46 protein-coding genes and 7 tRNA genes are annotated in these 55,594 nt (G+C 57.9%); 30 read left to right on the top strand and 23 right to left on the bottom strand.

Annotation, left to right across the window (positions count from 1 at the left end; translation table 11 throughout):
* Nucleotides 1-121: 121 nt before the first annotated feature.
* The 4 genes from DXD56_RS06700 to DXD56_RS06685 all read left to right on the top strand — a co-directional run bounded on the left by DXD56_RS06700 (nucleotide 122) and on the right by DXD56_RS06685 (nucleotide 2,662).
* Nucleotides 122-212, top strand: a tRNA-Ser gene (locus tag DXD56_RS06700).
* A gap of 48 nt (nucleotides 213-260) precedes the next feature.
* Nucleotides 261-351: transfer RNA gene (locus DXD56_RS06695), tRNA-Ser, on the top strand.
* Nucleotides 352-720: 369 nt separating this feature from the next.
* Complete coding sequence (locus tag DXD56_RS06690; protein ID WP_233508888.1) at nucleotides 721-1,410, top strand: trimeric intracellular cation channel family protein; 690 nt, start codon at nucleotides 721-723, stop codon at nucleotides 1,408-1,410.
* Between the two features lie 106 nt (nucleotides 1,411-1,516).
* Nucleotides 1,517-2,662 (top strand): polymer-forming cytoskeletal protein, encoded by a 1,146-nt coding sequence (locus DXD56_RS06685; RefSeq protein WP_117640653.1) that lies wholly within the window; start codon nucleotides 1,517-1,519, stop codon nucleotides 2,660-2,662.
* 129 nt (nucleotides 2,663-2,791) lie between these two features.
* Here the strand turns inward: DXD56_RS06685 and typA are convergent, their stop codons facing one another.
* The 14 genes from typA to DXD56_RS06615 form a co-directional block, all read right to left on the bottom strand.
* Nucleotides 2,792-4,630, bottom strand: coding sequence for a translational GTPase TypA (gene typA / locus DXD56_RS06680; protein ID WP_117640652.1), 1,839 nt, complete (start codon nucleotides 4,628-4,630; stop codon nucleotides 2,792-2,794).
* A 117-nt stretch (nucleotides 4,631-4,747) separates the two neighbouring features.
* Nucleotides 4,748-5,197, bottom strand: coding sequence for a hypothetical protein (locus DXD56_RS06675; RefSeq protein WP_089572580.1), 450 nt, complete (start codon nucleotides 5,195-5,197; stop codon nucleotides 4,748-4,750).
* Between the two features lie 30 nt (nucleotides 5,198-5,227).
* Entirely contained in the window at nucleotides 5,228-5,584 is a 357-nt protein-coding gene (locus DXD56_RS06670) for a hypothetical protein (RefSeq protein WP_117640651.1), read from the bottom strand.
* 30 nt (nucleotides 5,585-5,614) lie between these two features.
* Nucleotides 5,615-6,115 (bottom strand): bifunctional nuclease family protein, encoded by a 501-nt coding sequence (locus DXD56_RS06665; RefSeq protein ID WP_117640650.1) that lies wholly within the window; start codon nucleotides 6,113-6,115, stop codon nucleotides 5,615-5,617.
* 184 nt (nucleotides 6,116-6,299) lie between these two features.
* Nucleotides 6,300-6,376: transfer RNA gene (locus tag DXD56_RS06660), tRNA-Ile, on the bottom strand.
* A 4-nt stretch (nucleotides 6,377-6,380) separates the two neighbouring features.
* Nucleotides 6,381-6,456, bottom strand: a tRNA-Ala gene (locus tag DXD56_RS06655).
* A 67-nt stretch (nucleotides 6,457-6,523) separates the two neighbouring features.
* Nucleotides 6,524-6,600, bottom strand: a tRNA-Ile gene (locus tag DXD56_RS06650).
* A 298-nt stretch (nucleotides 6,601-6,898) separates the two neighbouring features.
* The gene (gene gyrA, locus DXD56_RS06645; RefSeq protein WP_117640656.1) at nucleotides 6,899-9,610 is read right to left on the bottom strand and encodes a DNA gyrase subunit A; all 2,712 of its coding nucleotides are present in this window, start codon (nucleotides 9,608-9,610) and stop codon (nucleotides 6,899-6,901) included.
* 208 nt (nucleotides 9,611-9,818) lie between these two features.
* Complete coding sequence (gyrB, locus tag DXD56_RS06640) at nucleotides 9,819-11,849, bottom strand: DNA topoisomerase (ATP-hydrolyzing) subunit B (protein WP_117640649.1); 2,031 nt, start codon at nucleotides 11,847-11,849, stop codon at nucleotides 9,819-9,821.
* A gap of 105 nt (nucleotides 11,850-11,954) precedes the next feature.
* On the bottom strand, nucleotides 11,955-12,518 hold the full coding sequence (locus DXD56_RS06635; RefSeq protein ID WP_117640648.1) for a DciA family protein: 564 nt from the start codon (nucleotides 12,516-12,518) through the stop codon (nucleotides 11,955-11,957).
* On the bottom strand, nucleotides 12,505-13,611 hold the full coding sequence (locus tag DXD56_RS06630; RefSeq protein WP_117640647.1) for a DNA replication/repair protein RecF: 1,107 nt from the start codon (nucleotides 13,609-13,611) through the stop codon (nucleotides 12,505-12,507). The genes DXD56_RS06635 and DXD56_RS06630 overlap by 14 nt, the downstream gene beginning before the upstream one ends.
* A 9-nt stretch (nucleotides 13,612-13,620) precedes the next feature.
* Complete coding sequence (dnaN, locus tag DXD56_RS06625; RefSeq protein WP_117640655.1) at nucleotides 13,621-14,724, bottom strand: DNA polymerase III subunit beta; 1,104 nt, start codon at nucleotides 14,722-14,724, stop codon at nucleotides 13,621-13,623.
* A gap of 238 nt (nucleotides 14,725-14,962) precedes the next feature.
* Nucleotides 14,963-16,687, bottom strand: coding sequence for a DnaA ATPase domain-containing protein (locus DXD56_RS06620; RefSeq protein WP_117640646.1), 1,725 nt, complete (start codon nucleotides 16,685-16,687; stop codon nucleotides 14,963-14,965).
* A gap of 15 nt (nucleotides 16,688-16,702) precedes the next feature.
* A complete protein-coding gene (locus tag DXD56_RS06615) occupies nucleotides 16,703-18,055 on the bottom strand; it encodes an ATP-binding protein (RefSeq protein ID WP_117640645.1) in 1,353 nt (450 codons plus the stop codon).
* A gap of 345 nt (nucleotides 18,056-18,400) precedes the next feature.
* On the opposite strand from DXD56_RS06615, the gene rpmH reads away from it, so the two are divergent.
* From rpmH to DXD56_RS06570, 9 genes are all read left to right on the top strand, one after another.
* A complete protein-coding gene (gene rpmH, locus DXD56_RS06610; protein WP_019127408.1) occupies nucleotides 18,401-18,535 on the top strand; it encodes a 50S ribosomal protein L34 in 135 nt (44 codons plus the stop codon).
* Nucleotides 18,536-18,555: 20 nt separating this feature from the next.
* On the top strand, nucleotides 18,556-18,894 hold the full coding sequence (gene rnpA, locus DXD56_RS06605; RefSeq protein WP_082435526.1) for a ribonuclease P protein component: 339 nt from the start codon (nucleotides 18,556-18,558) through the stop codon (nucleotides 18,892-18,894).
* Complete coding sequence (gene yidD / locus DXD56_RS06600; RefSeq protein WP_022093804.1) at nucleotides 18,891-19,115, top strand: membrane protein insertion efficiency factor YidD; 225 nt, start codon at nucleotides 18,891-18,893, stop codon at nucleotides 19,113-19,115. Before rnpA ends, yidD begins: the two co-directional genes overlap by 4 nt.
* A gap of 29 nt (nucleotides 19,116-19,144) precedes the next feature.
* Nucleotides 19,145-19,915 (top strand): YidC/Oxa1 family membrane protein insertase, encoded by a 771-nt coding sequence (locus DXD56_RS06595; protein WP_117640644.1) that lies wholly within the window; start codon nucleotides 19,145-19,147, stop codon nucleotides 19,913-19,915.
* A gap of 44 nt (nucleotides 19,916-19,959) precedes the next feature.
* The gene (locus DXD56_RS06590; protein WP_117640643.1) at nucleotides 19,960-20,529 is read left to right on the top strand and encodes a R3H domain-containing nucleic acid-binding protein; all 570 of its coding nucleotides are present in this window, start codon (nucleotides 19,960-19,962) and stop codon (nucleotides 20,527-20,529) included.
* A 96-nt stretch (nucleotides 20,530-20,625) separates the two neighbouring features.
* Nucleotides 20,626-21,363 carry a 16S rRNA (guanine(527)-N(7))-methyltransferase RsmG gene (rsmG, locus tag DXD56_RS06585; RefSeq protein WP_233524954.1) on the top strand — a complete coding sequence of 246 codons (738 nt, stop codon included), beginning with the start codon at nucleotides 20,626-20,628 and terminating at the stop codon, nucleotides 21,361-21,363.
* A gap of 134 nt (nucleotides 21,364-21,497) precedes the next feature.
* Nucleotides 21,498-22,298, top strand: coding sequence for a ParA family protein (locus DXD56_RS06580; protein ID WP_117584022.1), 801 nt, complete (start codon nucleotides 21,498-21,500; stop codon nucleotides 22,296-22,298).
* Entirely contained in the window at nucleotides 22,291-23,196 is a 906-nt protein-coding gene (locus DXD56_RS06575; RefSeq protein WP_199411560.1) for a ParB/RepB/Spo0J family partition protein, read from the top strand. Before DXD56_RS06580 ends, DXD56_RS06575 begins: the two co-directional genes overlap by 8 nt.
* The gene (locus DXD56_RS06570) at nucleotides 23,186-23,440 is read left to right on the top strand and encodes a hypothetical protein (protein WP_022093798.1); all 255 of its coding nucleotides are present in this window, start codon (nucleotides 23,186-23,188) and stop codon (nucleotides 23,438-23,440) included. Before DXD56_RS06575 ends, DXD56_RS06570 begins: the two co-directional genes overlap by 11 nt.
* Nucleotides 23,441-23,658: 218 nt before the next feature.
* Here the strand turns inward: DXD56_RS06570 and rlmN are convergent, their stop codons facing one another.
* Entirely contained in the window at nucleotides 23,659-24,711 is a 1,053-nt protein-coding gene (rlmN, locus tag DXD56_RS06565) for a 23S rRNA (adenine(2503)-C(2))-methyltransferase RlmN (RefSeq protein WP_117640641.1), read from the bottom strand.
* 85 nt (nucleotides 24,712-24,796) lie between these two features.
* On the opposite strand from rlmN, the gene DXD56_RS06560 reads away from it, so the two are divergent.
* The gene (locus tag DXD56_RS06560; protein ID WP_117640640.1) at nucleotides 24,797-25,762 is read left to right on the top strand and encodes a D-alanine--D-alanine ligase; all 966 of its coding nucleotides are present in this window, start codon (nucleotides 24,797-24,799) and stop codon (nucleotides 25,760-25,762) included.
* Complete coding sequence (locus tag DXD56_RS06555) at nucleotides 25,756-28,650, top strand: helicase C-terminal domain-containing protein (protein WP_117640639.1); 2,895 nt, start codon at nucleotides 25,756-25,758, stop codon at nucleotides 28,648-28,650. The genes DXD56_RS06560 and DXD56_RS06555 overlap by 7 nt, the downstream gene beginning before the upstream one ends.
* Here the strand turns inward: DXD56_RS06555 and DXD56_RS06550 are convergent.
* The gene (locus DXD56_RS06550; RefSeq protein WP_117640638.1) at nucleotides 28,647-29,570 is read right to left on the bottom strand and encodes a YafY family protein; all 924 of its coding nucleotides are present in this window, start codon (nucleotides 29,568-29,570) and stop codon (nucleotides 28,647-28,649) included. The genes DXD56_RS06555 and DXD56_RS06550 overlap by 4 nt on opposite strands.
* A complete protein-coding gene (locus DXD56_RS06545; RefSeq protein ID WP_117640637.1) occupies nucleotides 29,551-30,573 on the bottom strand; it encodes a YafY family protein in 1,023 nt (340 codons plus the stop codon). The genes DXD56_RS06550 and DXD56_RS06545 overlap by 20 nt, the downstream gene beginning before the upstream one ends.
* Before the next feature lie 198 nt (nucleotides 30,574-30,771).
* On the opposite strand from DXD56_RS06545, the gene DXD56_RS06540 reads away from it, so the two are divergent.
* Together DXD56_RS06540 and DXD56_RS06535 are read left to right on the top strand one after the other, a co-directional pair.
* A complete protein-coding gene (locus DXD56_RS06540) occupies nucleotides 30,772-33,906 on the top strand; it encodes a hypothetical protein (protein ID WP_117640636.1) in 3,135 nt (1,044 codons plus the stop codon).
* 21 nt (nucleotides 33,907-33,927) lie between these two features.
* Nucleotides 33,928-34,146: a hypothetical protein gene (locus tag DXD56_RS06535; protein ID WP_117640635.1), complete on the top strand. Its 219-nt coding sequence runs from the start codon at nucleotides 33,928-33,930 to the stop codon at nucleotides 34,144-34,146.
* A gap of 66 nt (nucleotides 34,147-34,212) precedes the next feature.
* On the opposite strand, the gene DXD56_RS06530 is transcribed toward DXD56_RS06535, so the two are convergent.
* Nucleotides 34,213-37,644: a SpaA isopeptide-forming pilin-related protein gene (locus DXD56_RS06530; protein WP_117640634.1), complete on the bottom strand. Its 3,432-nt coding sequence runs from the start codon at nucleotides 37,642-37,644 to the stop codon at nucleotides 34,213-34,215.
* A gap of 297 nt (nucleotides 37,645-37,941) precedes the next feature.
* On the opposite strand from DXD56_RS06530, the gene DXD56_RS06525 reads away from it, so the two are divergent.
* The 12 genes from DXD56_RS06525 (at nucleotide 37,942) to DXD56_RS06470 (ending at nucleotide 49,650) form a co-directional block, all read left to right on the top strand.
* Nucleotides 37,942-38,016 (top strand) — tRNA-Gly (locus DXD56_RS06525).
* A gap of 425 nt (nucleotides 38,017-38,441) precedes the next feature.
* Nucleotides 38,442-39,788 carry an adenylosuccinate lyase gene (gene purB / locus DXD56_RS06520; protein WP_117640633.1) on the top strand — a complete coding sequence of 449 codons (1,347 nt, stop codon included), beginning with the start codon at nucleotides 38,442-38,444 and terminating at the stop codon, nucleotides 39,786-39,788.
* A 141-nt stretch (nucleotides 39,789-39,929) separates the two neighbouring features.
* Nucleotides 39,930-40,766, top strand: coding sequence for an ABC transporter substrate-binding protein (locus tag DXD56_RS06515; RefSeq protein ID WP_158549080.1), 837 nt, complete (start codon nucleotides 39,930-39,932; stop codon nucleotides 40,764-40,766).
* Complete coding sequence (locus DXD56_RS06510; RefSeq protein ID WP_117640631.1) at nucleotides 40,763-42,562, top strand: GGDEF domain-containing protein; 1,800 nt, start codon at nucleotides 40,763-40,765, stop codon at nucleotides 42,560-42,562. Before DXD56_RS06515 ends, DXD56_RS06510 begins: the two co-directional genes overlap by 4 nt.
* Nucleotides 42,563-42,675: 113 nt before the next feature.
* Entirely contained in the window at nucleotides 42,676-42,939 is a 264-nt protein-coding gene (locus DXD56_RS06505) for a TIGR03905 family TSCPD domain-containing protein (RefSeq protein ID WP_117629999.1), read from the top strand.
* Nucleotides 42,939-44,150 (top strand): twin-arginine translocation signal domain-containing protein, encoded by a 1,212-nt coding sequence (locus DXD56_RS06500; protein ID WP_117640630.1) that lies wholly within the window; start codon nucleotides 42,939-42,941, stop codon nucleotides 44,148-44,150. Before DXD56_RS06505 ends, DXD56_RS06500 begins: the two co-directional genes overlap by 1 nt.
* A gap of 153 nt (nucleotides 44,151-44,303) precedes the next feature.
* Nucleotides 44,304-45,026, top strand: coding sequence for a response regulator transcription factor (locus DXD56_RS06495; RefSeq protein ID WP_006236208.1), 723 nt, complete (start codon nucleotides 44,304-44,306; stop codon nucleotides 45,024-45,026).
* A 131-nt stretch (nucleotides 45,027-45,157) separates the two neighbouring features.
* Nucleotides 45,158-46,603, top strand: a complete 1,446-nt coding sequence (locus DXD56_RS06490; protein ID WP_370446008.1) for an ATP-binding protein — start codon at nucleotides 45,158-45,160, stop codon at nucleotides 46,601-46,603.
* 118 nt (nucleotides 46,604-46,721) lie between these two features.
* Nucleotides 46,722-47,600: a phosphoribosylaminoimidazolesuccinocarboxamide synthase gene (locus DXD56_RS06485; RefSeq protein ID WP_117640628.1), complete on the top strand. Its 879-nt coding sequence runs from the start codon at nucleotides 46,722-46,724 to the stop codon at nucleotides 47,598-47,600.
* Nucleotides 47,601-48,176, top strand: a complete 576-nt coding sequence (locus tag DXD56_RS06480; RefSeq protein ID WP_117640627.1) for a hypothetical protein — start codon at nucleotides 47,601-47,603, stop codon at nucleotides 48,174-48,176.
* 89 nt (nucleotides 48,177-48,265) lie between these two features.
* Entirely contained in the window at nucleotides 48,266-49,546 is a 1,281-nt protein-coding gene (locus tag DXD56_RS06475; RefSeq protein WP_117640626.1) for an aminopeptidase, read from the top strand.
* Between the two features lie 28 nt (nucleotides 49,547-49,574).
* Nucleotides 49,575-49,650: transfer RNA gene (locus tag DXD56_RS06470), tRNA-Lys, on the top strand.
* A gap of 646 nt (nucleotides 49,651-50,296) precedes the next feature.
* On the opposite strand, the gene DXD56_RS06465 is transcribed toward DXD56_RS06470, so the two are convergent.
* The 5 genes from DXD56_RS06465 to DXD56_RS06445 form a co-directional block, all read right to left on the bottom strand.
* Nucleotides 50,297-50,788, bottom strand: a complete 492-nt coding sequence (locus DXD56_RS06465; RefSeq protein WP_117640625.1) for a hypothetical protein — start codon at nucleotides 50,786-50,788, stop codon at nucleotides 50,297-50,299.
* A gap of 2 nt (nucleotides 50,789-50,790) precedes the next feature.
* Nucleotides 50,791-51,213 (bottom strand): hypothetical protein, encoded by a 423-nt coding sequence (locus DXD56_RS06460; protein ID WP_117640624.1) that lies wholly within the window; start codon nucleotides 51,211-51,213, stop codon nucleotides 50,791-50,793.
* Nucleotides 51,213-51,446: a helix-turn-helix domain-containing protein gene (locus tag DXD56_RS06455; RefSeq protein WP_117640623.1), complete on the bottom strand. Its 234-nt coding sequence runs from the start codon at nucleotides 51,444-51,446 to the stop codon at nucleotides 51,213-51,215. The genes DXD56_RS06460 and DXD56_RS06455 overlap by 1 nt, the downstream gene beginning before the upstream one ends.
* A 409-nt stretch (nucleotides 51,447-51,855) precedes the next feature.
* Complete coding sequence (locus DXD56_RS06450) at nucleotides 51,856-52,065, bottom strand: hypothetical protein (protein ID WP_117640622.1); 210 nt, start codon at nucleotides 52,063-52,065, stop codon at nucleotides 51,856-51,858.
* A gap of 176 nt (nucleotides 52,066-52,241) precedes the next feature.
* On the bottom strand, nucleotides 52,242-53,468 hold the full coding sequence (locus DXD56_RS06445; RefSeq protein ID WP_117640621.1) for a tyrosine-type recombinase/integrase: 1,227 nt from the start codon (nucleotides 53,466-53,468) through the stop codon (nucleotides 52,242-52,244).
* Between the two features lie 299 nt (nucleotides 53,469-53,767).
* Here DXD56_RS06445 and DXD56_RS06440 point away from each other — a divergent pair, with 299 nt between their 5' ends.
* Nucleotides 53,768-54,667, top strand: a complete 900-nt coding sequence (locus DXD56_RS06440; protein WP_199411559.1) for a TraX family protein — start codon at nucleotides 53,768-53,770, stop codon at nucleotides 54,665-54,667.
* The last annotated feature ends 927 nt before the right edge of the window (nucleotides 54,668-55,594 follow it).

Raw genomic sequence — 55,594 nt, 5'->3', positions numbered from 1 at the left:
ATGAATGTGGGAGGTGTTCGGATAAAGTCGATAATCAAGGCGCGGCCAAGCGTTTTAAAAAATGCCAACTTTTCTGTTTGCACTTTGCGATTCCTCGTGTATACTGACTTTCGCATTTAACGGAGAGTTGTCCGAGTGGCCGAAGGAGCACGATTGGAAATCGTGTAGGCGTCAAAAGCGTCTCCAGGGTTCAAATCCCTGACTCTCCGCCAGTTAATTCCAAAGCAGGCCTTCGAGCCTGCTTTGTTTTTACCCCACGCGGAGGGGTGGCAGAGTGGTTGAATGCGGCGGTCTCGAAAACCGTTTGGCCTGTATAAGGTCACGAGGGTTCGAATCCCTCCTCCTCCGCCATTTTGGTTGAGAAAGCTCCCAACAACGGGGGCTTTTTTGTTTAGAGTCTCTTACAAGCAAATACGGCGGAGGAGGAGGGATTCGAACCCGCCAGGGCGCGGAGCGTAAAGAAAACGCGCCAGTGGCGCGTTTTTAGCGCAGCGCGGTCGGCGTAAGCCGACCGGATAAATTTTGAGCGCTGCTCAAAATTTAGACATCCCTCCTATTCAACCACGCCCCCATCGCGTTCAGCATCGACCCAGATCCCCAAACATGGAACCTACGCCCGCATCCAGTCCCGACCGTTTGCCGAGCAATAGGGTCGCAATCGGCGCCGAACATGTACTATGTACGGGCATTGTCCAAATCCGTAATCCAAAGGACCCCATCTTGCCCGTCGTCGCCGCTATGACTGTTACTTCACACGCCTCGGATGCCATGGTCGCTATCCCATTTTGGCTCGAGATGTTCGCCGTTGTCGCGGCATCGATCTCGGGCGTGCTGGTCGCGCGCGAGCACAAGCTCGACCTGGTGGGCGCGGTCGCGCTCGCGGTGGTCTGCGGTCTGGGCGGCGGTCTTTTGCGCGATATGACGCTCCAGGTCGGCAACGTCTACATCCTCAACCAGCCCATGGCACTACCGCTCTCCATCGCCACAGCCGCCATCATCTATATCTTCCCGGCAATCGTCGATAAGCCCGAAAAACTCATTCCCCTGCTCGACATCATCTCGGTCGGCATCTACGCCGCCACTGGAGCAGACAAGGCGCTGGTCTACGGCTTTGCGCCGGCGGTGTGCATCATGATGGGCTTTTTCACCGCGGTGGGCGGTGGCATGTTGCGCGACGGCTTTATGGGCGTGGTTCCGGGCATTTTCCAACGTACTAACTTTTATGCCATCGCCGCCATCGCCGGATCGACAAGCTATGTGTGTCTCGTTATGAGCGGCATCATGAGCAATGTCGCCGCGCTGGTCGTATGCGTTGTCGTGACCATGGGTCTGCGCTGGCTCTCGCTGCGCTTTGACATCAAAAGCCCCACCGAAGAGGACATCGCGCGCTTTTTGCACCGCAAAAAGTAGATTGCGCGGGCTCATCCTTCGAAATACAACCGAGAGGTTCTTTTAGAGCGCCCACGCGTTGGGTACCCTGTTAGATGCATATCGAGCATCTAACGAAGGATTCACTATGCCCCGCAATCAATTCCCGTCGACCCAGCGCTGTAAAGCGTGGGGCCGCATCACCATCCTATTCGCACTCATCGCGCTGGCGATCACCGCGCTTCCCACGGCGTCGTTCGCCGGCACAGACACCGCAGGCAACGTACTTGCGACCGACAATGACGCCAATTCGTCCGGCGTCGAAGGTGACCTGTACTGGGCAGGTCAGGCCCTCAACTTGGACGATGCGTCCATCGGCCGCGACATAATTGCAGCAGGCGAGAGCCTCTCCATCCGCGACTGCACGGTGGGCGGCGCCGTCCGCTTGGCGGCGCGCACCATCGACATTGCCAAGACTACGGTTGATGGCAGCGTGACCGTTGCCGGCCAGCATGTCGTGCTCAATTCCGACAGCACCGCCAACTGTTTCTATGCGATAGGCGAGACGGTTGCCCTGCGCGGCTCTACCAAGTCGGCAGCGCTTGCGGGCGATACGGTGACTATCGATGGCACCGTCGAGGGCGATGTCGAGGTTTGGGCCGATAAGCTCATCCTGGGCAAGAACGCCCACATCACCGGCACCGTGAACGCGCACGTCTCCGAGGACCCCGAGCGCGCCGCGGGAGCCGAGGTCGGTGCGCTCAAGATCGACCGCACCGAGAACGAAGATACTTCCACCGTTAACGATGTCATCGGCGGTATCGTCGCCGCGGCGCTTTCCACCTGCTTTGTCGCCCTACTGCTCGAACTCGTCTTTCCGCGCGCAACCGCCAGCGCCGCCGGCATGCTCCACCAGCGCCCCATGCCCCTGTGGGTGAGCGGTCTTCTGGGCACGATTGCTATCGTCCCCGCCGTCCTACTGCTAATTATCTCTATCGCTGGTCTGTCGCTTGCCGGAGCCCTCATGTGCGGTGTTATTGGCATCGCGTTGGTGTCGAGCGCCTTTGCGGGGTGCGCGATCGCCCGCATGGTCGGACACAACCAGAACCGCTACGCCATGGCAGCCGCGGGCGGCGTGGCCGCGGGCGCGCTTACGGCAATCCCCCTCGTAGGCGATTTCATCAGCGGCGTGGCCTTTGTCTTCACGCTCGGCTATGTTATCCAGATCATCTGGCGCAACGCTCACCTCAAGTCGCAACAGCCGGCTAATACGCCGGAACTCCCCACCGCCTAGCCGCCAACCACCACAAAGGGGACAGGCACCTTTGTGGTGGTGCAAGCGAACCTGTCCCCCTTGCACCAAAAAGGGCGCCGACCATCGCGGTCGACGCCCTTTCTTGTTAGACGCTATAAAGCCCAGCGCTTATTTGTTGACCTGGCCGGCGCGGACGGCAGCCTTCTTGCGGTCGGTAGCGTTGAGCAGACGCTTGCGCAGGCGGATGTTCTTGGGAGTGATCTCCACCAGCTCGTCATCGGCGATGTACTCCAGCGCCTCCTCCAGCGAGAAGGTGCGGGGCGGCACCAGCTGGACGGAGATATCGGAGGTCGAGGAACGCTGGTTGCCCAGGTTCTTGGTACGGGCGATGTTAACGACCATGTCGCCGGCCTTGCTGCGCTCGCCCACGATCATGCCCTCGTAGCACTCGGTGCCCGGCTCAACAAACAGCTGGCCGCGCTCCTGCAGCGTACCCAGGGCATAGGCAACGGCCTTCTCGGTGGTCATGGAGATCATGGCGCCGTTCTGACGGTTGCCGATCTCGCCGGCGTAGGGACCGTACTCCAGGAAGGTGTGGTAGAACACGCCCTCGCCGTGGGTGACGTTCATGATGCGGTTCTTAAGACCCATGATGCCGCGGGTCGGGATCTTAAACTCGAGGTGCGTCACGATGCCCGAGGTGTCCATGCTCGTCATGATGCCACCGGAGGTACCGAAGACCTCGACGACCTTGCCCGAGTACTCGTCCGGGCACTCGACGACGGCCTGCTCGACAGGCTCCAGCTTGTTGCCGTTCTCGTCCTTCTTAAACAGAACGCGGGGACGGCCGACCTGGAACTCAAAGCCCTCGCGGCGCATGGACTCCATCAGGACGGACAGGTGCAGGATGCCGCGGCCAGAGACCTCGACGCCGCTCTTGTCCTCGAGCTCCTCGATCTTCATGGTCACGTTGTTCTCGGCCTCGTTGAACAGACGCTCCTTGAGCTGACGGGCGCCCACGATGTCGCCGTCACGGCCGACGAGCGGGGAGGTCGAAGCCTCAAAGACGATGGACAGGGTCGGCGGGTCGATCTCGATGGGCTCGAGCTCGACGGGGTTCTCGGGATCGGTGTAGACATCGCCGATATCGGTGCGGTCGATGCCCACGACGGCGGCGATGTCGCCGGCGCCGACTTCCTGGCACTCGGTGCGGCCCAGGTAGTCGAAGGTAAAGAGCTGCTTGACGGTAGCGGTGGCGCTGGAGCCGTCGTTCTTTACAACCAGGATCTGGTCGCCCTGGTGGATGGTGCCAGAGTACACGCGGCCGATGCCGATACGGCCGACGAAGTTGGAGTGGTCGATGGTCACGCACTGCATGGCCAGCGGAGCGGTCTCGTCAACCTCGGGTGCGGGCATGTCGTCGATGATCATGTCGAGCAGCGGGTACATGTCCATGTTGCCGTCCTCGGGATCATGACGGGCAAAGCCGTTGACGCCGCTGGCGTAGATGACATGCTCCATGGCAAACTCAAGCTGGTCGTCGGTGGCGCCCAGGTCGGCCATGAGGTCGAGGCAGTCGTTGTAAGCCTTCTCGGGGTTAGCACCCGGACGGTCGATCTTGTTGATGACGATCATGATCTTGAGGCCGGTGTCGATAGCGTGACGCAGCACAAAGCGGGTCTGGGGCATGGGGCCCTCAAAGGCGTCGACCAGCAGCAGGGCGCCGTCGGCCATACGCAGCACGCGCTCGACCTCGCCGCCAAAGTCGGCATGGCCCGGGGTGTCGATGACGTTGATCTTGACGTCCTTGTACTCGATAGAGATGTTCTTGGCGAGAATCGTGATGCCGCGCTCGCGCTCCTGGTCGTTAGAGTCCAGGACGCGGTCCTCGACCTGCTGGTTGGCACGGAAGGCGTCCGTGGCACGCAGGAGCTTGTCGACCATCGTCGTCTTGCCGTGGTCGACGTGGGCGATGATGGCGATGTTCCTCAGATTGTCTACGCGCATGTAGTTCCCCTATCTTCTATCCATATACAAACGGCACGCGTATGCGACCCACCCAGCAATGCAACGCTCGGCGGGAATATTGAGCCTTTTACCGAAAACCCGTTTATTTTAGCGATTTTAGATAAGAGGGGTTTCCTCACCTGCAGGTTCAGGGTCGCTCCACATAAAACCATCGCCGGCACCCATGCCCTCGTACAGCACGTAAGCCGAAAAGCCGCTCTCGAGCGTGGTCTCAAAGAAGCTCACGAGCAGGGCGTCGTGATAGCCGCCGTCGATCTCGACGCAGCCGGTATAGCCGATGGCATAGCGGGCGATACGGCCCAGGCCCTCGTCCTTAAGGCCCATCTTGTGCTCGGAGATAAAGTTGGTGGCCGCCTCGAGGCACGCCTCTTCGCCGTCCTCGTCGAGCGCCGCCAGATAGCGGTTGGAAGCGGCGTCCTCAATTGCCACGACCACGCCAGGGTTTTCACCGGCGGCAAGGTCGTCCAAGAACGCGCCGATCAGATCGCACACCATGGCGTCGAGCTCGGCGGAGACGTTACCGGCGTCCTGCATATCCTGTGCCATCTTTAGACCTTCCCATCGAGTCTGGCGTCGTTACAGTTCTTGCGCCTCGGCGGCGATCTTAGCAGCGGCATCGCGGGCGCGCATCATGTCCGCCGCGCGCTTGTCGAGCACCTTGATCTGGCTGGTCAGCATGACCGCATCGACCACACCCCAGATTACCAAGCCTGTTGAAATCGAGAACCCAAGCGCTCCAACTGTACCACGAAGACGAGAACAGATTACCGCGACAAGGGCGGAGATGATGACCATCTTGATATAGGAGCCGCGGCGCTCGCGAAGCGTGCGGGCCTGAGTCACATAGGCGATGCGAGCCGCCTCGGATGCCTCCGAGCGCATTTGGGCTTCACGCGCGATGGCAGCCGCTTCCGCCGATACGCGGGCACCCATCAGCGACCTCTCCGCTTGCGTGCCAGACATTTAGAAATCATCGGGGGAGAGTGTATGGACGAACTCGTCGAACTTTTCGAACTCTTGCTCGTCGTCGACTTCCTCGGCGTGCGGTGAGACGGTGCCCAAGCGATTCATAATGTCGTCTTCAACGAACATGGGGGCATTGCTGCGTACGGCGAGGGCGATGGCGTCGCTCGGGCGGGCGTCAATCTTGCGCTCGTCACCATCGACCAGCACGACAATCGTCGCATAGAACACCGGCGGCTCGGCACGAACGATCTCGATGCGCTCGAGCTTGGCGCCCAGGGCATCGACGGTGTCAAGCAGCAGGTCATGCGTTATCGGGCGCTCGGCGCGACCGCTATCGATGCCACGGCTAATTGCCGCGGCCTCAAACGAGCCGGTCTGAATGGAAAGCGAACGCAGCGGTGCCGTCGAATCCGACTTGCCGCAGCGCTCGCGAAGCACGATAAGCGATGGCACGGGACCGGCGGCCATGACGATGGTCTCTATGTCGACGCGAACCATGGAACACCTCCGGTACGTAGCGGTTAACACGCGGCAGGGTCGCCGCATTGAATAGCTATACTACCCAATCTTTCGCCCAGCACACAAAATCAAAGTAGTTAATTTGGGACGGGGCTATTTTGACTACTTTTGTTGGATAAGAAAAAAGCCCCGAGGCAATGCCCCAGGGCTCTTAACGTTTTGATGGTGGACCTGACAAGATTCGAACTTGTGACCTCCCGGTTATCAGCCGGACGCTCTAACCAACTGAGCTACAGGTCCATCATGGTGGAGGTTAGGGGGATCGAACCCCTGACCTCAGGCTTGCAAAGCCCGCGCTCTCCCAGCTGAGCTAAACCCCCACGGAGAAAGTAATAAACACCCCAGCGGCGACTCGGCTCTCGCTGGGGTGTTTATTGCGAAAGAAAGTGGTGGACCTGACAAGATTCGAACTTGTGACCTCCCGGTTATCAGCCGGACGCTCTAACCAACTGAGCTACAGGTCCATCGCGCAAGGGATATATTAGACGAGTCGTTACGCGCGCGTCAACAACTTTTTTGAAAATCTTTGAGGGGTGTCGGCCCGGCTGCCCGGCGGCATGCGAAGTCGCCTGCTCGGACAGTCCTGCTCGCACGGAGAGCACATTAAGTGCTCTCCGGCTCGTGCGGAACTCGCGATCGACTTCGTATGCCGCCGGGCAGCCGGGGCCGACGCGAGGTTCAAGATTGTCAAAAAAGCGGTCGGCGCGCAGTGCGCCGACCGCCGATGTAAGGGGTCTGATAATTTTTACCAGCTAGGGCCTCTTACTCGTCTAGGAGATCTCCTGGCATGTCGTTGCCGTCACCTAGATCGACAGGGGTTTCTTCGGGGGCAGAGCCGTCTTCTGTGGCTTCGCCTTCGGGCTTCTCCTTGGCGGCTGTCATGCGGGCTACGGCGCAGATGCGGTCGTTGTCGTCGACGGTCATCATCTTGACGCCCTGGGTGGCGCGACCGGTTTGGCTGATCTCATCGGTCTTGACGCGAATGACCGTCGCACCCTCCGTCACGATGAACAGCTCATGCTGCGGACCCACCGTCTTCATGGCTGCGAGGTTACCCTTGCGCTCGGTCATCTGGATGGTGTAGACGCCCTGGCCGCCGCGGTTCTGCTCCGGGTAGTCCGCAACCGGCGTGCGCTTGCCGTAGCCGCGCTCGGTAATGACAAACAGGTCACCATTGCCGTTGGTAACCTCCATACCCAAAACGCTCACGCCATCCTTCATGCCAATGCCGCGGACGCCGCTGGTATCGCGACCGGTGGCGCGCACCTGGTCCTCGGGGAACATAATCGCCTTGCCCGCGGTGGTTGCCATGATGATCTTGTCACCCTCACGCACGCGGCGTACAGCGAGCAGCGCGTCGTCGTCCCTCAGGTTGATGGCGATCAGGCCATCACGGCGGCTACGGTCGTAGGCGCTCATCACGGTCTTCTTGACCATGCCGCTCTTGGTGGCAAACATCAGATACTCGTCGGCGGGGAACTCGCGGCAGCTGATGACACTCGCAATCTTCTCGCCCTCCTCGAAAGGCAACAGGTTGACGATCGCGGTACCGCGTGCCTGGCGCGTACCCACCGGCAGCTCGTGCACCTTCAGGCGATAGACCTTGCCCTTGCTCGAGAAGAACAGCACGTACTCGTGCGTGGACGCGATAAACATCTCGTCGATGACATCGTCCTCTTTGAGGTTGACGCCCGACACGCCCTTGCCGCCGCGCTTCTGGGCGCGGTAGGCAGCCACCGGGATGCGCTTGACATAGCCGGTGTGGGTGATGGTCACGACCATGTCCTCGTCGGCGATGAGGTCCTCGACATCCAGGTCCTTCTCGACATGGCTAATCTCGGTGCGGCGCTTATCGCCGAACTTCTTGGAAATCTCGCGCATCTCTTCCTTGATGACGCCCAGGATTTTCTCCTCGTGCGCCAACAGGTCCTCGTAGTAGGCGATGGCGCGACGCAAGCCGTCCAGCTCTTCCTGAATCTTGTCGCGCTCCAGGCCGGTCAGGCGGCGCAGCTTCATCTCGAGGATGGCCGTAGTCTGCTCGGGCGTAAAGCCAAAGCGCTCGATTAGGCGACTGCTGGCCTCAGAGTCGGTCTGCGAGGAGCGGATGATGCTGATGACCTCGTCGATATGGTCGAGAGCCATCAGGTAGCCCTCGAGGATATGGGCACGCGCCTGGGCCTTCTTGAGGTCAAAGCGGGTGCGGCGGGTGACGACGTCGACCTGGTGGTCGATGTAGTGCTGCAGCATCTCGCGCAGGCTCAGGCATTTGGGAACGCCGTTGACAAGCGCCAGGTTGTTGGCGCCGAAGGTCGTCTGCAGCGAGGTGTACTTGTACAGGTTGTTGAGCACGACCTGCGGAATGACGCCCTTCTTGAGCTCGATAACCAGGCGGATACCCTTCTGGTTGGACTCATCGCGCATATCCGAGATGCCCTCGATGCGCTTGTCGTTGACGAGCTGGGCGATCTTCTCCTGCAGGGTACCCTTGTTGACCATGTAGGGAATCTCGGTAAAGACCAGGCGGCTACGGCCGGTCTTGGTGGACTCCACGTGCGCCTTGGCACGCACGGTAATGGAGCCGCGGCCGGTCTCGTAGCTCTGCTTAATGCCGGCACTACCCATGATGATGGCACCGGTGGGGAAGTCCGGACCGGGCATGATCTGCATGAGCTCGTCGACAGTGGCGTCGGGGTTGTCGATCAGGTAGCAGGTGGCCTCGATCGCCTCGGTGAGGTTATGCGGGGCGATGTTGGTGGCCATGCCGACGGCGATGCCCTGGCTACCGTTGACCAGCAGGTTGGGGAAACGCGCGGGCAGCGCCTGGGGCTCGGCGAGCGACTCGTCGTAGTTGGGCTGCCAGTCGACGGTGTCCTTCTGCAGGTCACGCAGGAGCTCCATGGCGGGCTTTGCCAGGCGGCTCTCGGTGTAACGCATGGCGGCGGCGCCGTCGCCGTCGATGTTGCCGAAGTTGCCGTGACCGTCGATGAGCGGCGTGCGCATGGAGAACCACTGCGCCAGGCGGACCATGGCCTCGTAGACCGCGAAGTCACCGTGCGGATGGTACTTACCGATAACTTCGCCGACCGTCCAAGCGGACTTCTTGTGCGGACGGTTGGGGTAGATGCCGCTCTCGTTCATGGCGTACAGGATGCGGCGGTGCACCGGCTTTAAGCCGTCGCGCACATCCGGCAGGGCGCGCGCCGTGATGACCGACATCGAATACTCGATAAACGACTGCTTCATCTCGCGGCCAAACTCCGAAATCTGGAGCTGGCCGCCGTTGATATCCTCACCGGCCGAGGCACCACGGTCGACTTCGCCAAAGCTCTCCTCGAGCTCGGCGTCGTCGTCCTCTTCATCCTCATCATCGGCGTCGGGGTTATAGGCGTCCGGGTCGCCGTCCTCGCCCTGCTCAGCACGGGCAAGCAGGCGCTTCAGATCATCGGGCATGCCGGCGTCGCCGGCCTCGTCCATACCCTCGTTATTGTTGATATCGTCTGCCACGTTACCTCCTCATGGTTTGCGTGGTCCATTAGTTCCCTACCACGGAGACGGATTACCGGGAATGCCGGATAACCCTCCTAGGTTTTCCAGGTGCCCCAGGTTGCCCTGAAGGATGAGGGCGCACGCCTTGCGTGCGGCGCCCGAAATCCTGAAGGGCAAGATGGGGTGCCTGGGAAAGCTAGGCGTCTAGGAAGCGTGCGTCATGGGCGTGCTTCTCGATATATTCGCGGCGATAGCCGACCTCGGAACCCATCAGTTCGCGCACGGCGCGATCCGCCACCACGGCGTCCTCGATCGACACGCGCTGCAGAATGCGGGTCTTGGGGTCCATCGTCGTCGAGGCAAGCTGCTTGGGGTCCATCTCGCCCAGGCCCTTGTAGCGCTGGACGGTATAGCCCTTGCGCTTCTTGGTGATCTTGCCGTCCTTGGCCTTGCCGTCCTCGTCGTTGTCGTCGGGGTTCAGCCCCAGGCTCTGGATGGTGTCGCGCAGGATCTCGTCTTCGGGCTGGCGGCCGTTGGGATACACGTAGTGGATCTTGTTGCGCACCTTAATGCCAAAGATGGGCGGGCACGCGACATACACGTAGCCGGCGTCAATCAGCGGGCGCATGTACTTGTAGAAGAACGTCAGCAGCAGAATGCGGATATGCGCACCGTCGACATCTGCATCGGTCATGATGATGATCTTGTGGTAGCGAGCCTTGGTGATATCAAAGTCGCCGCCGTCGCCGGCGCTCGTCGTGACGCCGCAGCCGATCGCGGTGATGAGGGACTGGATGGTGTCGCTCGAGAACGCACGATGATCGCCCACGCGCTCGACGTTCAAAATCTTGCCGCGCAGGGGCAGAATCGCCTGGATGTCTCGGCGACGGCCGTCCTTGGCCGAACCGCCTGCCGAGTCGCCCTCTACGATGAAGAGCTCGGTCAGCTCGGCATCGCGCACCGAGCAGTCGGCGAGCTTGCCGGGCAGCGACGCCGTCTCGAGCAGGCTCTTGCGGCGGGTCGCCTCGCGCGCCTTGCGGGCGGCGTTGCGCGCCTTGCAGGCCTGTTGGGCCTTCTTGACGATCTCACGAGCGGGCTTGGGGTGCTCCTCGAGGTAATCGGCAAGGCCGTCGGTCACGATCTTGAGCGTCAGCGCGCGCATATAGGAGCTGCCGAGCTTGGCCTTGGTCTGGCCCTCAAACTGCGGATCGGGCAGTTTGACCGAGATAACGGCCGATAGGCCCTCACGCACATCGTCGCCGGTCAGGTTGGCGTCTTTTTCCTTGAGCAGGTTCTGCTTGCGAGCGTAATCGTTAATCACGCGGGTGAGCGCGGTGCGGAAGCCCTCGAGGTGCATGCCGCCCTCGGGGGTGTAGATGTCGTTGGCAAACGACATGACGTTCTCGCCGTAGCCGCTATTCCACTGCAAGGACACCTCGACCTCGCCCATCTTGGTCACGGGCGCATCCGGATCCGATTTGCCCTCAATATAGATGGGCTCCTTAAAGGCCTCGGGGACATCCTTGCCCTCATTGAGGAACTTGACGAAGTCGATGATGCCGCCGGCATAGCAAAACTCTTCCACATGGGGAGTCGCCTCGCGCTCGTCGGTCAGCACGATCTTGAGGTTCTTGTTGAGGAATGCCGTCTCCTGTAGACGGTTGTGCAGCGTGTCGAAATCGTAGATGCAGGTCTCGAAGATCTCGTCGTCGGGCCAGAAGCTGACAGTGGTACCCGTCGAATCCGAGGTGCCCACGACCTCCATCTTCTTGACGGTCTTGCCGCGCGAGAACTCCATCTCGTAGATGTTGCCGTCGCGGCATACCTGTACGACCACGCGCTTGGACAGGGCGTTGACGACGGAGATGCCCACACCGTGAAGACCGCCCGAGACCTTGTAGGCCGAGTTATCGAACTTACCGCCGGCGTGCAGGATCGTCATGACGACCTCGAGCGTCGGGATCTTTTTGATAGGATGCTCGTCGACGGGGATGCCGCGCCCGTTGTCGACGACCGTGATGGAGTTGTCGGCGTGGACCGTCACCTGAATCTCGGTGCAGAAACCGGCCATGGCCTCGTCGACGGAGTTGTCAACGATCTCCCACACCAGGTGATGAAGACCGCTGGCGCTCGTCGAGCCAATGTACATGCCCGGGCGCTTACGAACGGCCTCGAGACCTTCGAGAATCTTAATCTCGCCGCCATCGTAATCGTTTTCGTTTGCCACACGTCCTCCTTCAGTTAAGAAAATGTGTACAGCCTTACTAGTTTATCGTAAAAAAATACCCTCGGGAACGAGGGTATTTGGCTCTACAAGGCCACCAGATGCGATTTAAGGCTCTTTTTTGCCCTGCACGCCCTTGGCCCACTCGGCACTGGCTCTCATGGCGTTCTCGAGGGCCTCGCGCAGTTTTTGGTCTTCGATGGGCGCCACTTGGCGCTCGATCTCGGTGCGCTCGGCCTCACTTAGGTCGGCGTGCGGGGCCGGCGGGCGCTCGGTCGTCGCCGGGCGCAGGCGCTCCTTGGTGGCGGGCGGTGTGTGACCGGGTGCGGTGGTTTTGAACACCAGGCCGTCCACATGCGCACCGGCGCGCTCCATGCGCGCGCGGATGATCTCGCGCAACAACGTCATTTCCTGCGTCCACGAGGGCGAGTCGAGATACACCAGCAGCTCATTGGACTCGGGCAGGTAACGCAGCCCCGTCACATGCCGCCCCTCGCGCGTGCCCGAGCACACCGCATTCCAGGCGCGATAGACCGCACGAGACTCCTCTGCAGCCTCCATCTGCGCACGGCGCTCGGGTGTCGCGGCCGCCAGGATGCGCTGACGCTCGGCATCCAAAAAGCCGCCAAAGGCAACCGTTCCGTTCTCGCGCTCGTAATTAGCACGTCTCACCCATGTTCACCACCTTGGCTCGATCAAGCAGGTCATCGGTAAAGTACCCCAGGTTGGTCGTGGTTATGACCGTCTGGATATCATCGCCGATCAGCTGCAGAAAAGCGCCTCGACGCCCGGCGTCAAGCTCGCTCATCACGTCGTCCAAAAGCAGCAGCGGTGCGGTGCCCAGGATATCGCGCGCCACGGCCACTTCTGCCACCTTCCAGGCAAGCACCAGCGTTCGCTGCTGGCCCTGGCTGGCAAACGAACGGGCCGATCGACCCGCGACGGAAAACTCAATCTCGTCGCGATGCGGACCGACGAGCGTCACGCCGCGGCGGATCTCCTCGTCGGCGCGCTCATCGAGCGCCGAGAGCATGTGCTCATACGCCCAGCCCCTGAGCTCGTCGCGATCCACGGTGCCAGGCAGGTCGCCAAGCGTGGACACATAGGACACGCCGGCGGGCTCGCCGGATGCCACGCGGCCATAGGCATCGCGCACATGGCCCGACAGCCGGTCGAGCAGGGCCAGACGATGCACGAGCAGGGCCGAACCGGCGCGGGCAAGCGATTCGTTCCAGGCGCCGAGCATCTCGCGGCAGCACCAGGTCTCCTTGAGCAGGGCATTGCGCTGGGTTACGCAACGCCCGTAGGCACTAGCCAGGTCGGCATAGGGCGCACTCAGCTGAACGCCAAAGTCATCAAGTGCGGTGCGGCGTACGCTGGCACCCCGCTTGACCATATCCAGGTGGTCCGGGCAAAACAGAACGCTCGGCAGCACCCCGCGCACGCCGGACGCAGCGCAACGCTTGCCGTTGCGGCTAAACGAGCGCTTACCGTCCTCCGCGCTCAATCCCATATCAAGCACGCGGCCGTCGCCCTCGAGCCTCAGCTCGATCTTGCACGAGCCCACGCCGTCATGGACGAGCTCGGCTGCGGTCGGATGCCTAAACGAGGCGCCGCTCGTCAGCAGCTGCAGCGCCTCTATGAGATTGGTCTTTCCCGCCGCGTTGGGTCCCGCAAGTATCGTCACGCCCTCGTCCAGGGCAAGGTGATAGCTATCGAAGCTGCGGTAGTGCGCGACGGAAAGATCGCGGGCGAACATGGTCATGGCGCAGCGCTAGATGCGGACCGGCATGACCAGGTACAGGTAGTTGATCTTGTCGTAGGACTTAAAGATGCCCGCCTGCGAGTAGCTCTTGAGCTCCAGCGTGATCTCCTTCTCCTTGGACAGGGCATTGAGGCAGCCGAAGATGTAGTGGTAGTTGAAGGCGATGGTACCCGACTCGCCCTCGGCCTCGACATCGATCGTCTCCTGCGCAAGGTCCTGGTCATTGGAAATGGAGGACAGGCCCATCTGCCCGTTCTCGACATCAATCTCGAACTTGACGGCGGGGTTGGCGCTCGCGATAACGGCCACGCGCTTGAGGGCGGCGTTAAAGGCGGCGACGTCGATCTTGACGCTCGTCACGCACGAATCGGGGATGAGCTGCTTGTAGTTGGGGTACACGCCCTCGATGCGGCGCGACACGTAGGTGGTGTTGCCGGCCTCGAAGACGACCTGGGTGTCGGTAGCCCCGATCATAATGGTCGCCTGGCTGGCCATGATGTTCAGCGCGTCGTTAAAGGCGTCGGCTGGAACGTTGAGCTCAAAGGAGCCCTCGAGGGTCGAGGTCTCGACCTGCGTATCGCACACGGCCAAGCGGAAGGAATCGGTCGCCACCAGGCGCACGGTGTTGTTCTCGACCTTCATGTGCACACCGCCCAGGATGGGGCGGGCCTTGTCGGTCGAGGTGACGCGCCACACGCGGCCGACCATTTCGGACAAGATATCGGTCGGCAGCTCCACGGCACTCTCGATGGCATAGGCCGGAAACTCGGGGAAGTCATTGGCATCGAGCGTGTTCAGGCGGAAAGAGCTCTTCTCGCAACTAATCAGCACCTGGCGCTCGGACAGCTCAAAGGCGACCGGGGCATCGGGGAGGGTCTTGGTGATATTGGAGAGCATCTTACAGGGGATAACCATCTCGCCCTCTTCTTCGACATGCGCCGCGATGCGATGACGGATCGAGATGGTGTAGTTAGAGGTCTGGAATTCCAAGATGCCGTCTTGCGCCTTGACGAGCACGCCCGACAGGATGGGAAGGGTGGATGCCGAAGCGACACCCTTCATAACGACGCCGATGGCTTGTGTAAGCGAGCTCTGACTGACGGTGAACTTCATCATTTAATACCTTTCTATAGATATAAATATCTTAATAATAGTAATAGCACTGACGAAACTGTTGATTACTCCCAAAGACGCAGGTCAGACCCAAAAAGAGAATCGACAGCACCCTGTGTGCAACGGGGGTGGTTTTCCACGTTCAAAACCTGCGCAAAACTTTTCATCACCGCGGGTTGGGTTTTAAACACCTTATGCCCGTGGTTTCGACAAGTTTTCAACAGGTGTCTCTATTTCCCTACGAGCGCAGTGTAATTTTATCGCGCAGCGACTTGAGATCTTCGGTGACGGTGCGGTCTTCCTGGATCATCTTCTGGACCTTTTTGTAACTCGTGCTGACGGTCGAGTGGTTGCGGTTGCCAAATTCGGCGCCCACCGCCGTGGTCGTCATCTCGCACATTTCGATGGCCAGGTAGATAGCGATATGGCGTGCCTTGGCGATATTGGCGTTGCGACGCGGGCCGATGAGCTCCTCGTGCGTCACGCCGTACTGCTCTTCGATGACGGACTGAACCGTCTGGACGTTGATCTTTTTGGCCGATGTGTCGAAGTACTGGCTGGCGATGGCGTCGATATCGTCAAAGGTGAGCTCCCCGCCCTCGCGCTCGCGGTCGCCCGCCTCGCCGGCGCAACGCTCGCAAAAGCTCTCGAGCTCGCGGATGTTGGTGCCCGAGACCTCGGCCATGTGTTTAAAGTGCTCGTCGGTCAGGTGCCCGCCGTCGCCCCCATAGGCCGCCAGCAGCGAGTCGTCGCCTGCCTCGGGAGCGGCGACGATGGTGTTCTCGTAATAGCGCTGCAAGATCTTGTATTTCATCTCGTAGCTGGGCTCTGCGACCAAGCAGAGCATGCCGGCGTTGAAGCGGCTGGTCAGACGCTCGTCCATGCTCAGGTCCTTGGGGGCGCGGTCTGCCGCGATGACGACCTTCTTGTTGTTGCGGATGAACTCGTCCATGAGCTGGAAAAAGTAGTCCACGCTCGCGCGCTTGCCGATGATGTTTTGGATGTCATCGATGATGAGCACGTCCACGCCGTGGTATGCTTGCATGATAGGGGCGTTGCTCTTCTTTTGGCGGTCGAACTCGGTCATCAGGTCGTCCAGATATGCCTGGGAGTTGGCATACTTGACCTTGATCTCGGGCGACTTCTCGGCGAGCTCGTTTTTGATGGCAAGCAGCAGGTGCGTCTTGCCCAGGCCCGATTTGCCGTAGATGAACAGTGATGTGCACGTGCCGCGCTCGTCCGCGAGGGCGGCAAACTTGAGTGCCGAGCGATAGGCATGGCTGTTCTCGGGGCCGTAGACAAAGTTCTCAAAGGTAAATTTTGAGTTCGCGGCGAGCGGGGCTCCATCCGCATTCTGCTCGGCCGGTACGGTCGGTGCTGGCATGGGTGAAGCGGGGGTCGCAGCTTGCGTGGACTTAGTCGGCGCTCCGCCCTTCATCTGGTTCATCATGCGACGAAAATCATCGGCCGAGAGCGTGTTCTTGATTGCAATGCCCGAATCCGCGCCCGCCGCTGCGTCGTGAGCGATAGGCATGTGCGTGACGGGTGCGTTCGTTGACGTCGCCGCCGCGGTCGGCAACGGTGCCATGGTTTCACGGGAAACATCGCCGTGCTGGTGCTCGATTGTCGGCACGTCGCCTGCGGAGGCCGGCACCGCCGGGGAAGCAGCGGGAGCCGTGGCGGGCGCCGTCGCGGCAGCAGATTCGGCCGTTGCGCCTTGCGGTGCCACGATGTCGAGCGCGATCGGTGCAAAGGCGATTTCTTCCAGATAGGCCTCAATGGTCGGCTGATGCTTTTTGAGCTGCGCGATGGCAAAGCGCGAGGGGGCCTCGATCGTGAGCGTATCTTCGGTCAGGCTTATGGCGCGCGATTGCCCCAGCATGTTGATGAGGCGTGCATCTTGGCCGTCGCGCTGGCAAAAGGCGATGGCATCCCCCAGGATGATGCTTGCTTCCTCGTCCACTGTCTCTCCCGTTCTTTAGCTCTGAGCTCGCACGCGAGCGGCGCCGAGTTCGGTCAGATGGTATTTCTGGCCATGCTTGATGACCAAGCCGGCCTGCGCCAAGTCATTGAGCGTGCGTGACCAAGTAGGGGCCGAGTTTCCAAACGCCCTCGCCAGATCGGTTGCACCGCACGCTTGATTTTGCGCCAGATAGCCCAGCGCGGCGTTGCCGCGATCGCTTACGAACACGTCCGGCTGTGGCTGCGCATACTGATTTGCTGCATTAGGATACATCATTTGAGCTGCTGGTTGTTGAGAACTCTGCATCGGCGGCATTTGCTGTTGAAAACTTTGAGGCCACTGTTGGTAAGGCTGCGGAGTCGTCTGCTGGGCCCAGGGGTTGTACTGCTGCTGCGGCATCTGCTGGTACGGCTGCTGATATCCCTGCTGGTACTGCTGCGGGAACTGCTGGCCATACCCCAGTGGCGGCATCTGCTGATATGGATATCCCTGTTGGTACGGCTGATAGCCCATTTGCTGGCCACCCGGTGCCCCCGTCGCCTGCTGCATTGCTGCTGCATCCTGATCCGCCAGCGGCATGGCCTCTGGCGCGTTTGGCGGCATCGACATCGATGCCGCCTGGGGCTCTTGTGTAGGAAGCATTCCGGGCTGCTGCATCTGTCCCACGGGGGGCTGCATCTGTTGCGTTGCCATGGGCTGCTGCGCAAAAGCTCCCGGCAGGGGATATGTGGGCTGCTCCGTCTCGGGCCGCACGGCAGCACCGCGTCCGCCGGCACGCTCTATTTCCTGCACGCGTTTAGGGTCCAGGCTTACCGTAACCACGGTGCCGTTGCCCATGTTGTCCTCGATGGACACGGCCCCGCCGGCGTTTTCCAAATACTCCTGCACCATGGGAAACCCTGCTCCGGTTCCACGGATGTAGCGCTTCATCTTGCTGTTTGCGCTGGTAACGCCAAAGTCGAAAGCACGCTCCTTGTCGTCGATGCCGGGTCCTTGATCAGCGAAGCGGATGGTGTCTCCGCCGTCCAGAATCGAGATGATGGGCTCGGCAAAGTGCGCGTGGATAAAGTTTTCGACAATCTCGCGGATGACCATGAGCGAGATATGGCCACCTTGTTCTTTCATGCACTGGTAGACGGTGTTGGTCGTCTCTTCCAAATACGTGCGGACATCTTGCGGATCAATGACGATCACACGCGGTGTCGACAGCATATCGTCATAGACGGCGATCCGCGCGGCGTACATGGCTTTTGGCGCCTGCGTGGTCGTCTGCTCGCCTTCCTCACGCTCTTCGCGCACGCCGGTGATGTGCTCGTTGTCGGGTGCCGGGTCTCCGGAATCGACCATGGTGTAAAAGTCGTCAGACATGCCGCTCGCAATCTTTCAAAAGGTTTCGAACAAATAGTAGCTCACCGTGCAATGTTTCTCATCTTTCGACAACTTTTCAAAACCTGTTGAAAACTTTGGAAAACGGACGAAAAGTTCTCAACATTGCCAACATGACCTGTTGAAAACTCGATGAAATATCGTGAAAAGTTGCCATGCACCGCTAAATCGAGCTCGGCTTATGGGGGAACCGTGTGAACTGCGCAACCTTTTACCTTTGATTTCTTGACATTTGAACATTGATTTCCCTACAATCTTCAAGCTCACGTGTCTATATCTGCGTCCGCGCCCCCGCGGACACTCGAAATGCAGCAGGAGGAACTTAAGATGAAGCGTACGTATCAGCCTAATAAGCGTAAGCGTGCCAAGACCCATGGCTTCCGTGCCCGTATGGCCACTAAGGGTGGTCGTGCCGTGCTCGCCCGTCGTCGCGCCAAGGGCCGCAAGCGTCTCACTGTCTAGCAGCGATACACACATCTCGCATGAAGACTATTAAGTCTCGGCAAGATTTCGAGCATGTGTTCAGTCAGGGGCGTCGTTTCAATCACCCTCTGATTCGAATGACCATATGTGAATCGGTTGGCGAAGGCGACTCCGGAAGGGTCGCCTTCGTTGGTGCTAAACGGCTCGGTTGTGCTGTCGTGCGCAACCGTTCTAAGCGTGTGATGCGCGAGGCCGCCCGCAGCTGTGGATTTCCCGTTGCGGGTTATGACATCATCTTGTTCGCAACTCCCAAGACGAGGGTTTCTTCGCCTCAGGAGATGGACAATGCATTGCGTTCGCTTATGAAACGCGCCGGCGTTGCCGGGGAGGAGCGATGAGCAATCACGTTTTGCGACGTGTTGCCATCGCTCCTATTCGCATATATCAACAGGTTATTTCGCCCTTATTGCCTGACGCCTGCATTTATTACCCAACGTGCTCGCAATACGCCGTCCAGGCGATTGAGAAGTACGGTGTTTTGAGAGGCTGCTGGCTTGCCGTGAGGCGCATCGCTCGCTGCAATCCCCTGCACGTCGGCGGTTATGACCCTGTGCCCTAGCGGGCACTCGCTATCGGAGGAAAACTTACATGTGGGATTGGATCGTTAACATCCTTTTCGAGCTGCTCAAGCTCATCCAGACCTTTGCGGTCGACTGGGGCCTGTCCATCATCATCCTGGTGGTCATCATCCGTCTGCTGCTGACGCCGCTTATGCTCAAGTCGACTAAGTCGACGGCACGCATGCAGGTGCTGCAGCCCAAGATGCTCGAGATCCAGGAGCGCTATGCCGACGATCCCCAGCGTCAGGCCGAGGAAATGCAGAAGTTCTACAGCGAGAACAAGTTCAACCCGATGGCTGGTTGTCTGCCGCTGTTGATTCAGATGCCTGTCCTGTTCGCCCTATTTACGCTGCTGCGTAACCTGCCGGACTACTTTAACGACGGCACGTTCTCGTTCTTTAATATTCTGCCCGACCTGACCACCACGCCGAGTGCCTCCTTTGCCGATGGCTTTATGGTCGCGCTGCCTGCGCTGGTCTGCCTGATCCTGTTCGCTGTCCTGACCCTGATTCCGCAGCTCTATATGTCGCGCAACCAGACCGGCCAGAATGCTCAGAGCATGCGTATGATGGCCGTTGTCATGACGGTCATGATGCTTTGGATGGGCTGGAGCCTCCCCGTTGGTGTTCTGCTGTACTACGACGTCTCGTCTGCTTGGCAGGTTATCCAGCAGATTTTTGTGACGCAGAAGGTCATCGACAAGGCGAAGGCCGATGAGGAGGAGCGCCTTAAGAACGCGCCGCTGCAGGTTGAGGTCACTCGTCGCGAGAAGAAGCCGCGCCCGCACAAGAAGAAGTAGCGGGATATCAATCTTATTTAGGTACCTAACTTTTGGAGTACGTTATGTCTGATGAGATCATCGAGGATATGCTTGAGGAGGTTGCCCCGCAGATTGCGGGCGATTATCCCGAGATTGCACAGCGCTACAAGGCCGGTGAAGAGCTGACCGATGAGGAGCTCGACACCATCGCCGATGTTGCGATTTCCATTCTGCGTTCCATCCTTTCGCACTTCGATGCCGCCAACTCTCCTATTGATGAGTACGAGGGTGACGAGGGTGAGCTGATTTTGGATGTTACCGCTCCTGATCTTGCTGTTCTCATTGGCCGTCATGGTCGTACCCTTGATGCCCTTCAGGTTATGTTCTCTTTGCTGGTGAGCCGCAAGCTTGGCTTTAGGTATCCGGTTGTAGTGGACGTCGAGGGATACAAGAGCCGCCGACAGGACAAGGTTGCCTCCATGGCTCAGTCTGCTGCCGAGCGTGCCATCCGCACTCATAAGAGTGTTTCGCTTCCGCCCATGAATGCCTACGAGCGCCGACTGGTTCACATTGCACTTCGTGGCAATGATGCCGTCGATACTCATTCTGAGGGTTCTGACCCCGATCGCCATGTGGTGATTGTTGCTCGATAATCTACTCGAGCTTATGCTAAGGGGACGTGGTTTCCACGTCCCCTTTTTTTGTCAAAAGTTCTCGATACACTGATTTTTGTCAGAAAGGAGCTTTCGTTGTTAGTACTTACTGAGCAGCAAGCTGACGAGATGTTGAGTCGCCTAACTTCCTATTGCAAAGAGTATTCCTCGAGCGTAACTGATGTTGAGCTGAGGAAATGTATCAAGCATTTGGATTTGGTTTTGGAAACAAATAAGACAACCAATCTCACCCGCATTCTCAACGTAGAAGATGCTGCAGTACTTCATATCCTCGACTCACTTGTTTTACTCCCCTATATCAATAAGGCTCCTGAGGGAGCTTTGCTCGATATGGGTACAGGTGCGGGCTTCCCTGGTATTCCGTTAACCATAGCCACGCATCGTAAAGCAACTTATATTGACTCTGTTGGCAAGAAGGTTGATGCTGTCAATTCCTTTGTCCATGCTCTTGGATTGAAACATGCTCATGCGGTCCATGATCGTCTTGAAGAATATGCTCGAAACCATAAGAAGCAGTTCTCTGTCGTAACCGCCCGCGCACTGGCCCCTCTACCGATTCTTGTTGAGTATGCGGCTCCGTTCCTCAAAGATGGAGGGCTATTTGTTATCACCAAGGGCAATCCTTCGGATGAGGAGCTTGCTTCCGGCATGTCAGCAGCTAAGATTTGCGGCTTTACTTTGCTTCTGAATGACGCAATCGATTTGCCTGAGGGCTTGGGCCACAGGGAGTTCATTGTTCTTAAGAAGAGCCATCCAGCATCTGTCTCATTGCCTCGTGCAAATGGCATGGCAAAGAAGAATCCGCTTGCCTAGATGTTTCACGTGAAACATAATGGATACTAACAACTTGCAGTGTTTCACGTGAAACATGGCGGTTGATATCGAATCGGAATGTTTCACGTGAAACATCCTCCGTTTGACAGCTTTAATACACACCAGGAGGGACCGTGGGATTTCGTGACGTTAAGCGTTCTAAGAGCGCAAAAGACACGCGTATCATTGCAATCATCAATCAAAAAGGCGGTGTCGGTAAGTCGACGACGGCTGTAAACCTTGCAGCAGCACTGGGTGAGCAGGGTCGTAAGACACTGATTGTCGATTTTGATCCGCAGGGAAACAGCACCAGTGGATTCGGAATTGAAAAAGAAGACCTTGATCGCTGCATCTATGATGCATTGTTGAATGATGTGCCGGCAGAATCACTTGTTCTTGATACAAATTGCAAAAAGGTATTCGTAATTCCGGCTACCATTCAGCTTGCAGGCGCGGAAATTGAGCTCGTAAGCGCAATTGCTCGTGAAACCCGCCTCAAAGATTTGCTTGAGCCAATTCAGGACGAGTTCGATTTTATTTTCATTGACTGTCCTCCTTCGCTCGGCTTGCTTACAATCAACGCCTTGACTGCAGCAGACAGTGTTTTGATTCCGATCCAGTGCGAGTATTATGCACTCGAGGGTGTTACGAAGCTGCTTGAGTCAATGAAGATGGTCAAATCACGTCTGAACAAGGGCTTAGACACCTATGGCGTGCTTATGACCATGTATGACTCGCGTACTTCTCTGTCGAATCAGGTTGTTGAGGAGGTTCAATCGTACTTTGGTGATAAGGCGTTTAAGACGTTGATTCCCCGTACAGTTAAAATCTCCGAAGCTCCGTCTTTTGGAGAACCGGTAATTACCTATGCACCTCAAAATAAGGGTGCAAAAGCGTATATGAACCTTGCAAAAGAGGTGATCAAGCGTGCCTAGTGCAAAGAAACGTGGCGGATTAGGACGTGGTCTCAATGCTTTGGTCTCAGAGGCCGAATATGAGACCGGTGGTTCGGCTGCATCTGCTTCAAATGCCGCATTTGAAACAAAACTCCCTATTGAGGATATCGTTCCCAACCCTAATCAGCCGCGAATTCACTTTAACGAAACTGAACTTCGCGAGTTGAGTGAGTCAATCCAAGAGCATGGTGTTTTGCAGCCGCTTTTGGTTCGCAAGCACGGAAACGGCTATGAGATCATTGCTGGTGAACGTCGTTACCAAGCGTCAAAGCTTGCTGGTCTTGAGGAACTGCCTGTCATCATTAAAGATGTTAATGATGAAGAGATGCTGGCCCTTGCACTTATCGAAAACCTTCAGCGTTCTGATCTGAATCCCGTTGAAGAAGCCAAGGGGTATCGCCAGCTCATTGATGCCAGTGGTATGACCCAAGAGGCATTGTCGAAGGCTGTAAGCAAGTCACGCTCTGCAATTACAAACTCGCTGCGCCTTCTCGATCTCCCCGAAGTTGTTCAGCAGATGATTTTTGAGGGTAAACTTACTGCTGGTCATGCACGTGCGATTCTTGCTGTTCCCTATGAGGACGCTCGAATTCGACTTGCTGAGAAGGTTGTTGCACAGGGTCTTTCCGTAAGAGCGACAGAAAATCTTGCTCCGTTGTTTTCTGCCGGAGAGACGCCTAAAACGTCGAGGCCTGCAACGCCTCAGTCTTTTAAAAAGGCTGCCCGTGTACTTCGTCAAGTATTTAATACCAACGTACGTGTGAAGAGCTCACGTGGAAAGAATAAGATTGAGATTGAGTTTAAAGACGAGGAAGAACTCTCTCGTATTCTTGGTGAAATGATTCAGTTTGATCAAGGAGACCAAGATGAGGAATAAGATTTTAACTGCGATTGCATTGGCGACGACTGTCGCGGCTGGTGCCTTTGCTGGCTATAAAATCGCGACAGACGATGAGCTCCGAGGTCGTTTGCTTCGTGGTGCGCAAGATATCGTCGATACGTCCAAGAAGAAAATGGATGTTATGACAGAAGATGTTGCCATGCGAACTGCTCAGGTAACGAAGAATCCCAAGATTAATCAAGGTTGGGTTAGCAACCAATGGGAAAATGTGGGCTATTAGGTACCTAACAATTACTCAGTAAATTTTGAGGGGTCCTTGTCTGATTCACGAGACAAGGACCCCTTATTATGGCCGTAATAATTGAGACCAGTGGCAGCTGATTCATAATCGTAGCAGCTGATTCAAAATTAAGGTCAATAAATGAAACGACCCCGCTTGCATATTCTGCAACCGGGGTCGTTCATGTTTCACATGAAACGATTTGGGGTGCGACTCCCCTATGCGTTCTTCTGAACTTTGAAGCGCTGCTTCAGCTGTCCGCAAGCGGCGTCAATATCGTTACCACGGGAGTTACGGATCGTGGTCTCGATGCCACGGGACTCAAGACGACGCTGAAGATCCTCAACCTTATGAATCGGCGACGGCTTGAGCGGGCTGCCCTCGATGTCGTTAAGCTGAATGAGGTTAACGTGGCACAGCGTTCCCTCGCAGAAGTCGCAGAGCGCCTGCATCTCGGGATTCGTATCGTTGACGCCTTCGATCATGGCATACTCATAGGTCGGGCGGCGGCCAGTCTTCTCGGTGTAGAGCTGAAGCGCTTCGTGAAGGCGAAGCAGCGTGTACTTCTTAACACCGGGCATGAGCTTATTGCGCGTCGACTGGATGGCGGAATGCAGGGAAACGGCAAGCGTGAATTGCTCGGGGATGTCGGCAAATTTGCGAATACCGGGAATAACGCCGCTGGTAGAGACGGTGAGGTGACGAGCGCCGATACCGATGCCGTCGGGGTCGTTGAGGATTCGCAGCGCCTTGAGAACCTCGTCGTAGTTGGCAAACGGCTCGCCCTGGCCCATGAAGACAACGCTCGTGGTGCGCTCGCCAAAGTCGTTGGATACATGAAGTACCTGGTCGACGATCTCTTGAGCGGTCAGAGAACGCTTAAGGCCGTTGAGACCGGTAGCGCAAAAGGCGCAGCCCATGCCACAGCCTGCCTGGGTGGAAACGCAGACGGAAAGCTTGTTGCGACGGGGCATACCGACGGTCTCGACGGAAATGCCGTCGTGGTACTCGAGCAGGTACTTGCGAGAGCCATCTTTGGAAACCTGCTTGGTGAGTTCAGTCGGCGTGTCAAAGGCAAAAGCCTCTTTAAGCTGCCCGCGGAAAGCCTTGGGAAGGTTGGTCATGTCGTCAAACGAACAAACGTTCTTCTCAAAGACCCATTCGATGAGCTGCTTTGCGCGGAAGGCGGGCTGGCCAAGCTCAGCCACGAGCTCGCGAATATCGTTTTGGCTCAAGTCGCGAATGTCCTGAGATTTAGTCCTGGGATTCATGGAAGCCTTTCGATTTTGGGGAAACGTAGAGGGTATCGCTACAATATGGTATCAGCTGCAGAAATTATAGAGGAGGAGTCTGCCCATGCCGGGTAAAAGCCTAGAGAACATGCACGTAGCGGTCTTGGCGGGCGGTCATTCCGCTGAGCGCGAGATCTCGCTCAATTCGGGAAAGAACGTCGTGGTGGCACTGAAGGAAGCCGGCTACACCTCGGTGGAGCTGCTCGACACGGCTGCCGATGACTTTATGGTAACCATGGCGACCGGCGGTTTCGACGTGGCATTTATCGCCATGCACGGCGCCGGCGGTGAGGATGGCGCCATGCAGGGCGCCATGGAGACCCTGGGTATCCCCTACACGGCCTCGGGCGTGCTTGCCAGCGCCTGCGGTGCCGACAAGGAGGTCTCTAAGCTCCTGTACGCCAAGGCGGGCATTCCCATTGCCCCCGGCATCGCGCTCGAGGTGGGCGATGAAGTCGATATCGATCATATCGTCGAGGTTTGTGGCGAGCGCTGCTTTGTGAAGCCGGCCGTCAACGGTTCCAGCTATGGCATTTCCCTGGTCCATGAGCCCTCCGAGCTACCCGCGGCAATCGCCAAGGCGTTTGAGTACGGCGACAAAGTGCTGGTCGAGAAGTGCATCGAGGGTACCGAGATCACCGTCGGCGTATACGGCGAGGATGACGTGCGCGCCCTGCCGATTGTCGAGATCCGTAAGCCCGAGGACTGCGAGTTCTACGATCTGGACGTGAAATATGTCGACCCTACGGACATCCATCGCATTCCGGCGCAGATTTCACCCGAGAACTACGCTCGTGCCCAGGAGCTTGCCTGTGCCGCTCACAAGGCGCTCGGTTGCCTGGGTATCTCGCGCAGCGATTTTATCGTGAGCGAAGACGGCCCCGTTATCCTCGAGACCAATACCATTCCCGGCATGACCGATACGTCGCTGTATCCGGATGAGATCCGCCACACCGACGACATGACGTTCCCGCAGGTCTGTGACAGCCTGATCCGTATGGGACTTCGTCGAGCGGGCGTTGCATGCTAATCGAGGACGCTGTATCTCCTGGAACGCCACAGTTTGTCAACGATTCTTATGCCACGCTCGCCGAACGTGCAAAGACACAATCGTTTGGCCTCATCGAAGAGGACGTTATCGTCCTCGATACCGAGACCACGGGTCTTTCGGTACAGGACAACGAGTTGATTGAGATTTCCGCGGCCCGTCTTTCGGGCCGCGAGATCATCGACCGCTTCGATACCTTCGTGCATCCCAAGCAGCTGATTCCCGCCGAGATTACCGAGCTCACGAGCATTACAAATGCCGATGTGGCAGATGCCCCGTCGGCCGTTGAGGCCGTCGCCGCTCTCGCCGATTTTGTCGGTGGTTGCCCGGTGATCGCACATAACGCCACGTTCGACCGCTCGTTTATCGAGTCGGTCAAAGGCGGCGTCAACGTGAGCGATATTTGGATCGATTCGCTGGCGCTGTCGCGCATCGCGCTACCGCGCCTGGCCTCGCACAAGCTGTCTTTTATGGCCGATCTGTTTGGCTGTGACTCGGTATCACACCGTGCCAATGCCGACGTCGACGCCCTGTGTGGCGTATGGCGCGTGTTGCTCGTGGCGCTCACCGACTTGCCCCAGGGCCTCATGGCGCGCCTAGCCGACATGCACCCGGATGTGCCTTGGTCCTATCGTCCTATCTTCTCGTTCTTGGCGGGGCAGAACCCTGGTTCTATCTTCTCTCTCAGCGCCGCTCGTGCTGACGTCCTCAAGGCCGATCGCGCCGACGATCGGGTGGACGCCGACGAACTGCCGGTCCTCAAGATGCCGAGTCGTGAGGAGATTGAGGCAGACTATGCGCCAGGTGGCCTGGTCAATCGCATGTATCCCACCTACGAGCCGCGTGATGAGCAGATCGCGATGGCGCTCGAGGTCCGCGATGCGCTAGTCACGGGCACTCATCGTGTAATTGAGGCGGGCACGGGCGTTGGCAAATCGATGGCCTATCTGGTGCCTTTTGCCGAGGCAGCACGCCGTAACAACATCACGGTTGGTATTGCGACCAAATCGAACAATCTTGCCGACCAGCTCATGTACCATGAGCTGCCAAAACTTGCCGAGCAACTGGACGGTGGTCTGTCATTTTGCGCTCTCAAGGGGTATGACCACTATCCGTGCCTGCGCAAGCTCGAGCGCATGAGCCGAGGCCAGGTCGAGATTACCACCAAGCGCGATCCGGCGGACACGCTCACGGCGGTCGCGGTCATTATGGCGTACGTCTGCCAATCAGCCGATGGCGACCTCGACTCGCTCGGCATTCGGTGGCGCAGCGTCAACCGCCCCGACTTTACGACGGCCTCGCGCGAGTGTGCCCGTCGCCTCTGCCCGTTTTTCCCTGATAAATGTTTGGTCCACGGTGCTCGCCGTCGTGCGGCGCATGCCGATGTGGTGGTCACCAACCATTCCCTGCTGTTCCGCAATGTCGCGGCTGAGGGCAGGATTTTACCCCCGATTCGTCATTGGGTAATCGACGAGGCCCATTCCATCGAGCGCGAGGCGCGCCGCCAGTGGGCGCGCGTGGTGTCGGCGGACGAATCACGCGTTCTGTTTGAGCGCCTGGGTGGCTCGAGCACCGGCGCGCTAAGCCAGGTTTCCCGTGATTTGGCAACCTCCGAGGGCTCTACGCTCTATTTGGGCCTTACTGCCAAGGCGACGTCGACGGTTGCGCGCGCGAGCATGGCAATCGCCGACGTGTTCGATGGCGTTCGCGAGCTCGGCCGCCGTGCCCGTGGGGGTTATGACAATGCCAATCTATGGATTGGCCCCGAGTTGCGCGAATCTGACGACTGGCATGATTTCTTACAGTCGGCCTACACAGCCATCGACGCATTGGAACAAGCTGACAAAAGCGTCGAGGCGCTGGTGCAAGCCGTCGCCGCCGACAAGCCCGAGGTTGTTGTCGACCTGGGTGATATCTCGCGCCGCCTGCACGAGCTGATCGAGAACCTCAAACTCATCATTGATGGCACCGATGAACACTACGTATATTCGCTGCAGGTCAATCGCAGGTTGCGTGCCGGCGGAGAGTCAGTGACCGCAGAGCGCATCGACATTGGCGAGGCCTTGGCAACCGAGTGGCTGTCCGAGGTTCACACGGCTATCTTTGCCTCGGCAACCATGACGGTGTCCAAAAGCTTTGAGCACTTCAACCATGCTGTCGGCCTCGATCGCATCGGTGCTTCAACATCCTCATCGCTGCACTTGGACTCGAGCTACGACTTCGATTCGAACATGGCTGTAGTCGTTGCGGGCGATATCCCCGATCCGCGCGATCGTGAGAGCTATCTTACGGCGCTCGAGCGCGTGCTGGTCGACGCCCATCTTGCCATGGGCGGATCGGTGCTCACGTTGTTCACCAATCGGCGCGACATGGAGGACCTGTACGCCCGCGTTGAGCCCAAGATGGCCCGTGCGGGTCTGGAGCTCAACTGCCAGCAGCGCAACTCATCTCCTCGTCGCCTGCGCGACCGGTTTATCAACGAGCCGACCTCGTCGCTTTTTGCGCTTAAGGCCTTCTGGGAGGGGTTTGACGCCAGCGGCGAGACGCTGCGTTGCGTCATCATTCCCAAGCTGCCGTTCTCGAGCCCCACGGACCCGCTCTCGTGCGAGCGCAACCTGCGCGAAGACCGCGCTTGGGCGCGCTATTCGCTGCCCGAGGCGGTGCTCGAGGTTAAGCAGGCGGCCGGCCGCCTTATCCGCTCGTCGACCGATTGCGGCGTGCTGATTCTGGCCGACCCGCGCCTGGTGACGAAGGGCTACGGGAAGAAGTTCTTAACGTCGCTGCCCACGAGCTCCTACCAGCGCATCGAATCGGCGCAGATCGGGCACTATCTGCAACTGTGGCGCGCACGTCACGAGCGGCGGCGCTAAAGCGGACAGACGAGGGTTTTTGCCATATCGCACAGACGCTTTGACAGGGTGGGGTCATCCAAGATGCGGATGGCTCCGCCCGCTGCGATTATCTGGCTCAGTAGCCAACGCTCGGAGCCGTAATGCACGGTTACCGTTGCCGTGTCTGCCCCGCCGCGCTCGATGAGGGTGATGCCGGCCCAGTCCAGATGCTCCGCCATATCGAATGGCATCAGGAGCTTTGCGCTACGCTGCGTCCGGGCAAGGGAATCGTGGAGGGATGCGACGTCCGGTGCGTGAGGCACGACGGAGTCTTCCGTCAAGGTGAGTCCCTCGATTTTATCCATGCGATAGGTGCGCTGCTCATCGACCGCGATGTCCCAGGCAATTAGGTATGTTTGGTCGCCGTTTACCGTAATGCGCAAGGGGTCGACCAGACGCTCGCGTGGCCGCGCATCGTCCATCGAGCGATACGAGATGCGGCAGCGAACGCCGTCCTGAATGGCGCAGCTCAGCTGCTGCCAGTGCGACCCGTGGTTGACGGTGTCAAAGACGCGCTGGTTATAGCCGAGCTCTTCGGGCAGAAGAGCATGTCGAATCCGAGCCGCCGCCTGGGGCTCGATCCCCAACGATTCAAGTTCATGGTTGAGCACAGCGCCTTCGGCGGCACTCAGGCGCAGCGGTAGCACACGCCCGGCGTCACCGGTGAGGACCACACGCTCGCCGCGGCATTCGCAGATGATGCGCGCGCCCGATTCTCGGTCCGCGAGCGCCGAGACGATCTCGAGAATCTCGTCGAGCGATGCCCCCGTGATGTCAAAGCGGCTGCAAATCTCGGTTCGTGTCATGCCGTTCTCGCCGGCGGCGTAGAGGGCCTCCATGATGTCGATGGCGCGCGAGAGTCTCTGCTCGCTGGTGAGTTTACGCACGGGCATGCTCATGCACCGTCCTTTCAATGAGGTGGTTCCACGCCTGCTTGAGCGATTTGGGGGCCATGGGCCTCATGCCGTCCGTGGCGTGGGCCATGCAAAATGAGGCGGCGGCTTCAAGGTCACGCACGTCAACGGTCCAGGTCCATCCCGCATCGGTGTGTGCGAGCTCACCTCGCCCGCGCGTGAGGCCGTTGATCATATCGATCTGCGTCTGAGGGGCGAACGAGAACGTGGCTGCAACGGGCGGTCGGTCGGCAAAATCGAATTCAAAGAACAGATAGTCGTTGAGATTGAAGTCCGCGGGGATGGCGTAGGCCTTCGAAGGACGCCAGGCGCGAACGATACGGTCGCAGCGGAATGTCCTGATGTCGTCGGTGACATTGTCGAGGCCGCAGAAGTACGCCACGCCCTCGCGCTCGAACATGCCGTAGACGCAGACGGTACGTTCTTTCTGCTCGCCGCGTCCGTTCTGATATAAAAATCGCAGCGCGCACCGCTCGGCAAAGGCGCTCCATACCGCATCGACGGTGGGAGAGCGGCGGATCGGTGCATCGTCCACCGCCGACATGCCGGTGAGGTAGGCAATCTTGGAGCGAATATCGGCAAGCGGCGCGGCAAAGGTGGATGAGCCGGCCGCTAACGTCTGGTCGATGGCGTTGAGCAGGATATCGGCGTCGTCTGCGGTGATGAGGCCGCCCGCAGCAAACGTGTGCTCGCGGTCGATTGTCCACGAGCTTTCCTCGGTCTCCTGCGCACCGGCGGGGCGAACCTCCTTGATTAAGATGCCACGCTCGAGCAGTTTGTCACGATCGCGCCGAAACTTGCGCTTATCCGAGTCGATATTGCCCGAGCCATATCCCAGGTCAGAATCCAAGACGATCTGCTCGGTCGTCAGCGGTTCGGGGGAGCTGTTGAGCACAAAGAAAAGATTGAGGATGCGCTGAGCCGTTTTATCGAAACTGGGCTCCGAATTCCCCTTTTTAATTGTCGCGGTCGCGTCGCTTGCCGTCATAGAGTCCTCGCATGAGAAGATGGTTTGCTGCCATGATTTTAGTCCGATATGGAGATTAGGCTATATCCTTGTCCGCTCGGGGCGTTAAGATGGCCCGAATTCGGTCGTTTGCGCTCGCTCGGGGTATACTTTCGACTATATACGGTTCTAATGTGCATGCATTGGGCCTATTTGTCGGATTATGGATGTGGAGCGCACATGGCGAACACCCAGAACTATATTAACCACCTGCTGCAGAACACCGGCATCACGCCGGCATGCAGCGAAGAAGAGCGCTTGGCTGCCGAGGATATCGCTCAGATCTTCCGCAACCACGGCTTTGATCCCGAGGTTCAGGAGTTCAATGCCCCGGCGCCCAGCAGGTTGGCATTTGCCGTTACCGGTATTCTTGCGTTTGCCGGCGCCCTGCTGATGGGCATCGGCGGCGGCATCGGCTTGGTCGGCACCTTGCTGGCCATTGTCGGCGCCGTTCTTTACGTGCTCGAGCGCACGGGCCACCCCGTGGGTTCGCGCCTGGGCAAGACGGGCGTGAGCCAAAATGTCATCGCCTACCACAAGGCCTCGGGCCCGCTCGCGTCTCCGCGCAACCGCCCGGTGGTCGTTGTCGCACACTACGACTCTCCCCGTGCTGAGCTGCTCGCCCGCGAGCCCTATGCTTCGTATCGTGCGCTCATCGCCAAGCTGTTGCCCGTTGCCACGGTTGCCCCCGCTGCCGTTGCCATCTTGCGTATCCTGCCGCTCCCCGGCGCGCTCAAGGTTCTGCTGTGGATTGTCGCGATCCTCGCTTCCCTCGTTGCGCTCGCCAACGCGGCAAACATCATTTCTAACCGTTTTGTGCTTCCCTATACGTCCGGCGCAGTGTGCAACAAGTCTTCTGTCGCCGCTATGCTCGGCGTTATGGACAACGTTGCTCCCTTCCAGGGCGAAAACGAGTTTCCCGACGATGTTCCGTTCGATACCTATTTTGGGGAGCAGAAGCGTCGTGCCGAGGAGATGGCGCGCGCAGCAGCGGAGTATGCCGCGGCCCAACAGCAAAACGACTACGGCAACACCATCGAGTATGAAGAGCCTACCTACGCCGAGGACGAGTTCGGTCAGCCGATTGCTCCCGACGCTCAGACCGAGCCCGAACAGGGCGAGGCTTTCGACGAGCAGATCGAGGGCTTTGAGGGTGCGTCTGCCGACGAGACGCTGATTGGCGCCATCGTGCCCGAGGATCAGAATCAGGCTGTCCAGGCCGAAGAGTTCAATGACGAGGTTCCCACTGCCGAGCCGGCGGAGGAGCCTGTCGCGGCCGAGCCCGAGCCCAGGCTCTATCGCAATGCCGCCGGCAACATCCGCTTTGGTTCGGATGCCATCCGTGCGCTCGGAATGCTTCCCGAGTCCTGCACGCTCGATTACGAGGAAGGCGAGGAGCCGACGTTTGAGCCCGAGCCTGCCCCCGTCGTGACTGCATCTGCGCCCGTTGTCGCCGTGGATGATGAGTCTGCCGCGGTTGCCGCTGCCGTTGCCGAGCCCGAGGCGGTGTCCGCGATCGATCCCGCGGCAGGACTGGACATTTTGGCTCCCGCCGCGCCGGCGCAAGACGTTACGGACGAGCCTGACGACGATTACGCTGAACAGCCGAGGCGCGTGTCTTACGAGAGCGATACTGATTTCTCGGCCGAGATTCCCGCGGCAACGCCCCATGCCGATATTGCATCCGCGTTCTCTTCGATTGGCGCCAGCGCTTCCAACTTCTTTAAGGGTGCGCTTGCAAAGGGCAGGAAATTTGTCGACGATTTCGAGGGGAAGCGCGCTGCCGCACGCGAGGCTGCCGAGCAGGAGGCTATCGCTCAGCAGCAGGCAGCCGAGGCGGCACGTGAGCGCGCGGCGCAAGAGTTCGAGCAGAACGAGGCTATGCAGTCCGTGCCTGTCGACGCCGCCGAAGCTACAACGTCCTTTGAGGCTCAGCAGCACGTCGATAGCACCATGTCGTTTGATGCCGCGCGGTTCGATTCCACGATAACGTTTGAAAAGCAAGGCACCGCGATTGCCGAGCCCCTTCCTGTTTCCGATGAGCAGGGCGACGCGGCAGACGATGACGAGCCTATTGATGCTGCCGAAATCCAAGATGTCGCCGGGCACGAGCCCGTCGAGGTCAGCTGTGACGAAGAGCAATACGCGGCAGCCGATCAAGGTGATTCGACCGAGGTCGAGCAGGAGGAAGTGCCTGCGGTTTCCGAGGCTCCCGAGACAGATGAGTCGAGGCCTTACTCCACGCAGATTTTCACCATGCCGACCCCGAGTGGTTCCGGTGCCACGGTTGCCGATGTTGCTCCCACCCAGGACGAAACGGTCGATTCCCTTATGGCCCAGATTTCCTCCCAAGCATCGCCGCGTCCGCAGATGAATGTTCCCGATCCGGCGTCGGCACCCTCCTCGTCTCCGCTGGCTTCGGTCCCCGATCCGTCGCTGCCGTCGATGAAGCAGACAAACGTTGCGTCTCGCACGTCGCTGTTCGACCTTCCCGATCCCTCCGCACAGGTCAACGACCCCTTTGCTACCGCTCAGGGTCCCGAACCCACATCGGCACCCGTTGCGCCTCCTATGCCCGTTGCGTCGGGCGCACAGCCGATCGAGACCATTTCGGCTCCCGCCCCTGCGGCACCTAAGTCTCGCAAGCGCGGCCTGGGCGGCCTGTTCGGTCGTAAAAAGAAAAACGAACAGGACAGCATGAGTGATTGGCTGGGCGTCGAAGACGATTACGATGCCAAGAAGTCCGGTCGCGGCATCGGTTCGTGGGATAATTTCGAGGACGATAACGATGGCTGGAAGGGCGGCGCTACGTCTTCCGACGGCGCTTCCTCCGAAGATATGCTCTCGGCTGTCGCCTCTATGGGCGATGATGAGCTGCTCGGTCACGATATCTGGTTTGTGACAACGGGCGCCTCGGATTGTGATGGCGCCGGTATGAAGGCCTTCTTGGCTTCGCATCGCGATAAGCTCCGCGGCGTATTCTTCATCAATCTTGAATCCGTCGGCGCCGGTAGGCTTTCGGTGGTGACGGTTGAGGGCGAACAGCAGCTGCTCAAGGGAGATCGCCGCATCATGAACCTGGTCAGCAAGGTGTGCAAGTCGTTCCATGTCGATTGTGGCGCGCTCGAGATGCCCTATGCCAAGACCGATGCCTATGCCGCGCTCGAGGCGAGCCGCCGAGCCCTCACCATCGCCGGCGTGGACGGCACGCGCCTGGCTTGCGCTCGTACCGAGGACGACCTGCCCCACAATGTCAACCCGACGAACATTGCCACGGTATCCGAGGTCGTGACCGAGGTTATCCGCCGTTCGTAGACGGAGCTCTAAGGAGTCAACGTGTTTTCGTATATTAAGCGCCATTGGCCTGTCTACGTGATTTTGACCTTGATCGCCATTGCGTTAGGATTTGGGGCTGCCTACATCGTGGGTGCGAAGGGCTCGACCACCGCCTCCGCAATCAGCGAAGAGGTGGAGCAAGAACAGAGCACGGGTGCCGATGGGATTCCTGAGTCCGAGCAGGCAATCGTTGATGGTGGATCTTCGTCTGCAGAGTAGATACGGCGATATAAATGATTGAAAGCGGGCGAGCCGGGGGACTGGCTCGACCGCTTTTTTATCGCGCTAGCGCTTCTTTGGGATCGACCTAAGGCGAGCGAACCATAAGGCTGCGGCACCCGAGGTCAGAAGCGCGGTGATGCAGGCGGCGATGGGAACTGATCCTGTTGCCGGTAGGTCCTGCGGTAGGGTACAGCGTTGAATGACACGGTCCTCGTCATGTGACTCAAGTTTATCGCCGCCGCCGTTGCGGCAAAGATCGACGCGCGCGCTGTTGGTGAGTGCGGTTTGGGGCGTATAAGCCGACGTTGCCTGCATGTGCACGGCTGCGCCCCGAGCGTCTGTGCCAAGGATTGCTTTGGCATCGTCAAGGTCGTCGTGCTCATCTTTGAGATCATCACGGGTCCAAGAATCCACATCGCTTCGAGTCGTAAAGTCGGCGGCTACTGCACCGTATTCAATGCGAATGCCCGTTACGACGGTATTGGATGCAAGGTCGAGTTCTTTCACCTCGAGTGTGGTGGATTCCGTGGTCGAGACATCCGCCTTCCAGAGGTGCCAGCCGTCGTAATCGACGAGGCGGCAATCCTCACCCAGACTCTCTTTTACTTCGTCGGACTCAAGCCAAGGATTTTCGTGCCCATCGTCAAGCGTCGCGTTTGCCGGCCCATCGACGTCTGTCGAGTCCAACGGCGTCGTGCGATACCACACGTTGCACAGACCGTTGAGGTCGCCGATGGCGACGGGGGTTTCGATTGAGACGAATCTCGCCGTGCCGTCTTTGGCACACTCAAGATCATCGGTAATCGTAAACTCATCAACCCAGGTAGCTGAATCGTTTCGAGCGTCGATGGTATAGGAGAAAAGACCGTCCGTATTGGTTTGCGTCGCGGCGCGATTTTTACCATCGCCGTTGGCCAGCAGACCCTTCCCGATAGGTTGGACAAGCTCCTGACGCTTGTCGACCTGTCCTTTGATCTCGATGGGCGCATCCTTCATCGCGACGGATTGGACTTCTCCCGTATCCTTTATTTCAAACGTTATCTCCTCGGCAAGGTCATAGGTCCGCGGAGACATCGTTTCGCGCAACGAGTAGGTGCCGGGTGCAAGATGTTCGATGCGGTGTGGCTTGTCGGATGAGGTCCAGGAGTCTATTTCGGTTTTATCGGGACCATATAAGGTGAGCTGTGCACCTTTCACTTCCTGCTCTCCGCTTGCATCGACCTTGGAGATATCAACCTTGGTGTAATCGTCGGATACGTTAAGCCGTGCTTCCACAACGGGTGTTTTCTGGTCGGCATAGGTAAGGTCGACGATGTGGTGCGTCCGGTCGAGTAAGAAGCCGGTCGGCGCTTGAGTCTCGACAACCTCGTAGCGTGCGGTGCCAGATCCCAGCGGGAGGTCGTCCGCGCGTGCCTCTCCAGTTTCATCCGTCGCGACGGTCGCGACGGTCTCACCGTCGAGCGCGGCAATGCTACCGTCGGGGCGCACGATATCACCCGAGGCACGGATCTCAAAGATGGCGCCCGCGAGGCTGCTGCCGTCTACGGCATCGGTTTTAACGATCCTGATGTTTCCGGTCGCGGCGTGGTCATAATACGAGGCGATTGCAATGGGCGTTAGGTTCATGTCGGCGGGTATGTTTACCTCGATCTCTTCACCGACAAGATAGGGCTCTTTGGCCGAGGTTTCGCGTACATAATAGGTGCCCGGCACGAGCGATTCGGGCAGTGTGACGGTGCCGGTCGCGTCAGTCGTAAAGGTGTCCATTACATTATGTGCTGGATACCAGCATGTTTGTGAGACAGGTTTGTGATTGCTGTCGAGGAGTTGGAAGGTGAATCCGGCTAGCGGAACAGAAGCGCCTGTTTGGGCATCGCGTTTTACAATCTGGAGATGCGTCGACAGAGCGTGGTTGTCCACGATATATTGAAGCTCGGCGCCGTCGGAAATCTGATTGGCCCCGACGGTCCATTCCCCTGCACGTTTAAAACCCTCGGGGACGGTTTCCGGAACCTCGCGAACGGTGTAGCCGGCGCGGTCGTATGGGACGGCTCCGTGGACACCGGCTGGTCGCTTGCCTGTGCCGAACCATGCTTCGGGCTGGTCTTTGGTGGAGGCAAAGCCATAGATGTTTGTAGTCAGTGTGCCAACAACCTGCTGAGAGCTGTTACTGACAACCTCAAAGACAACATCTCCTGCCGGCTGCTCCAGGCCGGATTGATCGCTATTGCCGTAGTCCTTGAATTTGGAAATCTCAAGGTCAAACGCAATGGGGATATCGGAAACGCGAGATTCGATCTCGACCACGCCTGAATCGCCGAGTTGGTCGGCTCCAACGGTGTAAGACCAACTGTCACCGGAGGGCAAATAGCCCTCGGGCGCCTTCGATTCATAGATGGTAAAGGTTCCCAGGGGGACATCGGTGAGGGTAGCTCGACCGCTTTCATCGGTCCTGAGAGTTTGTGTCCATCCAGGGGTTGATTGCGATACGCACACGAATTCTGCTCCTGCGAGCGAAGCCCCAACTTGGGGGCCTGCATTCGTTGCGGCGTCGAGCTTTACAATGCGCAAGGTAATGGTGCCGGGTTGTTCATCAATGGTGACGTATCCGCCGTTATTCGTCGTGGTAAAGGCAATGCGATCGTGCAGGGGGATATAACCAGCTGGCGCTGTTGTCTCAACTAGGTAGTATGCCGTGTTGGGTAGGAGTGTTGCCTGCGCTCGACCGTTGCTGTCCATCTGGACGGTGCCGACATGCGCGCCGCTGGCGCTCTCAAAAACATCGAATGTTGCCCCGTCAAACTGATAAGTATTGTTTCCGCTGGTAATGGCAGCGTTTGCAGACTGCTTTTGGAAGGAAACAGAGACCGCCGGCAGTACATAGAGCATGTCTTGACGTTTGCTGCCGCCCGATACGGTTCCTATATAGCGCCGCGCGCGGTGCGGAGCGGCTTTGATGCTTCCTGATTTTGCGCTGTCGTGGAGCCACCGCGCAGCCGCCACGACTTCATTGTCGGCGGTAAAGTGCCCGCTCTTGGTTTTGCCCTGAGCGGTCGTGTAGGAGTAGGTGCCGTCGACATGGGTAGTGCCGTTGAGCATCCATACGGCAAGCTGGGTGGCGGCGCGGGCGCGATCGGGTGAAAGATGGTAACCGCCAAACGACGTGGCGGTAGGATATCCGTGACAAACGATTGCCGCGAACTCGTCGTCGAGCCACACCCAGCCTTGATCAAAGTTGAGCCATGGGCCGCCCGGCTTGGTGGGGCCGGGGCGCTCCTGGTTCATGCAGTAGGCAATCGAGGCGTCTTGAGCTTCATACTTGCCGATGAAGAAGGGCCCACAATCATCGCTAATAGTGCGGAAGCCGAGCTGGTCGTAGCCATCGACGGCAAATGCGGCTCCCGGTGCCAGACAGCCGAAAAGCAGGAAGAGGAGCAGGAGCAGCGGACCTGTTGCGATTGCGCTGTGGACAGAGTGCGTGGGTGCGTTGGACATGGCTGCTCCTTATCCCTCGTGCGCCGCATGGGGAGGTTGCGACGCGTAGGATGAGGCTACCCCCGAGGTTCATGCGGGTAAGTACCGGAGCCTGACCAAAAGCTTGCCCAATTCCTGACAAATTGAGCTCAAATACAACAATCAAGCAAAAGCGCAGGTAGAAGATAAGGTGAACAGGAAGTCAAAGGTCCTCGTCTCCACAATTGACGCGATTTTCAAACGAATCTCCACAGCTAAAACAAGCATCGCCACCCTTGTATCGAACAAGACAACCGCGTTATACTATCCCCCACATATGCGGGCATCGCCAAGTGGTAAGGCATCAGCTTCCCAAGCTGACACTCGCGGGTTCGAGTCCCGTTGCCCGCTCCATTCGAATTTCAGGCACGGTAACGTTTCGTTACTGTGCCTTCTTCAATAAAGTGCCGGGACTCGAACCCGACAGGGTGCGAGCGTTAAATAAACGCGAAGCGTTTATAGCGAGCAGGCAAGGTCGCCGATAGGCGACCGCAGCCGGTGCGGATTTGCGAAGCAAATACGCGGACGTCCCGTTGCCCGCTCCATCAGCCGAGGTCGATTTCGGGAACGACAGATTCGACCGGTTTCGCCCCCGCGTCTCCCCGGACCCAGGTTTGTCGACCGCAGCCGGTGCGGATTTGCGAAGCAAATACGCGGACGTCCCGTTGCCCGCTCCAATTCCAAAATGTTAGGTTAATGCCTGCTGCCCATACTCGCACCCGCGCACGGTACAATGGTTGAGTTACGACCAACGTGCCAATAACCAAAAAGGAGCCGCTATGATCGATCGCTATACCCGCCCGGAGATGGGACATATCTTCTCCCTCGAGAACAAGTATGCCATTTGGCAGGAGATCGAGGTTCTGGCCTGCGAGGCCCAGGCGGAGCTCGGCAAGATCGGCATTTCTAAAGACGAAGCCCAGTGGATCCGCGACCATGCCAACTTTGAGAAGGCGAAGGTCGATGAGATCGAGGAGGTCACGCGCCACGATGTCATCGCCTTCCTGACCAACATGAAGGAATATATCGACGCCGATGTTCCCGAGGGCGAGCCCAAGCCTAGTCGCTGGGTTCACTACGGTATGACCAGCTCCGACCTGGGTGATACTGCTCTGTGCTATCAGCTTACTCAGGCGTGTGACCTGATTATCGAGGACGTCAAGAAGCTCGGCGTGATCTGCAAGCGCCGCGCCTTCGAGGAGCGCAATACGCTCTGCGCCGGACGCACCCATGGCATCCATGCTGAGCCGATGACCTTCGGCATGAAGTTTGGCTCTTGGGCATGGGAACTCAAGCGCGACCTTGATCGTCTTGAGGATGCTCGCAAGAACGTTGCCTTCGGTGCCATCTCCGGTGCCGTCGGCACCTACAGCTCCATCGAGCCGTTCGTCGAGGAGTACGTCTGTGAGCACCTGGGTCTGGTTCACGACCCGCTGTCCACGCAGGTCATCAGCCGCGATCACCACGCCTATCTTGCCGGCGTGCTTGCCACTACAGCGGCCACCTGCGAGCGCATCGCGACCGAGGTCCGCAACCTGCAGAAGACCGATACACTCGAGGCCGAGGAGCCCTTCCGCAAGGGCCAAAAGGGCAGCTCCGCCATGCCGCACAAGCGCAACCCCATCACCATGGAGAAGGTCTGCGGTCTGTCGCGCGTCGTGAAGTCCAACGCCCAGGTCGCCTTCGACAACGTCGCCCTGTGGCACGAGCGCGACATTTCGCACTCTTCCGCCGAGCGTGTCGCCCAGGCCGATAGCTTCATCGCGCTTGACCATATGTTCCAGTGCCTCATTCGCGTTATCGACGGCCTGCAGCTGTATCCGGCCCGCATGATGGCCAATCTCAACAAGACCCGCGGCCTCATCTTCTCCTCCAAGGTCCTGCTTGCCCTCGTCGATACGGGTATCACCCGCGAGGATGCGTACGCCATTGTGCAGGAGAACGCCATGGCCACCTGGCACGAGGTGCAGGATTGTGTCTCTGGCCCCACCTTTAAGGAGCGTCTCGAGGCCGATCCGCGCTGCACCGTCAGCCAGGAGAAGCTCGACGAGATTTTTGATCCGTGGGACTTCCTCACCCGCATCGATACGGTCTTCGATCGCCTGGAGCAGCTGAGCTTCGAGTAGGGTTAACCTAATTCGACCGCTTGCGGATGCATTTCAACCTTTGGCGCCTTGCCCGTCTTGGGCGAGGCGCTTTTTTTACTGTCGCATATGCGCCCGGGTAATAAAATGAACTCCGACTGCTGTTTCGATGAAAGGGGGCACGTGCCCAGACGCATCAAGCGGGCCACCATCGTCTCGTTTACGCTCATACTCCTTGTTGCCGTCTTTGCGGGCGCCCTGACGTATACCGTTCGAAGCAGTTCTTCCTCCTCGAATGAAGCCGATAGAGATCTCCCGGTGCTCAAAATCGGCGTTACGGATAACGACCCCTATGTGTATGTCGATACCACGGGCGATTACGCCGGTATCGATATCGACATCGCCCGCGAGGCCTGCAAGCGTGCGGGGCTCAAGCCACAGTTTGTCGATATTGACTGGAACGATCGCGACCGGCTGCTCAAAAACGGTGATATCGATTGCCTGTGGTGTGACTATTCTCCCTGTTATCGCGAGGATAAGTATTACTGGACCGAGCCGTATCTAACCGTGACGGTCTCGGTTGCCGCCAAGAAAACGAGTGGCATCAAGTCCTTGGCACATCTCGATGGAAGTAAGACCATTGCGGTGATTGCGGGTTCGGTGAGTGAACGCCGATTGCTTGCGGGGGATCTGGGGGTCTCGTCGGACGTTCAAATCAAATCATATGGCTCTGCCGAACTCTGCAAAGCCGCTCTAGTCAAAGGGTACGTTGACTGCTGGATGGCGGATGTCCAGTCGCTTGACCGACTCGTTGCTCAGTATCCCGGCGTTTACCGTGTGTTTGCCGACAATGTTATGACGGTTGACCTGGGCGTCGCGTTTGATGACAGCTATGAAGGATCGGTCGTAAAGGATCTCAATACCGCGCTGTTCGACATGGATCGAGATGGCACGATTGACCGTATTGTGGGCAATTACAAGACAGGAGCGACGACGGGCGGGCAAGGAGGAAATTCATGACAACTGATGAGCACCGCTTGAGTCGAAAGACTCTGAACGTCATAGCTGCCAGCGTTATTGTCAGCGCCGTCTTGTTAGGCCTGTTGTATACGGTTGGAACCCATCGCTGCCTCGAAAAAACGCTTGGGTTTGGCCAAGAAACCATGGTGTTTTTGGAGAACGCTTGCGAAAAATATGACCGCTACGAACAGGGGAGAAAAACCGAGGCGACGCACGATTTGCTCGCCGCGGTCGAATCGTTTGCGACGTTCCTGTCCTCTGATCGCGTTGAGGTTAACGACGATCTTATCGAGCAATTTGTCCATGCCGAGAACCTTTCGGGGCTGATGGTCATGGACTCCGATGGCCATATGGCTGCCCACTACGACATCGATGGTCGCGATCCGCTCATGTTGTGGCGAGATGAGTTGGCCTGTTCGCCGGTCGCATCGATGTATCAAGGTTCCAAAGCGACCTACTCAACTGTCGATGAGCGCCGTGGTGTCGTTTTTGCCGTCTGTGCCGTTCCGTATGGCGACGGCGTTGCCCTGGCATACCGCTCACTTGTTTCCGATACGGCGGACGACTATTCATATGCCATAGCCGACGTGCTTTCGAACAGTACCTTCCACCAGGGTCCCACGGTGCTTGTTATGGAGGATGCGGAGATTGTCTCATCCAACAGTGCCGATGCTGACGTGTCGCTCGCCCGACTCCTCACCAGCGTAGGAGTTGAGTGGAAAGACGACGGCCTGACGCGCATCGAATATCGAGGAGACGAATGGTATGCCGTGCGTGCGGCATATAAGGACTACCGCCTGTTTGCGCTATATCCCAAATCTGAGGTCATGTCTGACAGGATTTCATTTGTCGCCGTCGGCGTCTTGGTGTGTCTTGCGTTTTGGGTCGTGGTGCTGTTGGCTCGAAATATCGTTGACCACCGCAATTTGGTCGAAAAGGATAAACAGCTCGGCATTATCAATGCCATAAGCGCCATCTACGATTCGACCTTCCTTTTGCATCTCGACACCCTCGAGATCGAGGGGATCAATATGTCGCCGGCGATAGCGAAAATATTTGCCGAGCACAGCGAGGCATATGACTTTATGGACACGGTCTGCCGGGATATCGTGAGCCCCGAAAGCCGCGAAGCGGTTGTGGGACTCGTAGATGTAAGTTCGCTTCGTGAACGTATGGAGGGCGTACCGTACTTGGCTGCCGAGGTGCGAGATTGTCGAGGCGCTTGGTACTCGCTACAGGTTGTCCCCCAGCATCGCGATGAGCAAGGACGGCTGGAGTCGGTCGTCGTGGCGACGCACAACATATCGATGGTCAAGCATGCCGAGGAGCTGTCATATCAAGACAAACTGACGGGGCTTCGCAACCGCAACTATCTTGAATCGCGCGGAGATAGCCTGGTAAACGAGGACTTGCCCGTGAGCGTGATTATGTTGGACTGCAATTATCTCAAGCGGACCAACGACATCTATGGTCACGAGATGGGGGATGAACTGCTGCGACGGACGGCGTCCGTGCTGCGGCGGGTGGCTGGTGCGGATTATCTGCCGATGCGCCTTGGCGGCGACGAGTTTTTGCTGGTTTGCCCCCATACTGACAACGAGTCTGCGCTCGGGCTGGAACAGGATCTTCGTCTCGGTCTTGCCGCGGTAAGCGATGAGGCCCTGACGGTCAGCGCATCGATTGGCGTGGCGACCGTCGAGACGGCTGGAAATACGCTGGCCGATGTATATCGTGTCGCCGACCACAATATGTATCGGGAGAAGCGCACGGTCCACGCACAGGGTGCGGACTGCTAATCTTGCCCCCGCGAGTCCATGCATCGTAGGATGTTGAATCGGTGCTTGCGATAATAAGTCGGCCCAGGCGGGGATAATAGACGTCTGAAATTGCTTTACGAGAGGGGAACGCAATGATTAGTTTTGATTACAAGCCTCAGGGCGTATGCGCTCGCAATATCCACCTTGACCTGTCCGATGACGGCAACAAGGTGGTGGGCGTCGAGTTTACCGGTGGCTGCAACGGCAATCTCAAGGCTATCTCTAAGCTGGTCGAGGGTGCTCCTGCCGATCGTGTAATCGAGGTTCTCGCTGGTAATACCTGCGGTATGAAAAAGACCTCCTGCGCCGACCAGCTTACACGCGCTATCGAGGCCGCTCGCGCCGAGATCGCCTAATGGGTATCGCCGACCACGTCAAGAACGGAATATCGCGCCGCGGCTTTGTGCTCGGAGGGGCTGCCGCGGGCGCTGCCACAGTGCTTGCCGGATGCTCGAAAAAAACGGGCACCAGCGATGATGCCGCCGGCGAGCCGCAGGTTATCAAGGACGATTCCAAAATCATCTCGATTACGGATGAGTACGAGGCAGTCGACATCGATCTTGAGCCGGCGGCGTCGTGGACGCTGCCTCTGGGTACGCTGCTGTACTACTGCGACGGCGATTACGCCGCGGCGATGATGGCGCCTGCTTCTGCCCTGCATGCCAATACGCTTGGTGTGCTCAACCTGGGCGATGGTTCGCTTACCACATTAATCGAGGATCCTATCGAGGGCACGGGATATGCATTTTACGATGTCCGTGCCGGCGATGGCGTGTTTGCGTGGGTCGAGATGAACTTTGCCAATTCATCGTGGAAACTCTACGCTCAAAATCTGTCGGGCGCTTCGCTCTCTGGCGACGTGGTTGAGCTCGATCGGGGTGGCAAGGACTATGATCCGCCACTGTTTACGGCGTTCGGGTCATCAGTCATCTGGTATAAAATGCCTTCGGCAGGCGGCAATAAAACGAGTAGTGATTCGTTTTGCTATCGTCGCTCGCTTGATGAATCCAAGGCCGAGACAATTTGGAAATCGACGGGCCGCTTTGCATCGGCCCCGCGTGCGAGCGACGGCATTTTGACCATCTCGCCGCGTGTCCGCAACGACGAAGGCGTCTACTACGGCATAACGGCAATCGATCTGACCGACGGCAACAACACCAAACGTGCCCAGCTAGTTCTTCCCTCGTCAGTCTCGCCTTTCGAGGCCGTATATATGGGCGATACCTTCGTGTTTTCTATCGAGGCGACCTATAGTGGCGTGGGCAGCTTGGGCAATATGGGCACGTATATCGGTAATGAGGGAGGGCCGTACCTCTTCCTGTCACGCGAGCCGCTCGCATGTGCGGCTGGCAAGAAGAATAAATACCTTGTTAAGGTGCAGGCATCGCATTTCCTGATCGACACCTCTGCCAAGACCTATGGCTCGCTGCTGTCGCCCGACCGTGCTTTGGAATATGGCGATTATCCAGCTACGGCGGGAAAATCGGACTCATTCCTTACGTACGCCACGGTGCGCAACAGCCAGGGTATACCCGAGACGGTCACCGCACGCCTATTCTCTCTTTAAGCTTAGAGGGGTTAAAAAGGCGCCAACAGGGGAATAAACGCGTTGTAATTGTGAGCACCGCCCGCCGAGCTGCCGCGTCATAGTGGCATCCGGCGGGCTCAGGTGCGTTAAAATGGGCTTGTTCTTAGCTGATTGAGACAGGGGGGCCGTGTTATGGCTTCAGATGCAAAAAAGATTCTGCTGGTCGAGGATGAGAAGGCAATCCGTGACGCCGTCGCTGCCTATCTCGAGCGCGAAGGCTACTGGGTTGTGGGTGTCGGCGACGGCCAGTCCGCGATCGAGGAGTTCGAGAAGCATCAGTTTGACCTGGTCGTGCTCGACCTTATGCTCCCCAAGATCCCCGGCGAGCGCGTTTGCCGCACCATTCGCGATACCTCGGATGTCCCCATCATCATGCTGACTGCCAAGGGCGAGATCGAGGATCGTATTATCGGTCTTGAGCTCGGCGCCGACGACTATCTGATTAAGCCGTTCTCGCCGCGCGAGCTTGTCGCGCGCGTACGCGCCTTGTTCCGCCGTGCCCATCAGGCCGACGAGCCAGCCGTCGAGGTACTCGACTTCGGCGATCTGGTCATCGATATCTCGGGCCACAAGATTTTGGTCGAGGGCAAGGAAGTCGACCTGACGGCTTCCGAGTTTAAGCTGCTCACCACGCTTGCCCGTCACCCCGGTCGCGTCTACAACCGCATGGAGCTGGTCGAGAAGGTGCTCGGCTACGACTTTGAGGGCTATGAGCGCACCATCGATAGCCACGTGAAGAACCTTCGCGCCAAGCTGGGCGATGATCCCAAGAAGCCCAAGTGGCTCTACACCGTCCACGGTGTCGGCTATCGCTTCGAGGCTCCGGCCAAGACCGATAAGTCGGACGAGAAATAGGGAAATCACATATGACACCTGCGCGCTTTGAAATCGGACAAAAGCACAAGCAGGAGAGCGAGGCGGGTTCCAAGGCTAGTTGGAACACGCCTCGTTCCGATTCACGGCCAACGATGAGCTATCCCTCGCGCATGGCACTTGCTTTTGCTCTGACATCGCTCATGACGGTATTGGTGCTGGTGGGCGTGGTCTCTGTTGTGTGGGGCACGGTCTTTTCGGATTACACACGCTCCAATATCGTAGAAATCGCAAATTCCGCTGCCGAGAAGTTGGCAACCTCATATGAGGAAAACGGCTCTTGGACCGCGGGGGAACTGCGCACGGTTGCAACGTCGAGTTTGGTTTCCGACGATCTGGGTATGCAGGTCGTCAATAAAAAGGGCGTGATCGTTTATGACGATTCCTGGCCCTCGGCAAGCGCCACCGCCGATGTACGCGAAAACCAGGCTACGACCGACGAAACGAGCGGCAAGAGGGCATCGCATAGCCCGGTCTCGTCTGCTCCAACCGACTCCGATAGCGTTGCTAACGTCGAGATTGTAACGTCTTCCGGCGAGCATGTCGGACAGGTAAAGCTGTGGGCCATCGGCTCCGACGCTCTGCTCACCAAGGCGGACACTGCGTTTAGGGAGAAGACCTTTAACGCCATGGCCCTCGCCGCGGTTGTTGCAATCTGCATTTCGGTCGTTATCGGATCGCTCGTGTCGCGCATGCTCACCAAGCCGATTCATCGCATCACCAGTACCGCAAAGCAAATCCGTGACGGCGACCTGTCGGCTCGCACGGGACTGCGCGGTGATGACGAGATCGATCAGCTGGGTGAGACCTTCGATGAGATGGCCACTTCGCTCGAGAAGGATATGAAACACGAGAAGCGCCTGACCTCAGACGTTGCACACGAGCTTCGCACGCCGCTTATGGCCATGCTCGCAACGGTCGAGGCCATGCAAGATGGCGTGTATCCCACCGACGATGAGCATTTGGAGACCGTTGCTTCCGAGACGCGTCGCTTGGCTCGTCTGGTGCAGCAGATGCTCGACCTGTCGCGCATGGAAAACAGCACGGCTCCGCTCAACCTTGAGCCGGTGGACATGGTTCCTTTCGTGCGTTCCATCGTCAATGCCCAGGAGCGCCTGTTTGTCGACCGCGATCTGCGCCTGCGTTTTGCGGACGAGACCCAGGGTCACGACGATGTCGTCGAGGCCGATCCCGACATGATCACGCAATGTGTTATCAACCTCATGAGCAACGCCATGCGCTACACCCCCGAGGGCGGTTGGGTCGTGGTGTCGGTGCTCAGTGACCGCAAGCATGTCAGCATTGCCGTTTCTGATACCGGCATCGGTATTGCCAAGGACGATCTGTCGCGCATCTTCGGGCGGTTTTGGCGCGCCGATGCCAGCCGCGCCCGCGAAGCTGGTGGCCTGGGCGTTGGCCTCGCCGTGACCAAGCAGATCGTCGAGCGTCACCATGGCTACATATCCGTGGAGTCGGAGCTTGGAAAGGGTACGACTTTTACAATTCATCTGCCCCGCGAGCACACGGCAGACTCGGCATCTACTACAATGGAGCACTAGCTTTTCGCTATTCGGTGAAGGAGGGGCTGCGTCCCTGCCGCTCCGAGTTTGCGAAAACATGCGGGAAAGAACCCGCATTTCTGTCGTATTTAGGTAAGGAGTGACTCACGTGACAACGATGGAGCGTCGTCCGGATTCCCGTGGCAAGGTTCGTGATATCTACGATGCCGGTGAAAACCTGCTGATGGTCGCCACCGACCGCATTTCTGCGTTCGACTTCATTCTTCCCGACGAGATTCCGTTTAAGGGAGAGGTGCTCAATCGCATCTCGGCATTCTGGTTCGATAAGTTTGCCGACATCGTCCCCAACCATCTCGTTTCCATCGACCCGGCGGATTTCCCCGAGGAGTTTGCTGAGTATCGTGACTACCTCGCTGGCCGCGCCATGCTGGTTAAGAAGGCCCAGACGATTCCCATCGAGTGCATCGTCCGCGGCTATCTGACCGGTTCGGGCAAGAAGACCTACGACGAGAACGGCACCGTCTGCGGCATCCAGCTGCCTGAGGGCCTGACCGAGGCTTCCAAGCTTCCTGAGCCGCTGTTCACGCCGTCCACGAAGGCCGAGATCGGTGACCACGACGAGAACATCTCGTTCGAGCGTTGCTGCGAGATCGTGGGCGAGGACATCGCCACGCAGATTCGCGACCTTTCCCTCAAGATCTACAAGGCCGCTGCCGAGTACGCCGCGACCCGTGGCATCATCATTGCCGACACCAAGTTCGAGTTTGGTGTCATCGATGGCAAGGTCACACTGATCGACGAGTGCCTCACGCCCGACTCCAGCCGTTTCTGGCCTGCTGCCAGCTACGAGGAGGGCAAGATCCAGCCTAGCTACGACAAGCAATTCGTCCGCAATTGGCTCAAAGCCAACTGGGATATGACGGGGGAGACCCCGCACCTGCCCGCCGAGGTCATCGATGGCACGTCCGAGCGCTATCGCGAGGCCTTCCAGATCATCACGGGCGCCCAGTTCACAAGCATGAAGGAGAACGCATAAGTGAGTACCCGTAGCGCCACGAACAAGCGCACGCAATCCCACGAAGTTACCGGGGTTGCGCGCAAGTCTGCCGCATCTGCTAAGCCCGCCCGCCAAGCAGCGAGCTCCGTTCGCGTCGTGCCGGCTTCGTCTAAGGCACGCCGCAAAGAGCTCGAGAAGGGCGAGAACCTCGAGGGCCTCTCTAAAGAGGAGAAGCGCGCCCGCAAGGCTAAGCAGCGCGCCAAGGAGGACCGCATCTATACGGTGTCGAATATCCTCCTCAAGCAGGACGAGGACTACACCAAGCGCCGTCGCATCTGGTGGATTGTGCTCGCCATTGGCATGGTGCTCGTCGTGGCAATTGGGGCCTCGCTGTACTTCGCTCCCGCTGGCATGGTGTCCAGCCCTGTCCAGATGGTCGGCATCGTTTTGTCCTATGTCATCATTTTGGGTGACTTTATCTACGACTTCGTTCGTATTCGTCCCCTGCGCAACATGTACCGCGCGCAGGCCGAGGGCATGTCCGAGAACAAGCTCAACGCCCTTATCGAGCGCTCGGCTGCCGAGGAGGACAAGAAGGACTCCAAGAAGAAGTAGCGTTTGCATTCATACTTATCGCTAAGATATAAGGCGCGTCGTTTTTGCGGCGCGCCTTTTTACTGTTCTATAGATAGATGGAGTGGCACATGATTCGAGCTGCCCTGACGGTCGAAGAGGCTCTGGAGGGCATGAAGGCCCTGGAGCCCAAGATTAAAAACTACGCGCGCCTGGTCGTCCGCAAGGGAGTAAACGTCAAATCCGGTCAGGAGGTCGTCGTTCAGTCTCCGGTCGAGTGCGCGCCTTTTGCCCGCGTGGTGGTCGCGGAGGCTTATGCCGCCGGCGCTGGTCACGTGACGGTCATTTGGGCCGATGATGCCGTGACGAGGCTCACGTACGAGCATGTCGATAAAAGCTATTTTGAGCAGACGCCCGAGTGGAAGCGCCTGCAGCTGGATTCCCTGGCCCAGGACGGTGCCTGCTTTATCTTTATTGAGGGTGCGGATCCTGCAGCCCTCAAGGGCATCGATCCAGCCAAGCCGGCCGCGGCATCCAAGGCGAGGAATACGCAGTGCAAAGTTTTCCGCCGTGGACTGGATTACAACATCAATCCGTGGTGCATCGCCGGCGCTCCGGTCGTGGCTTGGGCACGCGAGGTGTTCCCGGGAGACGCCGATGAGGTTGCAATCTATAAGCTGTGGAATGCGATTCTGCACACCGCTCGCGCCGATGGCCAGGACCCGGAGAGCGACTGGGAGCTTCATGACGCGGCGTTCGAAAAGAACTTGCGCTTCCTGAACGACAATCGTTTTGACCGGCTGCATTACACCGCGGCAAATGGAACCGATCTGACGATTGGCATGACGAAGGGTCACGAGTGGGCCGGCGGCAAGGGTAAGACGCCCGATGGACATCCCTTCTTCCCCAACATCCCCACCGAGGAGGTCTTCACCTCGCCTGATCGCATGCGCGCTGACGGAATCGTCTACTCGGCCATGCCGCTCATCCACCACGGTAACAAGGTCGACGATTTTTGGATTAAGTTCGAGGGCGGCCGTGTGGTGGACTACGACGCCCGCGTGGGCAAGGCGACGCTTGCGAGCATCATTGACACCGACGAAGGTGCCGCTCATCTGGGCGAGGTCGCGCTCATTTCCAAGAACACGCCGATCCGCGAAAGTAGCGTTCTGTTCTACGATACGCTCTATGACGAGAACGCCAGCTGCCACCTTGCGCTGGGTGTCGGCTTCCCCGAGTGCATCGAGGGCGGGTATGACATGTCCAAGGAGGAGCTCCTGGAGCATGGCGTTAACGTATCGAGCACGCATGTCGACTTTATGATCGGCACGGACGACATCGATATTACGGGCATTACGCCTGATGGACGTGAAGTTGTGATTTTCCAGAACGGCCAATGGAGTTGGGAATAGTCCCAGACCGTGGTACAATGCCACCCGCGGGCCGTTAGCTCAGCTGGCAGAGCAGGGGACTTTTAATCCCAAGGTCCAGGGTTCGAACCCCTGACGGCCCACCATAGTTTACGCAGGTCAGAGACGGTGTTGTCTCTGACCTTTTTCTTTGTGTACCCCGCGAGTACCCAAAACGGTACCCCTCAAATCACGTGGATTCCATAATTCTGGCCTGTCCGTAGAGGGCGTTACGTCCGGATGGTCGGACGGATAGATCGTTGCCGATGCGTCCGTCCATCCGTCCGTGGGGGCCGAGGACGGTCCGAGTGTATGCGAGCGTTCTGCGCGCTTTCGATAGCCGTAGGGGCTCCTTGGGTAGCCCCAGGCTGTCGAAAGGGAGTTGAACGCGAGCTTCGGGGCACGGGTATGCCGGTGTGGTGTGATGGGCGGTCGTTGATGCACTGAAGCCCTATATCTATTACTTATTTATTTATATATAAATGGAATGTAACCTGACGTTACACCTACGGCGCTTCTACCTGCGGTTCGAGACGCTTGAATGCCCCCTTTGAAGGGTGGGTTAAATGTAACCTCACGTTACACATGTGTAACCTCACGTTACAGGAAGTGTAACTTCAAGTTACAGAAGATGTAACGTCACGTTACAGAAGATGTAACGTCACGTTACAGGCTGGTGTAACCTCACGTTACACTTAAACCCACCCTTTTGAACACTGAAAAGCCGTCCCGCATCTATTGCGGGACGGCTGCCTAGTCGCTCCATCCCATGGACTTGGCGGCATCGAGGATGGCTGCATATCGGAGTTGCAGTATGCCGTCAACCGAGTCGATGAGATGCCTTGATTTCAACGCCTTTCGCGCTTTGCAGACGCTCGGCCGCGCCGCGTTAAAGAACTCGGCCAGTTCGATGTCGGTTTTTTTCAAACCACAAACCGCATAGCAGCCCTTGCGTGAGCCGATGCGCTCATATCGTCGTATTTCTAATAGCAACTGAAGTTCAAGCTTGCCCCTCGCGGCGAGATATAGCCATCGATCACTTTTGTCGGCACATAGCCGCGATTTGGCGGCTTCCTCGGCTTCCGTTGCAGCAGCGCAGATTTGTGGCGGTTCAACGCCGCTGAGCTGTGCGAACCGTTCACGTGATATAGTATTTACAATGCTAATCGCATCCTGAGTGATGCTTGGTGCCGTTGGAAGTGATGATTCCAACGGCACTTCTTTTTTCGGTGGGTCGTCAGCCACTGCTATCCCCTCCGCTTCTTTTTGGGCCGACCGCCACGGGTGCCGCCGACGATCATTTTTCCGTGACGCACCACCGCGGCATTGATTGCAGGCAGCATAAGCCATTCATCCTCGGTGGCAAACGCGAGTCCTGCTGCTATCAAAGCGTTGACGTGCTCAGCTGCAACGGTCGACTTGCCTTGATTGTCAAACAGCCATTGCGCCAACAGGCCATAATCGAGTGGCAATGCGTGCCCTTTGTGCCGAGACGCCAAGGAACATAGACCCAGCCAAACACCCATATCGGCGTATGTCTTGGGGCCTCGAGCGGCGCGGAGTCGCATAAACTCTTCGCTGCTAGATATAGGCATATCGAGCAGCATGGAAGGTAGCTGCACTGACCATGCGGCTTCGATGGCCTCGAGATTGGTTATCTCGCGCCCCATCAGGCCGCACCCTTATCTCGAAGCCCGCAGACCGCAAGCAGATCATCGCGGTTGAGTTTCCAGCGACGTCCGATTTGAACACCACGGATCTCGCCACGGTCGACCATTCTCAACAGGTGCTTGGCGCTAATGCCGATTGCCGCTTCGGCGGTAGTGGGCGTGATGAGTAGCGGTAGCGTGTCGTAGGCACCCAAGCGGAAACGCTGCAAGATGGCCTCCTCTGACTTATGCATAATCGACTCCTTTCTGGGCTCTATGGCCCGTTGAAGACTGTGCGGCTTATCCCGCTACAACAAGGCTATGTCGGCTGTTGGCATCATGCGGACCGATTTGGTGCCAAGGGGTGACAATCGGTGACATTTTTTGGCGACAGGGTTTCCGCATCTGTTGTGGCACGGTTTCAAGAACATGGGTTTCGCCCCGCGGGGCGCCGGGTTTTAGGGCAGAGCCCTAACAAGCGCCGAACCGCAGGTTTCGGCGTGTACGCGGACGGGCAAAACGCAGTTTTGTACGGCAGCGTACGACTCTTGCGTATTTCGAAAAACTACCCTTACGGCCATTTCGCCCGACTTCGTATGTCCCGCTCCAAACGGTGGGTTTCCGTGCTCGGGCCCGCCTTTCGCCTTCGCCGAAAGGCGGGCCTTATGAGGGATCGTCTAGGGATGCTTTTCCAAGGTTGGCAAGCATCCAGCCCATGACCTTATCCTCGTCCAGTTCGAGATAGACCCGACAGCCTTCCTCATCTCTGTTGCGATAGGGCTTCGAGCGCCTGACGACATAGCCTGCCCTTTCCAGCTGGTCTGCCAAGCAGTCGACCTCAGCGGTTTCGCCGCTTATCCTGAATTCGAGCATGATTCACCTCCGTTTCATTGTCCCAATAGTCCGACTGGTCTTTATAAGAAACAGCTGTCTAGCTGGTCTTTTGCTCGAATTAGAGCCGATTTGCGGCGCTAAAGAAGAGCGCGTGGAGCCGATGGACGGTCTTTGTTATTCAGGGGCAAATAAAGGCATCTGAACGTCATGTAGCCCTATTCACCGGCTGCGCGCAGCTCCAAAATTTCGGCGGTAGGCGGCGCCGCTGTCATCGTGGCAGCCACTGCGTCCATCGCCGTGCGCTTCGCCTGGGCGTTGACGCCCGTGTAGATGTTCAGTGTCATGGCGGCGTTGGCGTGTCCCAGGAGTGAGGATACGGACTTGATATCCGTCCCCGCGAGGATCGCTGCGGTAGCGAACGTGTGGCGCAGGTCGTGGAACTTGGGTGGCTCGCCCTCCGAGCCCACCAGCCCCAGCTGCCGAACCGTGACGGCCCAGTGACGCGACAGGCGCTCAGGGGCCATGAACTCTCCGTCAGGACCGCCCAACACGAACATCGACTGCTCGAACGGCACGCCCGCCTTAAAGCACTCGGCTCGCGCGGCGGTCAGACGGCGAGTAAGGATCCCCGCGACTTCATCGGGCATGGGAATGCTCCTGCGACTTCCGCCGTTCTTGGGTTCCTTCTCGTAATGCCCGTTTTCTCCAAACCCGATGGAAGCTTTGACGTGCAGCATCTTTTGTTCAAAATCAACGTTGCGCCACCTGAGCGCAAGCAGCTCGCCACGCCGCATACCCGTGAGCAGGGCGAGGTAGATGCCGACGTTCTCGGGGCAATCACGAGCGATGGATAGAAACGTGAGCAGTCTTCCGCGCTCGCGTTCGTCCAATGCGTTTGGTTCACGGTGGCGGGCTTTGGGCACGCGCACGCAATCGACGGGGGAGTAATCGATCACACGAAGCCTGCCGACGGCATCGCGGTATGCGGCCTTGAGCAGTGTCACGCTTTTGCGGATGGTGGACGGCTTATAGCCCTCCTCGACCGCCCAGTTAATCCAATTCTGAGCGGCGGTTACGTCCAATGAATCGAACTCAATGCCGCCGATTCTGCGTTCGACGAGTCGGGCTGCGCCGCGATAGTCATAGACGGTCGATGATTCAATCGATCCTGAAGCGCTGAGCATATCGATATAACCATCTAGCAGGTCTTTTACGGTCTTGTGGGCCATGCTGCCGAGCTTGATCTTCTTCTGCGCGAGCTCCTCCATCTCCACGCGCCATTCCCTCAGCTCGGCCTGAGCAGCACGTTTCGATTTGGCAATCATGACCTTGCTGACCTGCCCGTACGTGCCATCTTGTTTCTTGAATTTAAGCCGCCCGCGCCAACCGCCGTTGCGATACGGCAGCAGGCAGGACGAGGTGTAGTAGCGCGTTGGCTTCATCGAGACCCCACAATCACGGCGTGTACCCGCTGCGTACCGCGCGGAGTACCCGTGTCGAACAAACCCACTCAGGCCGTGCAGTCCGTCTAGTCGAACGAAACCGCAGGTCAGAGTGGGTGTAAGGTATCACTGCCAAAGCCCTAAAGCAAACGGGATTTCGCTTTTAATCCCAAGGTCCAGGGTTCGAACCCCTGACGGCCCACCCAAAGATTGTTGGGACGGTCAACTTCGGTTGGCCGTCTTTTTTTGTCGCCCTTTCATGGGTTCGAACCCGTCGGTGCGCGGAGCTGAGTAAACGCGTGAGCGTTTGCCAGCGCAGCGCGCAAGGCGCGAAAGCGCCGCAGCGGCCGCCTGCGGAGCAGGCTGAACCCCTGACGGCCCACCATAGAAAAGAAAAAGAAATGAAAACAGATAGATACGGAATTAGCGGCAGCACATTAAAGATAATAGCGGCCATCTCGATGGTTCTCGATCATGTAAGCGGGATCGTCCTGACCAATGGAATCATGACTCACGCATCGTACAATCAGATATCAGACGAACAGTGGGCGATTCTAAGCGAGGCTTCGGATGTGCTTCATGTTCTTGGCAGAATTGCATTTCCCTTATTTTGCTTTTTGATAGTTGAGGGATTTTTGCATACTCATGACATAAAGAAGTACCTGCGAAATATGCTTGTCTTCGCAATCATTGCGGAGCCCATATATGATTTCGTTCAAACCGGGCAGCTATTTGACCTTCGGCAACAGAATGTTATGTATGAGCTCCTGCTTTCCTTGGTCTTTTTGATTATTCTGGAAAAGATACAAAGTCTTTCAAAATGGAAGAGGCACATTGCAGAAATTGCTCTGATTGTTTTGACAGCACTGGCAGCTGAATACACTAAGCTGGATGGCGGTGCGTATGGCATTCTGCTTGTGGCTGCATTCTATTTATTCCACGACAGCGAAGCTAAGATGTTCTTTGCTGCAGTATGTGCAGTGCTCTTTTCGTCATGCCATATAATTGGCGGCGGATTTGAGTTCACTACAGCTAATTTTTTTAATCCTGATGTTGCTGCCGCGATAATTTCGTTGTTGCTTATCAATCTTTATAATGGCAAGCGAGGGCTGAAGCTGAAATATTTCTTCTACATTTTCTATCCGGCACATCTTGCTCTGCTTTATGGTGTCTCGCTTATTGTTTTGAACTGTCTTTAAAAACTCTCAAACAAGTCTCTGAAAGCAGAAACAAATTGACCCTAAGACTGCTTGTGAATTTCCGGAAGACCTGAGAGATGCGAGGATAGACAACGAGGGCTGCAGAAAGATGCTTCTCAGTTCTCTGGCGGATCGCATGAATCTGTATGAGGATCACTTCCACACACTCATTGATAACAGTGATAAACACAGCAGATCCTCAAAACATGAGACTGCGAAGGTCGAAAGATGCTTCGAAAGCCTGAATGGCAGCGAGAAAACGAGTTCGGAAGCACCCTCTGGATGCTCCAGCATAGAATAGAAAGCGGTCAACTTCGGTTGGCCGTCTTTTTTTGTCGCCCTTTCATGGGTTCGAACCCGTATCTATCTATATATAAGAACGCTTGGCGAACAAAACCCGCCTTTTACCGATGGGAAACAAATAGCTGATGCCTTTGGAGTAAAGTAACGCTCCAGAGATGACCGATGTCTCAATACTCATAAAACAGCTGGTCATCGCCAATATCAGAAGCCAATGCTTCAGTTTTAACCCCAGTGATGCAACTGAGGGACCTATACAATTGTGAACAAAATATGGAGTGCGCGATTCCCGCCCCCGGGGGCCCTCCGGTCTGGCAATATATCTCCTTGCCGCGCGGCCCGGTCGAACCGGATGGACCGCAGAGCGTGCACCTTGAGAACCGGATACTGCGAGGATGGACACTTACGAGTGTCGCATCCGGGCAGACATCGAACCATTTGAAATGGTCTAACTTGGATTTGTTTTTCGCAAGGCCGCCGAGAGGCGGCCCCGAGAAATTCCTTTTCCTATACAGAACCATATGAATCGAACGGAACCGATCAGCGATGGACTGAGAGGACCGGACGGGCTCGAAGCCCAGAATATTTTGGACGGAGAGTTCGATCCTGGCTCAGGATGAACGCTGG

This window comes from Collinsella sp. TM06-3 (assembly GCF_003436395.1).
Taxonomy (GTDB): Bacteria; Actinomycetota; Coriobacteriia; order Coriobacteriales; family Coriobacteriaceae; genus Collinsella.
The sequence above is the reverse complement of the archived record's forward strand: the minus strand, read 5'-3'. Positions and strand labels throughout refer to the sequence as shown.

Excerpts from the sequence above, each read along its gene's own strand:
- DXD56_RS06590 (WP_117640643.1), top strand. The coding sequence starts at position 19,960 with ATGTCTGATGAGATCATCGAGGATATGCTTGAGGAGGTTGCCCCGCAG.
- DXD56_RS06505 (WP_117629999.1), top strand. The coding sequence starts at position 42,676 with ATGATTAGTTTTGATTACAAGCCTCAGGGCGTATGCGCTCGCAATATC.
- DXD56_RS06570 (WP_022093798.1), top strand. The coding sequence starts at position 23,186 with ATGAGGAATAAGATTTTAACTGCGATTGCATTGGCGACGACTGTCGCG.
- DXD56_RS06495 (WP_006236208.1), top strand. The coding sequence starts at position 44,304 with ATGGCTTCAGATGCAAAAAAGATTCTGCTGGTCGAGGATGAGAAGGCA.
- DXD56_RS06540 (WP_117640636.1), top strand. The coding sequence starts at position 30,772 with ATGGCGAACACCCAGAACTATATTAACCACCTGCTGCAGAACACCGGC.
- rlmN (WP_117640641.1), bottom strand. The coding sequence starts at position 24,711 with ATGAATCCCAGGACTAAATCTCAGGACATTCGCGACTTGAGCCAAAAC.
- DXD56_RS06460 (WP_117640624.1), bottom strand. The coding sequence starts at position 51,213 with ATGGGGCGCGAGATAACCAATCTCGAGGCCATCGAAGCCGCATGGTCA.
- DXD56_RS06445 (WP_117640621.1), bottom strand. The coding sequence starts at position 53,468 with ATGAAGCCAACGCGCTACTACACCTCGTCCTGCCTGCTGCCGTATCGC.
- DXD56_RS06530 (WP_117640634.1), bottom strand. The coding sequence starts at position 37,644 with ATGTCCAACGCACCCACGCACTCTGTCCACAGCGCAATCGCAACAGGT.
- typA (WP_117640652.1), bottom strand. The coding sequence starts at position 4,630 with ATGCGCGTAGACAATCTGAGGAACATCGCCATCATCGCCCACGTCGAC.
- DXD56_RS06455 (WP_117640623.1), bottom strand. The coding sequence starts at position 51,446 with ATGCATAAGTCAGAGGAGGCCATCTTGCAGCGTTTCCGCTTGGGTGCC.
- DXD56_RS06510 (WP_117640631.1), top strand. The coding sequence starts at position 40,763 with ATGACAACTGATGAGCACCGCTTGAGTCGAAAGACTCTGAACGTCATA.
- dnaN (WP_117640655.1), bottom strand. The coding sequence starts at position 14,724 with ATGAAGTTCACCGTCAGTCAGAGCTCGCTTACACAAGCCATCGGCGTC.
- DXD56_RS06485 (WP_117640628.1), top strand. The coding sequence starts at position 46,722 with ATGGAGCGTCGTCCGGATTCCCGTGGCAAGGTTCGTGATATCTACGAT.
- DXD56_RS06545 (WP_117640637.1), bottom strand. The coding sequence starts at position 30,573 with ATGACGGCAAGCGACGCGACCGCGACAATTAAAAAGGGGAATTCGGAG.
- rpmH (WP_019127408.1), top strand. The coding sequence starts at position 18,401 with ATGAAGCGTACGTATCAGCCTAATAAGCGTAAGCGTGCCAAGACCCAT.
- DXD56_RS06550 (WP_117640638.1), bottom strand. The coding sequence starts at position 29,570 with ATGAGCATGCCCGTGCGTAAACTCACCAGCGAGCAGAGACTCTCGCGC.
- DXD56_RS06500 (WP_117640630.1), top strand. The coding sequence starts at position 42,939 with ATGGGTATCGCCGACCACGTCAAGAACGGAATATCGCGCCGCGGCTTT.
- DXD56_RS06475 (WP_117640626.1), top strand. The coding sequence starts at position 48,266 with ATGATTCGAGCTGCCCTGACGGTCGAAGAGGCTCTGGAGGGCATGAAG.
- DXD56_RS06450 (WP_117640622.1), bottom strand. The coding sequence starts at position 52,065 with ATGCTCGAATTCAGGATAAGCGGCGAAACCGCTGAGGTCGACTGCTTG.
- DXD56_RS06595 (WP_117640644.1), top strand. The coding sequence starts at position 19,145 with ATGTGGGATTGGATCGTTAACATCCTTTTCGAGCTGCTCAAGCTCATC.
- yidD (WP_022093804.1), top strand. The coding sequence starts at position 18,891 with ATGAGCAATCACGTTTTGCGACGTGTTGCCATCGCTCCTATTCGCATA.
- purB (WP_117640633.1), top strand. The coding sequence starts at position 38,442 with ATGATCGATCGCTATACCCGCCCGGAGATGGGACATATCTTCTCCCTC.
- DXD56_RS06675 (WP_089572580.1), bottom strand. The coding sequence starts at position 5,197 with ATGGCACAGGATATGCAGGACGCCGGTAACGTCTCCGCCGAGCTCGAC.
- DXD56_RS06630 (WP_117640647.1), bottom strand. The coding sequence starts at position 13,611 with ATGACCATGTTCGCCCGCGATCTTTCCGTCGCGCACTACCGCAGCTTC.
- DXD56_RS06665 (WP_117640650.1), bottom strand. The coding sequence starts at position 6,115 with ATGGTTCGCGTCGACATAGAGACCATCGTCATGGCCGCCGGTCCCGTG.
- DXD56_RS06490 (WP_370446008.1), top strand. The coding sequence starts at position 45,158 with ATGGCACTTGCTTTTGCTCTGACATCGCTCATGACGGTATTGGTGCTG.
- DXD56_RS06560 (WP_117640640.1), top strand. The coding sequence starts at position 24,797 with ATGCCGGGTAAAAGCCTAGAGAACATGCACGTAGCGGTCTTGGCGGGC.
- rnpA (WP_082435526.1), top strand. The coding sequence starts at position 18,556 with ATGAAGACTATTAAGTCTCGGCAAGATTTCGAGCATGTGTTCAGTCAG.
- DXD56_RS06685 (WP_117640653.1), top strand. The coding sequence starts at position 1,517 with ATGCCCCGCAATCAATTCCCGTCGACCCAGCGCTGTAAAGCGTGGGGC.
- DXD56_RS06555 (WP_117640639.1), top strand. The coding sequence starts at position 25,756 with ATGCTAATCGAGGACGCTGTATCTCCTGGAACGCCACAGTTTGTCAAC.
- DXD56_RS06670 (WP_117640651.1), bottom strand. The coding sequence starts at position 5,584 with ATGGGTGCCCGCGTATCGGCGGAAGCGGCTGCCATCGCGCGTGAAGCC.
- gyrA (WP_117640656.1), bottom strand. The coding sequence starts at position 9,610 with ATGGACGAGGCCGGCGACGCCGGCATGCCCGATGATCTGAAGCGCCTG.
- DXD56_RS06615 (WP_117640645.1), bottom strand. The coding sequence starts at position 18,055 with ATGTCTGACGACTTTTACACCATGGTCGATTCCGGAGACCCGGCACCC.